Genomic DNA, 57199 nt, shown 5'->3' with positions numbered 1-57199 from the left:
GCAACGTCTTTGTGCGCAATCAGTGCAAGGTCACGACGCACTTCAGGAAAGCGCGATAACTCGTGGAATTTCGGCATTTTGCCCGACGCCACTTCCGCCAGAACCAACTCGAAGACGAAGACCGGACGGTCGAGACCGAGGGTTTTCGACAATTCGGGGTGGATCGCGCCAATGAAGCCGACCAGACGACCATCGCGTTCGATGCGTGCGGTTTGGCCCGGGTGCAATGCCGGGTGCTTGCCTGGCACGAAAGTGAACGAATCCAGGGCACCGGCGAAGCCCAGCACAGCTTCCACGTCAGCCTTGACGTCAAAGAAGTCGACGGTATCGCGACCCTGCGCCCAGCCTTCCGGCAAGCGACTGCCGCAAACCACACCAGCGAGCATCGGCTCTTGCTTCAAACCTTCAAGCTGACCAACAAAACGCAGGCCGCTTTCGAACAGACGCACGCGATCCTGCTGGCGGTTCAGGTTGTGCTGAAGCGCCTTGACCAGACCCGGCCACAAGGACGAACGCATGGCGGCCATGTCATTGGAGATCGGATTGGCGAGCAGCAACGGCTCAACACCCGGATTAAACAGTTCGAACTGTTTCGGATCGATGAAGCTGTAGGTAATTGCTTCCTGATATCCACGGGCAACCAGCAGGCGGCGCAGTTCAGGCAGGTCGCTACGAGCTTCGGCCTTGGCTTGCGGCGCCAGACGCGCTTGCGGATAACGAACCGGCAGACGGTTGTAGCCGTACAGGCGTGCCAGTTCTTCGATCAGGTCGACTTCCAGACTGATATCGAAGCGATGGCTTGGCACTTCTACACGCCACTGCCCTGCCCCGTCGGCAGTAATGGCCAGGCCCAAGGCATTGAGCAGGCGCTCCACTTCAGCCGAATCCATTTCCATACCCAGCATCTGGGTAATGCGCTGGGCACGCAGGGTGACCGGAGCAATTTTCGGCAGGTGCTGTTCGCTGACGGTCTCGATGATCGGACCCGCTTCACCGCCGGTGATTTCCAGCAGCAGGCCAGTCGCGCGCTCCATGGCCTCGCGGGCCAGTTGCCAGTCCACGCCACGCTCATAGCGATGGGATGCATCGGTGTGCAGGCCATAGGAACGGGCCTTGCCTGCTACGGCGATCTGGTCGAAGAAGGCGCTTTCCAGGAACACATCACGGGTGGTCGCGGACACACCGCTGTGCTCGCCACCCATGACGCCGGCGATTGCCAGTGCGCGGGAGTGGTCGGCAATCACCAGCGTATCGCTGCGCAGGCTGACTTCCTGACCGTCGAGCAGCACCAGCTTCTCGCCGTCTTCGGCCATGCGCACACGGATGCCGCCGTTGATTTCGGCGAGATCGAAGGCGTGCAGTGGCTGACCCAGCTCCAGCATCACGTAGTTGGTGATGTCGACGGCAGCATCGATGCTGCGTACGTCGGCACGACGCAGGCGCTCTACCATCCACAGCGGCGTAGGCCTGGACAGGTCGACGTTACGGATCACACGACCCAGATAACGCGGGCACGCGGCGGGCGCCAACACTTCTACCGAACGCACTTCGTCGTGCACGGCAGGCACCGAAGCCACTACCGGACGGCTGACCGGAGCGGCGTACAAAGCACCCACTTCACGGGCCAGGCCGGCCAGGGACAGGCAGTCGCCGCGGTTCGGGGTCAGGTCGACCTCGATGCTGGCGTCTTCCAGGTCCAGGTAAACACGGAAATCCTCACCCACCGGCGCATCGGCCGGCAGCTCCATCAGACCGTCGTTACCTTCACCGACCTGCAGCTCGGATTGCGAGCACAGCATGCCGTTGGATTCAACGCCACGCAGCTTGGCCTTCTTGATCTTGAAGTCACCTGGCAACTCGGCGCCGATCATGGCGAAAGGAATCTTCAGGCCCGGGCGCACGTTGGGCGCACCGCAAACCACCTGGAAGGTTTCCGAACCGTTGCTGACCTGGCATACGCGCAGCTTGTCGGCGTCCGGGTGCTGTTCGGTGCTCAGCACCTCGCCAACCACCACGCCACTGAAAACACCGGCGGCCGGCGTAACGCTATCGACCTCAAGACCGGCCATCGACAGACGAGCAACCAGCTCGTCGCGACTTACCTGCGGGCTAACCCAGCCACGCAGCCATTGTTCACTGAATTTCATCCTGCTCTCCTAAGAATTCGTTACGACTAGCGAAATTGCGCGAGGAACCGCAAGTCGTTGTCGAAGAACAGACGCAAGTCGTTCACGCCGTAACGCAGCATGGCCAGACGCTCAACGCCCATGCCGAAGGCAAAGCCCGAGAACTCTTCCGGGTCGATCCCGGACATGCGCAGCACGTTCGGGTGAACCATGCCGCAGCCCATCACTTCCAGCCAGCCGGTCTGCTTGCAGACGCGGCAGCCTTTACCGCTGCACATCACGCATTCCATGTCGACTTCAGCGGATGGCTCGGTGAACGGGAAGTACGAAGGACGGAAACGCACCGCCAGTTCCTTTTCGAAGAACACCCGCAGGAACTCTTCGATGGTGCCTTTGAGGTCGGCGAAATTGATGTCGCGATCGATCAACAGGCCTTCGACCTGGTGGAACATCGGCGAGTGGGTGATATCGGAGTCGCTGCGGTAGACGCGGCCCGGGCAGACGATGCGGATCGGCGGCTGCTTGGACTCCATGGTGCGGACCTGTACCGGCGAGGTATGGGTGCGCAACAGCATGTTCGCATTGAAATAGAAGGTGTCATGCATCGACCGGGCCGGGTGATGGCCTGGGATGTTGAGCGCTTCGAAGTTGTGATAGTCGTCTTCGACCTCAGGGCCTTCGGCGATGCCGTAGCCGATACGGGTGAAGAACTGTTCGACGCGTTCCAGAGTGCGGGTAACCGGATGCAGACCACCGGAGGTCTGACCGCGGCCGGGCAGGGTCACGTCAATGGACTCGGCGGAGAGTTTGGCAGCCAGATCGGCTTCTTCAAACAATGCCTTGCGCGCATTAAGGACCTCTGTGACACGCTCCTTGGCAACGTTGATCAGCGCACCGACCTGCGGACGCTCTTCTGCCGGCAAATTCCCCAGGGTCTTCATCACCTGAGTCAATTCACCCTTCTTGCCAAGGTAGTGAACCCGGATTTGCTCCAGGGCATTGATATCTTCAGCGCTTTGCACAGCCTCTAGTGCTTGAGAGACGAGCGCATCCAGGTTTTCCATGTACAGACTCCAGATACAAAATAGGGGAAGAGCTTGAAGGCTCTTCCCCTATTTATGACGTTTAACACCTGACCCCACAGATGCGAGGCCGGGTGACTGTCGGGGGTACTTAAGCCAAGGTGGCTTTAGCTTTCTCGACAATCGCAGCAAACGCCGCTTTTTCGTTCACTGCCAGATCAGCCAGAACCTTACGGTCGATCTCGATGGACGCTTTTTTCAGGCCGGCGATGAAACGGCTGTAGGACAGACCGTTGATACGAGCACCAGCGTTGATACGAGCGATCCACAGAGCGCGGAACTGACGTTTTTTCTGACGACGGTCACGGTAGGCGTATTGGCCTGCCTTGATTACCGCTTGCTTGGCAACACGGAATACGCGGGAGCGTGCGCCGTAGTAGCCTTTAGCAAGTTTCAGAATTTTTTTGTGACGCTTACGGGCAATGACGCCACGCTTTACACGAGCCATGAGTTACTTCCTCTATTCTTGACTAAAATTAACGAAGGCGCAGCATGCGCTCGACTTTTGCCACGTCAGACGGATGCAGCAAGCTGCTACCGCGCAGTTGACGCTTACGCTTGGTCGACATTTTGGTCAGGATGTGGCTCTTGAAAGCGTGCTTGTGCTTGATACCGTTAGCAGTTTTCAGAAACCGCTTAGCAGCACCACTTTTGGTCTTCATTTTTGGCATGTTCGGATACTCCGCATTCAGTTGATAAACATAATCAGAAGGCCTGCCGTGCCCTGTTGATTACTTCTTCTTTTTCGGGGCGATGACCATGATCAGCTGGCGTCCTTCCATCTTAGGATGCTGTTCGACCGAACCGTACTCGAGCAAGTCACCTTCAACTCGCTTGAGGAGTTCCATCCCCAGCTCCTGGTGGGCCATCTCACGGCCGCGGAATCGCAAGGATACCTTGGCCCTGTCCCCGTCACTCAGGAAACGTACCAGGTTGCGCAGTTTTACCTGGTAATCCCCTTCCTCCGTCCCTGGACGAAACTTGATTTCTTTAACCTGAATCTGCTTCTGGTTTTTCTTGGCCGCAGCAATCTGCTTCTTCTTTTCGAAGATCGATTTGCCGTAGTCCATCAGTTTGCAAACAGGTGGTACTGCATCGGCGGAAATCTCCACCAGATCCAGCTTGGCCTCTTCAGCCTTAAGAAGCGCGTCTTCGATTGACACAATCCCGAGCTGTTCACCTTCAGCCCCAATTAACCGAACCTCGCGTGCCGAGATATTCTCGTTGATCGGGGCTTTCGGTGCAGTTCGTTTATCTTGTCTCATTTCACGCTTAATAATAATTACTCCGAATCTTGGCGACCACGCCGGGAAACCGCTTGGGCGAGGAACTCAGCGAACTGGGCGACGGGCATCGAGCCCAGGTCAGCACCTTCACGAGTACGCACAGCGACAGTCTGCATCTCGACTTCCCGATCTCCGATAACCAAGAGATAAGGAACCTTGAGCAAAGTATGCTCGCGGATTTTAAAGCCGATCTTTTCATTTCTCAAGTCAGACTTGGCACGAAACCCGCTTTCGTTGAGAGTTTTTTCCACTTCGGCGGCAAAATCAGCCTGTTTATCAGTGATATTCATCACCACTGCCTGGGTCGGAGCCAGCCACGCAGGGAACGCGCCCTCGTAATGCTCGATCAGGATTCCGACGAACCGCTCGAAGGACCCCAGGATCGCCCGGTGCAACATCACCGGATGCTTGCGGCTGTTGTCTTCGGAGACGTATTCGGCTCCCAGACGCACAGGCAGGTTAAAATCGAGCTGCAGGGTACCACATTGCCAGACGCGACCGAGGCAATCTTTCAGCGAGAACTCGATCTTCGGACCGTAGAACGCACCCTCGCCCGGCTGCAGATCGTACGGCAGGCCCGCGCTGTCAAGGGCTGCGGCCAGTGCAGCTTCGGCGCGATCCCAAAGCTCGTCGGAACCGACGCGTTTTTCCGGACGAGTGGACAGCTTCATCTCGACATCTTTAAAGCCGAAATCGGCGTAGACGTCCATGGTCAGCTTGATGAACGCGGCGGACTCGGCCTGCATCTGCTCTTCGGTGCAGAAGATGTGGGCGTCGTCCTGGGTGAATGCGCGCACACGCATGATGCCGTGCAAGGCACCCGATGGCTCGTTACGGTGGCATGCACCGAACTCGGCCAGGCGCATCGGCAGCTCGCGGTAGCTCTTCAGGCCCTGGTTGAACACCTGCACGTGGCAAGGGCAGTTCATTGGCTTGATCGCGTAGTCGCGGTTTTCCGACTGGGTGGTGAACATGTTGTCGGCGTAGTTGGCCCAGTGCCCGGATTTCTCCCACAGGCTGCGGTCAACCACTTGCGGCGTCTTGATTTCGAGATAGCCGTTGTCGCGCTGAACCTTGCGCATGTACTGCTCGAGCACCTGGTACAGAGTCCAGCCGTTCGGGTGCCAGAACACCATGCCCGGCGACTCTTCCTGGGTGTGGAACAGGCCCAGGCGCTTGCCGATCTTGCGGTGGTCGCGTTTTTCGGCTTCTTCGATGCGCTGGATGTAAGCCGCCAGTTGCTTCTTGTCCGCCCATGCGGTGCCGTAGACGCGCTGCAATTGCTCGTTTTTGGCATCGCCACGCCAGTAGGCGCCGGACAGCTTGGTCAGCTTGAAGGATTTCAGGAAGCGGGTGTTCGGCACGTGCGGACCGCGGCACATGTCGACGTATTCTTCGTGGTAATACAGGCCCATGGCCTGTTCGTTCGGCATGTCCTCGACCAGGCGCAACTTGTAGTCTTCGCCACGAGCCTTGAACACTTCGATCACTTCGGCGCGCGGAGTGACTTTCTTGATCACGTCGTAATCTTTCTCGATCAGCTGCTGCATGCGCTGTTCGATGGCCGCCAGGTCGTCCGGAGTGAAAGGACGCTCGAAGGCGATGTCGTAATAGAAGCCTTCGTCGATGACCGGCCCGATGACCATTTTGGCGGTCGGGTACAACTGCTTGACCGCGTGGCCAACCAGGTGGGCGCAAGAGTGGCGAATGATCTCCAGCCCCTCTTCATCCTTTGGCGTGATGATTTGCAGCGACGCGTCGCTGTCGATGATGTCACTGGCGTCGACCAGCTTGCCATCGACCTTGCCGGCAACGGTGGCCTTGGCCAGGCCTGCACCGATGGAGGCGGCGACCTCGGCTACGGAAACCGGGTGATCGAATGAACGTTGACTGCCGTCGGGAAGAGTAATAGTTGGCATGGCGCCTCCTCTCCTAGTGGTGACCCCTACCAAAGGTCACGTGGGTTGGGATGAGCCAGTACAAGATCCGGTCCAGGCCATTCAATGACGAACGCCTGCCTTACAGCGGCAGGAGCCTTGCGGCCAACCGGAAAACCGAACCAGAGTGACTGGGATTCAAATCAGGGTTAATCGCGCATCTGCCGCCACCGGGACTGAAGGTCCATCGGAGCCTGCAAACGCCCGAGCGGGGCATGCTAGCACAGATGAACGGTTATCGGCCTGCACGCAATCAGACGGTGAAAATTTCCTCACTTTCTTGGCGCAAAGTGAACTTGAGATATACGAGATGCCTCAAACTGACTGAGAATCGCCACAGATATCGACCCCAAGGAGTTCCTGTCATGCGCCTTATCCGTCTTTTTGCCTTTGCCGCCCCGCTTGCCCTGTTGCTGCCACTGAGCGCACACGCTGCCTGGCCAAATGGTGTGAAAGCCCAGTACATGAGCGATTGCACAAAAGCTGCCAGCCAAACTGTCAACCCGGCCGAAGCGAAGAAGCACTGCTCGTGCGGCGCCGACGTTCTCGAGAAGAAATTCACCACCCAGGAGATCGCGCAGTTGATGGACAAGAACAATCCAGCCGGCCCTGAATTGAGCCAACGCGCACTGAAAGAAATCTCGGTGTGCCGAGTCCAGAAATAGCGTTGCACAGGACGTTTTTTGAGTGATCCGGGGGCCAAAAACAGCCAAATATCGGCTGATTCACATAATTTACGCAGCTTTTACGGGTTTTTTTACTCCCCTGTTTTGCCGCGCAAACCCCCTGAAACCGGGGCTCACAGCCATTCCTGGTGGTGAAAGACGTGCAATATGAAAGCAAACAGCGCGTCTGGGGGGGTCCCAAACCGAACATTTCGACTATGATACTCGGGTGTGCCCAGTTGGCCTGAGCAGCACAGTACTACTGAAAATATATGTTTCTTGGAGATACACCATGTCTAATCGCCAAACCGGCACCGTTAAATGGTTCAACGATGAAAAAGGCTTCGGCTTCATCACTCCTCAAGGTGGCGGTGACGACCTGTTCGTACACTTCAAAGCTATCGAAAGCGACGGTTTCAAAAGCCTGAAAGAAGGCCAGACTGTTTCCTTCGTGGCTGAGAAAGGCCAAAAGGGTATGCAAGCTGCTCAAGTTCGCCCAGAGTAATTTCCAGGCGCACTAAAAAAACCCCGTCCATGTGACGGGGTTTTTTATGGGTGAAACAAAAGCCTGGGGATCAGCCGCAGTTGACCCGGGTGACCACCCTGGCGGCATCGGTGTTCAGGTTCAGGCGATCGGAACGGTACTCCAGCGTCACCATATCGGTCGGCAGCAGGAACCGCGCGCTTTGCGCCCCTGCGCGGGTACGTGCCTGCTCAAGCAGCTGCGGCGATGCCTGTTTGCCAATGGTGAACTCGGCAGCCTTCGCTTCACAACGGCTGTGACCCGTGTCAGTCGTCGCCACATCCGTGTTTGCCGACTCCGTAGAGGCAGTGCTGCAACCGGCCAGCGTGGCAACGGCCAGCAAAGTACCCAATGACGCGAGCTTCCAAGGCATGAAGCCTCCTTATTCAATGATTAAGCTGAGATCGTGCGACAACCAGACTGGCGTTTGGTTTCACAGGCAGCGCCAGCACCCTGCCCGCAATCCGCACGAGCCGCGATTCTGCCTGAGCGCCGCTCTGCCCTTAATCACTGAATCGTGACTGAATATGAACAACGCTCAATAGACGTCGATGTAGTCGTAAGGCGGATTGGGCCAGTTCTCTTTCAAGGCATTGAAGATTTGCATGACCCAGACTTCATCGCTGGCCGCGACTCGTCCGACATAACCGGAGCCCTTGGCCCAGGTTTCGAGCCGGAACAACAACCCGTCGATATCGGTACCGCCCACGACACCCGAGGAGATGTACGCAATACCTCCCTTGGTGACCCGCAACTGGGTGTGCTCATCGTCACTGGCGCCGGCCAGCAACTGACGCACCGCCTCGAGGGTCAGGCCATCCGGGGAGTTCAAATCGATCTGCACAGCGCGCTCCTTGAAAATTCGACAGAGACCAAGTGTCGCACAGCCCTCTTTTCATGCCTAAGTCGACGTGTCAAAAGCCTCGCAAAATGGTTAACTCGGCACTCAGACTTCCCCCCCCGACTTCACGAGTGCCATCATGACCACCGTAAGCATCGACGCCGACATCAAGGCCAAGTGGCAGGACGGCCACAGCTCCTACAGTCCAAGCAGCACGGAAGAGCTTGCCATTATCGGTATCGACCTGCTGGTCAGGGACCTGGGAACCGAAGCCGCCCAATCGTTCATCGAGCAGATTTTCGAGAAGCATCTGTCGGACCAGCAGTCCGAAACGGTCAGCGGACGGGAGTGAACCCCGAAGGCAGGCACCTGCGGGAGATGATACTTACTTCAGACGGGCCAGACGCTCGGTCAGCAGATCGAAGAAACCCTGGGCATCGCCGCTCTCAACCCAGAACGCATTCTTCGGCGCTTTCAATCCATCATACCAGTCAACGATGGTTTGCCCGAAAGTCGGTCCCTCGCGGCTGTCGACCACCACGTTGACCGAGCGGCCGCTGAACAATTGCGGCTTGAGCAGGTAAGCGACCACCGTGGCGTCATGCACCGGGCCACCCGAAATGCCGTAGTGCTCCATTTCGCCTTTGATGTATTCATTGAGAATGTCGCCCACCAAACGGCCGGCATTGTTGTTCAGCGCAGCAATCTGTTGCAGACGCGCTTCGCTGGTCAGGATCTTGTGGGTCACATCCAGCGGCAGGTAAGTCAGCTTCACGCCACTCTTGAGCACCACTTCGGCGGCTTGCGGATCGGCGAACAGGTTGAATTCTGCCACCGGCGTGATGTTGCCGCCGTTGAAGTGCGCACCGCCCATGACCACCACTTCCTTGATGCCCTGGACGATACCCGGCGCCTGGATCAGCGCCAGGGCCAGGTTGGTCTGCGGGCCAAGCATGGCGATGGTAATGCTGTGGGGCTCGGCGGATTTCAGGGTGTCGATGAGATAAGCGATGGCACTGCCCTTGGCCAGGCCTTGCTTGGGTTCATGCACGGCAATGCCGGACAACCCTTCCTTGCCATGAATGTCCTCGGCATAGATGGGGGTGCGCATCAGGGGCTTCGGCGCGCCCGCATAGACCGGCACCTCTTCGCGCCCCGCCCACTCCCGGGCCAGTCGCGCATTGCGCGAGGTCTTGTCGAGGCGAACGTTGCCCGCAACGGTGGTCAGTGCCCGGACATTCAGCTCGTCCGGCGACGCCAGGGCGAACAACAGGGCAACGACATCGTCAGCCCCCGGATCGGTGTCGATGATCAAGTCGATTTTTTGTGCCGCCTGGGCGTTCGTTGCGGTAATCAGGGACAAAAGCAGCAGACTCCGGAGCAGTGGATGCAGTTTCCGAGCGTAGCGATACGTGGCGCGCTCCTTGCGCCAGGGAAATCAAAGCACAGACAGCCAGTCAGAATGTTACGCCAGCGACCAGCACAATATTGCAGTACGGTTGGCACTCGCCGGTACGAACAATCGCCCTCGCTTGCCGGCTCAGGACCTTGAATTGTTCATGACTGAGCACCTCACGCCGCCCCAGTGCGCCTTCGCCGTTCAGTTCATCCAGTGCGATCAGTGCCAACGGTTTCTTATCGAAAATCTCCTGAGCCAGCACATGGCTTTCGACCTGCATCTCACTGAGCACCACCTTCAGGGTGCTGACAAAATCCGGAATGCCCCGGGTCAAGGCCAGGTCGATCAATTCAACGCCAGGTGGAACCGGAAGACCGGCGTCACCGATGACGACCATGTCGCCATGCCCCAATGAGGCGATCAGCCGTGACAAAGCGATGTTAAGCAAGGGAGTCTTTTTCATGGGGTTTTAAACGCCTGTACATCGCTCAAGGCGGGAATCGACGGTTGCGCGCCGGCACGGGTGACCGACAGCGCCGCAGCCACCTGCCCGAAGCGGATTGCCTGCACCTCATCCTGACCCGCAGCCAACGCCGCAGCGAAACCACCGACGAACGTATCGCCCGCCGCCGTGGTGTCGACAGCCTTCACGACCGGCGCGGGGAAATGCTCGAAGCGCTGACCATCGGCAAACAGCGAACCTTGCGCGCCGAGGGTGATGATCACCTTGCCGGCGCCCAGGGCAATCAGCCGGGTCGCCGCGGCTTGCGCACTCTCCAGGGAGTCCACAGTCACTCCGCTCAAGGCCGACGCTTCGCTCTCGTTGGGAATCAGATAATCGATAGACCGGTACCAGTGCGATGGCAACGGACGGCTGGCCGGCGCCGGGTTGAGGATGACCGTCTTGCCCAGCTCACGACCCCGCTTGAGCGCATGGCCAACGGAGGCATCGGGCACTTCCAGCTGACAGATGAGCACGTCCGCCGCCTGTATCACCGAATCAAAACGGTCAATGGCTTCAGCGGTCAATGCACCGTTGGCACCGGGAACGATCACGATGGTGTTCTGACTGCTGTCGTCGACCACGATCAACGCCACGCCGCTGGAACCGTCAATGGTGCTCACCGCCTGGCAATCGATCTGCTCGGCCAACAGCGCCCCGCGCAGTGCGTCGCCATAGGCGTCATTGCCCACGCAGCCGATCATCGACACTTGGGCCCCGAGCCGCGCCGCCGCCACGGCCTGATTGGCGCCCTTGCCACCGGAGACGGTGGCAAACGACTGACCAATCAGCGTTTCACCGCCCTTGGGCAAACGCGGCGCGCGGGTCACCAGGTCCATATTCAAACTGCCTATTACCACTACTTTTGCTGGCATACATTGCTACTCATCGATTCTGTTTCGGCGGCGCTGTCGGTTCAGCGGCTTTCTGTTTTCAACGGCTCTCAACGGCTCTCTGTTTCAACGGCACTGGGCAAACACGCCGGCCAGCGGCGCCGTCGATTCACGGATGACAATACTCGGCGTCACGATCCGCTGATCGGTCGCCAGGCCCGGTGTGGCGATTCGCCGTAACAGCACTTCGGCAGCCATCTCACCGAGTTGCAGGATCGATTGCCCCACCGTGGTCAACGACGGGTAGACATACCGACTCATCTGGATATCGTCGAAACCGATCACCGACAACTCGCTCGGTACGCGAATATTGCGCTCGGCGGCGGCCCGCAGCACACCGATGCCAATCATGTCGTTGGCGGCAAAAATGGCGGTAGGCGGATGGCTTTCCAGCAACATCGCGGCAGCGCTGTAACCGCCGGTGCTGGTGAAATCGCTAGCCAGCATGCGCTCGGGAGAGACTTCGACACCCGCCTCTTCCAAGGCCCTGCGATACCCCGCCAGACGCATCTGCGCCACACTGGTGTTTTCCGGCCCGCTGATCGTGGCGATATCGAGGTGGCCCAACTCCAACAGGTGCCGGGTCGCGAGGTACGCGCCGTATTCATGGTCGATGCGCACCAGGTCGGCATCGACACCGTCCAGTCCGCGGTCGACGATCACCATGGGCGTGCGCACGCCCTTCAGACCCTGTACCAGGCCACTGTCGCCGCCGGCCGAGGCGACGATCAGGCCGTCGATGCGTTTTTCCAGCAGCACACGCAGGTAGCTGCGCTGCTTGTCCGGATTGTCGTCGGAGTTGCACAGGATCACGCAGTAACCGTTTCGCTCGCAGTAATCCTCGATCCCCCTGGCCAGCTCGGCGAAGTACGGGTTGAGGCTGTTGGGAACCAACAGGCCGATGGTCGCCGTGGTCTTGGCCTTGAGTGAACGGGCCACGGCGCTGGGGACGTAGTCGAGGGTCTTGATCGCGGCCTCGACCTTGATCCGGACTTCTTCACTGACCGGGCGTGTCTTGTTCACCACATGGGAAACCGTGGTGTAGGAAATGCCGGCAAGGGCTGCCACATCTTTGATAGTCGCCATGACTCAGGTCCGCCGGCTTGCGCGTTGACTGCGATAAGTGTCCAGCACCACCGCCACCACGATCACCGCGCCGGTAATGATGCGTTTGGTCGGCTCGGTTGCCCCGATCTGCGCCAGCCCCGCGGCCAGCACGGAAATGATCAGGACGCCAAAAAACGTGCTGATCACCGAGCCGCGCCCGCCCATCAGGCTGGTCCCGCCGATCACCACGGCGGCGATCACCTGCAACTCAAGACCGGAGCCGGCATTCGGGTCGGCGGCTTCCAGGCGAGAAATCTGGAACAGCGCAGCAATGCCGGCCAGCAATCCCATCAGACTGAACACCAGGATTTTGTAGGGCTTCGGATTGATCCCTGCCAGCCGCACGGCCTCTTCGTTGGTGCCGATACCGATCAGGTAGCGACCGAACACTGTGCGGGTCAACACGGCCTGGGCGATGAATATGATCAGCAACGCAATGATGAACGAGGGTGAAATGCCGAAGGCGATCGGATTGGACAACCAGGCGAACGCATCGCCGATGTAGGCCGTACGCGACCCGGTCATCTGGTACGCCACCCCGCGTGCCATTTCCAACACGCCCAGGGACACGATGAACGACGGTATCCGCCACGCCACCGTGATCGAACCGGTGAGGGTGCCGGCGAGCGCCGCGACGGCCATGCCGAGCAACGCTGCGGGCAGCACGCTCCAGCCCCAGCCCAGTATCGCCACGCTCACGGTCGAGGCCGCCAGTGCCAGCACCGAACCCACCGACAGGTCGATGCCCCCGATGATCAACACAAAGGTCATGCCGACCGCCAGCACCATCAGGTCCGGAATCTGATTGGCCAGGGTGCTGAACGTATCGTAGGACAGGAAGTGACTGCTCAGCACCGAGAACAGCACGATCATCGCCAACAAGGCACCCGCCAGGCCCAGATAGGTGCCCAGGCCATAGAAGTTGCCACTGCGTGTGCCGGCGATAGAAGCGGTTTTCATGGAAGATCCCTAGGCGCGGCGTCGAAGCGCTGCGCATCACGTTTTTGGTAGCCGGCAAAAGCAGCGGCGAGCAATTCATCCTGGGTCCAGCTGTCGCGATCGAACGTATCGATCAGGCGCCCTGCCGACAGCACACCGATCCGGTCGCAGATCAGCATCAGCTCGCGCAAGTCGCTGGAAACCACCACCAGCGCCTTGCCCTTGCGGGTCAATTCACCGAGCAGGTTGTAGATATCGAACTTGGCGCCGACGTCGATGCCCCGGGTCGGCTCGTCGAACAGCAGCACCGAGCAATCGCGCTCCAGCCAGCGACCGATGACGACTTTCTGCTGGTTACCGCCGGACAGCTCGGACACCAACTGTGCCGGACCGGAGCTGCGAATGCGCATGGCGTCGATCTGCCGCTGGGCCAGGGCGTTTTCGCCATCGTTGTCGACAAGGCCGGCGCTGGAGATGCCGGGCATGTTGCCCAAGGCGATATTGGCACCGATCGACTGCGTCAACAAAAGGCCTTCACCCTTGCGATCTTCAGTGATCAGCGCGATGCCATGCGCGACCGCATCCACCGGCGAACGCACAGTGATGAGCTGCGCCGGCGAGCCCAGGGCAATCGTGCCGCTGTCGGCGATATCGGCTCCGAAGATCAGGCGCAACAACTCGGTGCGCCCCGCGCCGATCAAACCGGAAATGCCGAAAATCTCGCCAGCACGCACTTCGAACGACACGTCGCGAACCTTGTCGGCACGGGTCAGGCCCTTGACCGTCAACACCGGGGCGCCGATCTTGCGCGCCCCAATATCGATGTGTTCGCCGAGCTCGCGGCCAACCATCAGGGTGACCAGTTGCTCGCTGTTGTAGTTGGCCATCGGCGCGACACAGACCAGACTGCCGTCGCGCAGCACGGCAATGCGCTGCGCGACCCGCGCCAGCTCTTCGAGGCGATGAGAGATATAGATGATCGATACGCCGCGAGCCTGCAGGCGGGTGATCTGCTCGAACAGCATTTCGACTTCGCGTGCCGTGAGCATCGCGGTGGGCTCATCAAGAATCAGCACATGGCAATCGCCGATCAGGTTGCGGGCGATCTCTACCATTTGCTGATGACCGATGCCCAGTTCGCCGACCAGGGTATCCGGGTCAATGGCGTCGAGCCCGACCTGAGCCATGGCCTCGAGGGCAGCCTTGCGCAATTGCTTGCGACTGATCCAGCCGCCGCTGTTGGGCAGATTGTGAAGAAACAGGTTTTCCGCCACCGACAGGGTCGGCAGCAGATTGAGTTCCTGCATGACCATGCGGATGCCGAGGTCTTCTGCCTGGCTCCGGCTGCCTGGGCGATAGTCCTGCCCCTGAAACTGCATCTGGCCGGTAGTCGGCGCCACCAGCCCGCCAATGATTTTCGACAGCGTGCTTTTGCCTGCGCCGTTCTCGCCGGTCAGCGCCAGCACTTCACCGCGCATGAGCGTCAGGTCGATGCCGGCCAGGACCGGTTGGGCGTAGGTCTTGCCGATACCGCTGACCGAGAGGACAGCGTTCGTAGCGCAAGCGGACATAAAAACTCTCCACGCGCCCGTCCAGCTGGACGAGCGCCGTTGCGTCGCCAGAAGGTTACTGTGTGACCTGCTCTTTGGTGACCAACTCTACCGGCGTTTCGATCACGCCATTGGCGCCGCCGTCGACCTTCTCGCCCTTGAGAATCTTCAACGCCGTCTCGATGCCGAACACCGCCTGCCTGGCTGCAAACTGGTCGGCAGTGGCGAGCACTCGGCCATCCTTGAGCATCGGCTGGATGGCGTTGATGTTGTCGTAGCCGACCACTTGCACCTTGCCGGCCTTGCCCGCGGCGCGCACGGCAGACACCGCGCCGACCGCCATGCTGTCGTTGCCGGCCAACAGGGCCTTGGTTTGCGGATATTCGCTGAGAATCGAGGCGGCCACCTTGTTGCCTTTGTCGATTTCCCAGTCACCGGATTGCAACGACACGACCTTGATCTGCGCCGCCTCCATCGCATCCTTGAAGCCCGCGGTGCGCTGCTGAGCATTGGTGGTGGTGGACACACCTTCGATGATGCCGACTTCGTCACCAGCCTTCAGCTGTTTGGCCAGGTAATCGCCGACCAGGCGTGCGCCCTTGCGGTTGTCCGGGCCTACGAACGGAATACTGATGTTTTTGCTTTTGACCACGGTGGGGTCCAGCTGGTTGTCGATGTTGATCACGGTGATACCGGCATCGATGGCTTTCTTGATCACCGGCACCATGGCCTTGGAGTCTGCCGGCGCAATCACCAGCGCATTGACCTTGGCCAGGATCATCTGCTCGACGATCCGCGTCTGGCCGGCGGTGTCGGTTTCATCCTTGATGCCGTTGGAGATCAACTCGAATTCGCCGGAGTGATCTTTCTGATAGGCCTTGGCGCCGTCTTCCATGGTCAGGAAAAACTCGTTGGCCAGGGATTTCATGACCAGTGCGACTTTCGGTTTTTCTGTGGTTTCAGCGAAGGCAGAAGAGACAGGCAGTGCAGCGGATGCGGCAGCCAGCACAGCGACAGCGAGAAGACGTCCAGCAAATGGCAGCTTCATGGGTTCACTCCGATCTTATGATTATTGTGAGCAACGCTTGCGCTGGCGTAAGCTTCACGACCCACTGTGATGGAAAGCCATTACAAGGGGCGCGCAAACGTTTGCGTGACCCAGACTATGCGAATCCTGCCGGTATTTGTCAACGACCTGAAAAGTGCCTTCAGAGCGGATTGGCGAAAAACGGCACTCAGTTCATGCCGTGGTGTTAACCACCGATCCCGTGCCGGAACCCTTGGTCAACTCTTTGACCAGACTCGCACTCACCTGCAGGATGGCGCCGTTGGTTGCGGCAACCTGCGCCTGAATGGCCGCTACCGCGCTGGTCCTGCCTTCCGGGGTCGGATAGGACGCCGCCTGGGCCTGGGCCAATTGCTGCTGTTGCTCACGCAATTGCTGCTGCAACTCCTTCAGGCGCTTGAGCAGGACCTTCACCGCAAAACTGGTGTTATCACTGGTTTCCGATTCGGCCTGTGCGCCGGCACTTTGTCCCAGACCTGCCGAACCGGTTTTAACCTGGATGCCGTCGCCTTCCTTTACCCCCAGCGCCTGGGCCCCTGCATCCTCTGTCGCATCGCCCGAGGCACGAATGGTCGCCGCAGGCTTCCCCCCGATGGTGATGTTTGCGGCATTCGGGAAGCCAGTGGATAACGACATGTGAACTCCTGCAGAAATAGATCCCTTGAAGGAGCATCGACCGACGCGCGTTTTTCTTTAGTCGTTAACGACGATTTGACGCCCTTAAGTTTTAAACAGGAATCGTGAACAGGACCGCCATGCGTTTCGGAGAGCCGAACGCAAAAGTTAAACATGTTCGGCAATCCGGACGCCCGGCCCCGGAACCGCCTCCGGACACAAACTGCAATACCATTACAAATCATTAAGTTACGCGTGTTTTTCGATTCAGGGTGTTTCTGGTACAGATCCTGCTCTTCTCCCCGCACCTCCGGCGTTCAGATTCGCCCGGGGCGTATCTAGATGAACCTGCATCTGCACCGTCTCACAACTAGAAGAGAAAAATAATGACATCTGCACTCAAGACCTTTGTTCCGGGCGCCTTGGCCCTGCTACTGCTTCTGCCGACCGCCCTTCAGGCCAAAGAAGCCGAAACCCAACAGAAACTGGCCAACGTGGTGATCCTGGCCACCGGTGGCACCATTGCCGGCGCCGGCGCCAGCGCCGCCAACAGCGCGACCTATCAAGCGGCGAAAGTCGGCATTGAACAACTGATCGCTGGCGTCCCAGAACTGAGCCAGGTGGCCAACGTTCGCGGCGAACAGGTCATGCAAATCGCCTCCGAAAGCATCACCAACGAAAACCTGCTGCAACTGGGCCGCCGCGTAGCCGAACTGGCCGACAGCAAAGACGTCGATGGCATCGTGATCACCCACGGCACCGACACCCTGGAAGAAACCGCGTACTTCCTGAACCTGGTGGAAAAAACCGACAAGCCGATCATTGTCGTCGGTTCCATGCGCCCGGGCACCGCGATGTCCGCCGATGGCATGCTCAACCTGTACAACGCGGTAGCCGTGGCCAGCAGCAAGGATGCACGAGGCAAAGGCGTGCTGGTGACCATGAATGATGAAATCCAGTCGGGTCGCGACGTCAGCAAAATGATCAACATCAAGACCGAAGCGTTCAAAAGCCCCTGGGGTCCGCTGGGCATGGTGGTAGAAGGCAAATCCTACTGGTTCCGTTTGCCAGCCAAGCGCCACACCATGGATTCCGAATTCGACATCAAGACCATCAAGAGCCTGCCTGACGTCGAGATCGCCTATTCCTACGGCAATGTCAGCGACACCGCCTACAAGGCCCTCGCCCAATCAGGCGCCAAGGCCATCATCCACGCCGGCACCGGCAATGGCTCGGTATCGTCTCGTGTGGTCCCTGCACTGCAAGCCCTGCGCAAGGACGGCGTGCAGATCATTCGTTCCTCCCATGTCAACGCCGGCGGCTTCGTATTGCGCAACGCCGAACAGCCTGACGACAAATACGACTGGGTCGTGGCCCACGACCTGAACCCGCAAAAGGCCCGGATCCTGGCGATGGTTGCGTTGACCAAGACCAATGACAGCAAAGAGCTGCAGCGGATGTTCTGGGAATACTGATTCGCCCTCGCCCGACCGATCCGGTCGGGCACCCTGTGCGCCATTCTCCAGCCCTGGCGATTGGCGCCGCTCGATCTGACAAAAAAACTCCCTGCGCCTTACACCAAATGGAACAAACGGCTGTCAGAGGATTTTCTTGATTTTTAAGCAGTTGCGAAATTTCCTACAGTTAAATACTGTATGCACGTACAGCTTAATAAGGATAATCCCGTGGACACTACCTCTGCCTCTCCTGACACCTATGTACGCATGGGCCTGCGCGTTCAGAAAATCATCAACTCCCCCACCGCACAAAAGGCCAGGGCAGCACTGATCTTCCGCCTGCCTGACGAGCCGGTGGATGAATGGGAACGCCTGCTGGAAGAAATCGACGAGAACGACAACGTCACCCTCGCCTATCGCGACGATGGCGGCGTGCAGATTTTCTGGGTTGTGCCGAAGGAAGATTGAGTCGATGAGTGCCCGCTGGTTTGCTTTGTTGTTTGTGTTTTTTGCCATGGCGGCGCAAGCCGACGCGCCGCGCACCTTCACCGAAGCGAAAAAGGTCGCGTGGAAGCTCTACGCGCCCCAATCCACCGAGTTTTACTGTGGCTGCAAGTACACCGGCAACCGGGTGAACCTTGCCGCCTGCGGTTATGTCCCGCGCAAAAATGCCAAGCGCGCATCCCGCATCGAATGGGAACATATCGTTCCGGCCTGGCAGATCGGCCATCAACGCCAGTGCTGGCAAGAAGGCGGTCGCAAGAACTGTACGCGCTACGATCCGGTTTACCAGAAGGCCGAAGCTGATTTGCACAACCTGGTGCCCAGCATCGGCGAGGTCAATGGCGATCGCAGCAACTTCAGTTTCGGTTGGCTGCCCGAACAGTCGGGACAGTATGGTTCGTGCCTGACCCAGATCGACTTCAAGGCCAAGAAAGTCATGCCCCGCCCGTCCATCCGCGGCATGATCGCCCGGACCTACTTCTACATGAGCAAGCAGTATGGCTTGCGCCTGTCGAAACAGGATCGGCAACTGTACGAAGCCTGGGACAAAACCTATCCAGTACAAGCCTGGGAGCGTCAACGCAACCAGAGCGTGGGGTGTGTCATGGGACGCGGCAACGAGTTCGTCGGCCCGGTGGACATGAAGGCCTGTGGCTGAATCCAGGCGACACCTGAAACAAAAAAGGCCTCGAGGCTAAACCCCGAGGCCTTTTTGTTTGTCCGGCATCTTCGCTGCCGAATGTTATTGAGCGGCCGGACGCTCAAGCACCAGCAATTCGATGTTCTGCTTCTTCGAACGAGTGAGCGCCGCTCGGACTTCATCCTGTTTGGCTTCGGCCTCGGCTTTCGAATTGAACGGCCCCATCAGGATTCGCGTATTGCCATTTTCCTTGACGATGCTGGACATGAAACTGTGCTCGATCAGCCAGCCACTCAAATCACTGACTGCCTGAGGGGTTTCACCTCGCACTTCAAGATCCCATTGCGGGCCGGACACTGCCGCGGGTATGGCAGCCAGGGCCGGTTTTGGCTTCGGCGCATCCACACTGCCGCCCTCACCACATCCCGCCAGTGCCAACATCGCGAATACCAAGACCATTTTGCGCACGGCGTTTCCCTCTAAATGCTTAAAGCAGGGATTTTAACATCCATGAATACTTCACGAGTGCCGTAAAATGGGCTCAAAACAACGAGAATCATGGTGGCAGCCTCTGTATAGTTACGCCTTGGGAATTAATGCCACATCTGCGCGTCAGAAAGAGGCACCCAAACTGTGAGACTTCGCACTAATCTATACATACCACCGACCTCTGCACTGTCCGAATCAGGTGCCCCACAAAGCAATCAAGGAGAAGACCATGCTGATACTCACCCGCAAAGTCGGTGAAAGCATTAATATCGGTGATGACATTACGATCACCATCCTGGGCGTTAGCGGCCAGCAAGTCAGGATCGGCATCAACGCTCCGAAGGACGTTGCAGTGCACCGTGAAGAAATCTATCAGCGCATTCAGGCCGGCCTGACCGCCCCGGAAAAGCCGCAATCCTGAATTCTGCTGCAGTCAGTAGCCAGCCCGTGCAGTGCGTAACCACGGCTGGCTAAAGATTCAGCATCGCATCGCTTCCCCATGCTTTCCCACGCAAACTTTCAGGGGTCGATACTAGCGACAAGCTCAAGGCCCTGGCTGTCAGACATTTCTTGTTTATGCTGGGGAAGGACGCGTTCGCTCCGTAGCTAACCGAACATCACCCCGCGCGCCATGCCAGTCGCCGCCACCACCATCAACAGCACCAGCAGCGCCTCGACATGACTGATCCGTGCAAACAGCTTCGCACGGCCGGTATCGAAGGCGACTTTACGGCCCAGCGCCATCCGCCATTTGATCAACGTGACCATGGGCGCAATCTCCAGCAGCAAGACCAGTACGAACAGGGTCATCTTCAGATGAAACAGCGGCTGATGCAGGTAATAATCCGTGCCTTTCTCGTACCCGCCAAAGGCTCGCACCCCCCCACTGATCAATAAAGTGACAGCAGCAACACCCCAGATATTGTCCGCCATCAGGACACTGCGCACCTCTCCTGCCCCGTCGGCCAAGCGCCGAAAAGCCGTGCCTCGCGTCAGCACCGCCCAGAATCCCATGGCAACCGCCAAAAGATGAATAGCCGCCAGAAACCAATGAGTCAGCATCGAGAAACTCCTGCCAGGTCGAAGTTAAATGAGCCTGTCAGTAGTAGCCCATGAAATGGCTGCTTGCACGGCATCCCTGGACAATGCCCGGAACACAATATGACAGACCAACTAGACTCCACTGCGCTGGCATTGAGCTACCGTGGCAGTCCCAGCCCCAACAGCAACTCACTCTCACCGCATTGAACTGAGTAAACAAAATCATGTGTGAATCATGTGATTCAAGCTCTGCTTCAAACACAACAGGCCGTCGTCGTTTTCTTCAATTTGCCGGATTGAGCGCAGGCGCCCTGCTGCTGACCGGCACACTGCCCGGCAAGATCATCCAGGCAGCCGAAAAAGCGTCAGCCCCACCCAAACCACAAAACGTGATCAGCCCCGACATGGCGCTGAAAAGATTGATGGAGGGCAATGAACGATATGTAAACGGTACATCCACGACTCATGATTTCAAGGCTGAGCGAGAGGCCCTGGTGTCGGGTCAAAATCCGTTCGTGGCCGTGCTGAGCTGCTCTGACTCGCGCATCGCCCCGGAGTATGCGTTTGACACTGCGCGCGGCGATCTTTTCTCCATCCGCGTCGCGGGCAACTTTGTCACCCCGGAAGGCCTGGCCAGTCTTGAATACGGGGTTGCCGTACTGGGAGCCCCGCTGATTCTGGTACTCGGCCATGAGAGCTGCGGCGCCATAGAGGCCGGTATCAAGGCCGTCAAGGACCAGACGGTTTTCCCCGGCCATATCCCGAAACTGACGGATGCACTCAAGTCGGCTATCGAGGCCGTGCTGAAGCAACCCGGGAGCCTGATGGAAAACGCCACCGCGCAGAACGTCAAAAATTCGGTCAACAGCCTGAAACAGGCCTCGCCCTTGCTGACCGATGCGCAGAGCAAAGGCAGGCTGAAGATCGTGGGAGGTGTCTATCGCCTGGCGAGCGGCAAGGTCGAGCTCATCGCCTGACCCACAACGCGCACATCGCCAGCATCGGCGCATAGCTCCGCAAGCAAAGAGCGCCGCATGCAAAGAGCCCAGCGCGATGGCTGGGCTCTGCTCACTTCCGGTTTTCCATCATTTTGTCGGCCAGGGTTTTAGCCCTCTCGATCAACAGGTTCTGCCTGTCTTCGTGCGTAGCCCCGCCCACAACCGGGGCTGTCAGATTGCTTTCGGCAATCAATGCAGCGCAGAAGTATTGATCCCAAACGGCTTTGTCTACGGGTGCCTGTTTGCTGATTTGATCGACGTTCATAGGCGGCTCCTTTCAATGAGGCAGCCCCACTAGTTTACGCCTGAATGGCAAAGAATCCGGATCATCATCCACCGTTGTCCACCATTCGTCGCCTGCGAAAACACGACGATGAGTTCAACCGCATCCGTGGCTTGAGGATTGCACAGGATCGCGCGTAGCAGCGCGGAAACGACATGATTCTGACGCAGCAGCCATTCAATCAATGCTTAAGGACTCCAGCGATACGCTTGGTCAGTCACCGGGAGATGTAACGTGTCAACGCTCAACGAAATCGCAATGAACCACGCGAGAATGGCTAAGGAAAAAGCAACAGAGTCGACCGAACTGAGCGAGCGACACCTCCAGATTGTAGGGAGCTTCGAGGTACCGTCCATTGATGCACATCAGAACGTCCCAATGCACCTGATCGCTGGAGTGCAGGATGGCCACCATGGCCTTGCGGCGACCTTTGCCCTCTGACGCCTATTGAGTCAGGCGACGATCTGAACGATTGACTCGGTAACCCCCGGTTGCCCGGCATTCGTTCAGCAATCGTCGCGCCTTGATGGCTCGATGCAAAAGCTGCACCTTTTGAGCGCCATATAACGTCTCAGGGCCTTCCACCCGAACACTCCCACCATGTGCATATAGGTCTTGCCCTCCGTCATTGGCATCTCCACCCCCAAAGCGCGAATCACACTACAGGCTCAACAAACAACACGCAGTTACTTGTGGATTGAAAATCCATAGACTAAACATAGCTCCACAGTCATCCCCCCTACAAATCGATAATCACTCCTGGTACCAGCAAGGGTTTTATGCTTCTTGCCGTACGAGTAAAAAAAGCGTCCTTTCAAGCACAAGCATTGTAATTGCCAAATCTGGCACTCCAGCAGGCGCTGTCTGTAGCAGTGAGCATCTTTAGATAAATCCAGTGCGTTATGCGGGCTCATGTTTTGAGCAAACGCTAACGCCTGATTAGTCGCTAGTTGACCAACTCATTCATCCGACTTGACGAATGGAGATGTAGGCTCATGAAAAACCCACTACCAAGAGCCGTTGGCTGTACGACCTGCCGAACGAGGTAAAGATCCATTTACGATGACATGAATATTCTGCAAGAAATCCAGGACTAGAAAAAAGGGCCCACCTTTCGGTGAACCCTTCCAGACCGCCCAGCAGAGCGAATTTTGTTTGCTCAGACACGATAGCCAATTGGGCTGATAGCTAAACGTTACTTCGCGACATACCTCGCGCCGTGTGGATCGTTAAGTTTTGCCTGCAATATCCCCCACTCGCGCTGAACGATCGAGTAAGGAATAAAAATGCTGATCCTCTCAGCCCCCTTTACGCCAGGGTAACCGCTCACATCGTTCAGGGCGGTTGAGTAGAAACCGATATTGATGCCGACAATACAGCCGTCACTGGTGAGGACCGGCCCACCCGACATGCCCTTGATCAGCGGCGCATCATGGATGGCATAGAGATCACCGCTGTGCTCATCGGTATTGAGGAACGGCGTTTGATACACCTTGCCTTTGCCGGTAGTGGTCAGCAGGTATGGACTCGCCCCAACGGCAGTTATGCTCTCGCCCACACGCGGTGCGCGCCATGATGGGTAGCGGCCGTTGGCCTTGTGCAGGATGAAGACGAGATCACAGCCTGTGCTGCAACTGTACTTCACGTTGGGGATGAACGGAGTGTGGCGCGTGGTTACCGCATAGTCATCGTTCCATTGCACGGCCGAGGCCATGTATAGATACGGTGCGGGAAACCCCGAATGGACTAAAAAGTATGAATCATTGGCAGGACCCGAAAAGTCGGGTTTTACGATGCCGTTGCATCCTGCAGTTACAGCTCCAATTAAAAAGTAGGCCATGATCTTGATCATGATATATCACCGACTTAATTGGGAGAGTGTGACTGTTTTTTGTTGTCAATATTTTGTCTTTTGTCGGGGTTGTAGTGCTCCTCGCCGCTTGTTCCAGTTGGACGTTTCCTTACTTATGGCTGAGATTGTAATGACGCGTATGAATAAATCGCGCTAAAGCCAATCGCTTTTCGATCAACTCAAGAAGTTCAAATATTTGGCGCCTGAAAAGTGTTAAAGACGAGAAAGAAAATCAAAAATTTCTATAGACTGCTTCGTTAGTGACGCCAGCTGAATCAATCGCCATGCCCGCCAGCCACAAGAGCGACAAGAGCGACAAGAAGCCTGATGGTAGTCCAGTCGTCCTGCACTGCAACTGCGCCGTAACTGGCTTGATATTCCGCCAAGCGGAACATGATTCATGCAGTTAAAGGAAGCTTTGTAGAGAAAGCCTTGTCAGGAGCTCAACATAACTTGAAGTCAATATAACTGACTGCGAATCAACTCAACTAACTCAAATTAATTCACATAAAAAAGGCCTGATTCATCCAAACCAGGGGACTTCTCTTATTCCTTATCTTTTGCGGAATTGTCGAGGCGGCACGGCAGTTCACGCAGGCATCAGAACCGGGGACTGCTCCAGGGCGAGTAATTTATCGCACTACTGCGCCCCAACCCCTTCCAGACTTTGAGCCTGGATATCACCCCCTCGAATTATCGACGAGTCGATCAACGAAGAACTCCATATGCCCTCTGGGGGTAGCCAGCAAAGGCCAAGCGTCGACCATTAAAGCGATTTCCTGAAATGCCTGGGCGCACTTGGAGCGCGGATAGTGTTCGTAGACGGCTCGCTGCTTCTGCACTGCCCTACGCGCACATTCATCGTACGGAACCGCTCCCACATACCGCAGGGTTACGTCGAGGAAGCGATCGGTGACTTTGGCCAATTTAGCGAACAGCGCGCGACCTTCCGTCGGGCTCTGCACCATATTGACCAGCACCCGGAAACGGTCCATTCCGTAATCACGATTAAGCAGCTTGATCAGTGCGTAGGCATCGGTGATCGAGGTCGGTTCGTCGCAGACCACCAGCAAGACTTCGTGGGCCGCCCGGACGAGACTGACCACCGACGAGCCGATACCCGCAGCTGTGTCAATCACCAGCACATCGAGACTGTCACCGATTTCACTGAAGGCCTGGATCAAGCCTGCGTGCTGAGCCGCAGACAAATGCACCATGCTCTGGATGCCTGAAGCTGCGGGAACGATTCGTATCCCGCCCGGACCGCGCAAAAGTACATCGGACAGCTCACAGCGACCTTCGATCAAATCGGCAAGCGTGTACTGCAGGGAAAGCCCCAACAGGACATCGATATTCGCCAGGCCAAGATCACCATCAAGCAAGACGACTCGCCTTCCAAGTTTCGCCAGCGCCAATGAAAGATTCACGGCCACAGTCGTCTTGCCGACACCACCCTTTCCGCCGGTCACGGCGATAACTTGTACAGAACGCACACTTTCCATGTGATTGATTCCCTTCCATGTGCAACGCGTGCGAGTAATCGCAAACTAATCCCAGGTACGCAATGGTAACCGAAAAGTGCAGACATATAGCCACTATGCTGAATCACAGGATCACCAGAACGCTGCAACCCATCACATGGCAATTTTCGCAAACCACATCGAGAAGTTTACGGTTGAGGTGCCAGGCGTGTTCAAGCCGGACCTCAAGAGGGTCATGAAGGAGCACGGCATCAACAACCAGCGGGACATTTACCGTGTCATGTGCGACCCAGCCGTTCGCCTCAATGGTCGTGGCCAGCAGAGTGAGACCAGTACCAGCCGCCGCGAACTCACCAGATGCCACTTTAAAGACATTGAAGGCAAAGACGTTGAGGCCCCATGAGCATCCCCGACGCAATCATCGAAAACATTCAAGCGAACAGCATCCAAAGCTGCGACGTTCACATTGCCGCGTATGAACGGACCCTTTGTGAACGTTTTGATGAAATCCAGGACAACAAAAAAGGGCCCACCTTTCGGTGAGCCCTTCCAGACCGCCCAGCAGAGCGGATTTTGTTTGGTAGGCGCGATTGGACTCGAACCAACGACCCCCACCATGTCAAGGTGGTGCTCTAACCAACTGAGCTACGTGCCTGCTGTGAGGCGGCATTCTACGGAATTCCGGAGGGGTGTCAACACCTTTTTTCGCGCTAACCCTATGAATATGCAAAATATTTAATTTTGCCGGTACAAAGAAGATTTTCCGGGTGGCTGGCGGGCGATTTTCAACTCGGGTAGGATCAACGCACTCGTAAAATATATTAAACAGAGGCTGCCGGATGGCTAACACCCCCTACCCAGAATCCTATTACGCCGCATCGGCCAATGCGGTTCCGCCGCGCCCGGCGTTGCAGGATGACGTCGAGACCGATGTCTGTGTGATTGGCGCCGGTTACACGGGGCTGTCCTCTGCCCTGTTTCTGCTGGAGAACGGTTTCAAGGTCACGGTACTTGAGGCCGCCAAGGTGGGTTTCGGGGCGTCCGGGCGTAATGGAGGGCAGATCGTCAACAGCTATAGCCGCGACATCGATGTCATCGAGCGCACGGTCGGTCCCAAGCAGGCTCAGTTGTTGGGGCAGATGGCGTTTGAAGGTGGCCGGATCATTCGTGAGCGGGTTGCCAGGTACAACATCCAGTGCGATCTGAAGGACGGTGGCGTGTTTGCCGCGATGACTGCCAAGCAGATGGGCCATCTGGAGTCGCAGAAGCGCCTGTGGGAGCGATTCGGCCACACCCAGCTCGAGTTGATGGATCAGCGCCGCATCCGCGAAGTGGTGGCGTGCGATCAATATGTAGGCGGCATGCTGGACATGAGTGGCGGCCACATCCATCCGCTCAACCTGGCGCTGGGTGAAGCGGCAGCCGTCGAGTCCCTGGGCGGGACGATCTACGAGCAGTCGCCGGCCATGCGCATCGAGCGCGGCGCGAATCCGGTGGTGCACACGCCACAGGGCAAGGTCCGGGCCAAATTCATCATCGTCGCCGGCAACGCTTATCTGGGTAATCTGGTGCCGGAACTGGCCGCCAAGTCGATGCCTTGCGGAACGCAGGTGATTACCACCGAGCCACTGGGCGATGAACTGGCCAGGACCCTGCTGCCTCAGGATTACTGTGTCGAAGACTGCAATTACCTGCTCGACTACTACCGCCTCAGCGGTGACAAGCGCCTGATTTTCGGCGGCGGCGTGGTGTACGGCGCGCGGGATCCGGCGAACATCGAAGCGATCATTCGACCGAAGATGCTCAAGGCCTTCCCGCAACTCAAGGACGTGAAGATCGATTACGCGTGGACTGGTAACTTCCTGCTGACCCTGTCGCGCCTGCCTCAGGTCGGACGCCTGGGCGACAACATCTACTACTCCCAGGGCTGCAGTGGCCATGGCGTGACCTACACGCACCTGGCGGGCAAGGTGCTGGCCGAAGCGTTGCGCGGCCAGGCCGAGCGTTTTGACGCGTTTGCCGACCTGCCCCACTACCCGTTCCCCGGCGGACAAATGCTGCGTACGCCGTTTGCGGCACTGGGTGCGTGGTATTACGGATTGCGGGACAAGTTCGGGTACTAAGCGGCACGCAATACATTGTGGGAGCGAGCTTGCTCGCGATGGCGGACTGGCAGGCGACATCCGTGTTGAATGTGTCGGCCTCATCGCGAGCAAGCTCTCTCCCACAATGTTTTTTGCATACCCGCAGATGTTGCGTACACCCGCTCCCACAGGGGTTATGGGTTAAAGACGATCCCGTGGGATACCGCTGCGGATTCGCAAGATGTCAGCCAACACCGCCAGAGCGATTTCTGCCGGGGTCTTGCTGCCCAGGTTCAGCCCGATTGGCGCATGAATCCGCCCCAACTCGACATCTCCCAGACCGCCGATGCGCCGCAAGCGCTCGAAGCGCTTCCGTGAGGTCTGCATGGAGCCCATCACACCGATATAAAACGCCTCGGTGCGCACCGCCTCCATCATCGCCAGGTCATCGATACGCGGGTCGTGGGTCAACGCCACCACCGCCGTGTCGCTGTGACAGCCGCCGTCGGCGATGAACACCGACGGCAGTTGCCGGCGAATCTCCACGTTTTCCAGCACGACGCCTTCCAGCACTTCGTCCCGCGGATCGCACAGAATCACCTCGAAACCCAGGCCCACGGCAAACTCCGCACAGGCCTGAGCCACACTGGAGTACCCGGCCAGCAACAAGCGCTGGGCTGCGCCGACACGAACACGCACCCGGTCGATTTCACGCTCGATGCGCACCCCCTGCTCACGATCATCGAACAGGCTGCGCGCACCGCTTTGCAGATCGACTTCACGGATCAGCCGACGTCGTCCCAACAACGCCGACTCCAGCTCGCGCAAATGCGCTTGCACCTCGCAATCGGCGTCAAGCTTCTCGACCAGCACATCCAGCACCCCGCCACAGGGCAGGCTGACGCGTGAGCGTGGGTCGTCGCCTTCGCCGTAGCGAACGACGCTGACCGGCTCCATAAACGCGCCCTCGGCGACTCGCTCGAGAAAATCCTCCTCGACACAGCCACCGGACAGCGAACCGATCCAGTGCCCGTCAGCGTTCACCGCCAGCAGCGAACCCGGTGCGCGGGGTGCCGAGCCGTACGTGGCCAGCACCGTACACAGCCAGATGCGCTGACCGGCCGTCGACCACTCCAGCGCCCGGCGCACCACTTGCAGATCGAGATGCTGCATATCAGTGCGCCTTGTGCTCGAGCGGCGGCGCATCGGCCCGCAACGTCTGCACGTCGTTCACCGCCAGGTCATTGGGCTGACCGCCCCAGCCCTGACGCAGGTAGTTCAGCAGATCCGTGAGTTGCCCGTCGCTCAACTTCTCGGCGAACCCCGGCATCGGCTGCATGTGCTCGAACCCGGAAAACTTCTGCTCACCGATACCGTCGTCGATCACCCGCACCAGGTTGCGCGGGTCTTCCAGGCGCAGCGTGGTGTTGCCGCGCATGGCGACGGCGATGTGCGGCTTGCCCTCGCCGCCCGGCGCATGGCAACCGGCGCAGACGTTCAAATATTCCTGACGGCCACGCTGGGCACTCGGGCTCAGCTTGTCCAACGGCACTTCGGTGAGCACTTTCGCCGCCGGTGGCTGATCGCCGAGCAGGAAGGTCGCCATCGCCGCCAGATCCGGATCGCTCAGGCCCTGGGTGCTGTTGTGGAACACCGGGAACATCTCGTTGAACATCGTGCCCTGGGCGCTCATGCCGTGCTTGAGGAACGAGCTCAGGTCCTGATGGTTCCAGCCACGGGCCGCCAGGTCAGTGGCCAGCAGGCTTGGCGCCAGATAACCATTGAGAATGCCGCCGGTCATGCGCTTGTCCTGCTGCATCGCGCCCGGCAGGCCGCGTGGGGTGTGGCACTCGCCGCAGTGACCGAGCACGTCGACCATGTACTGGCCGCGCTTCCAGGCTTCGCTCTTTCCTTCGGCAGGTTCCAGCTTCACGCCCTTGCCGTACATCATGTTCCAGCCCATCAGGCCCAGGCGCACGTTGAACGGAAAGCTCAGGCTCGTGACCGGCGCGGCGCGTTCGATCGGCTCGACGGTTTTCAGGTAGGCATGAATCGCGTCCGAATCGGCGCGCGGCATCAGGTGATACGAGGTGTACGGCATCGCCGGATACAGGTTCGCGCCATCGCGGCGCTTGCCTTCGGTCAGCGCGGCGAAGAACTCGTCATCGCTGTACAGGCCGATGCCGTGCTCTTTGCTCGGGGTGATGTTGGTGCCGTAGATCGTGCCGAACGGCGACACGATCGGCAGGCCGCCCGCATAGGGCGCGCCACCCGGCGCAGTGTGGCACGCCATGCAATCGGCGGCGCGGGCAAGGTATTGGCCTTGCTTGACCTGCGCCTCATCGGCGTGGGCCAGCAACACAGGCACAGCCAGGCCGACCGCCAGCGTCAGGCGGGACAATAGTGACTTCATGCTTAACCCTCCTTGACCAGGCCGAGATCGGTCAGCACGTTGCGGGTGGCGCTGTAGTAGCGTACGTACCCGGTGCAACGGCAGATGTGATGACCGAGGCTGTCCTCGATGACTTTTTCCAGCTGGCTTTTGACGATCGGCTGACGCTGCAGCTTTTCCACCAGCACCGTCGCGGCATTGACGAAGCCCGGAGCGCAGTAGCTGCACTGGAAGGCGAATTCATCGACGAAGCGCTGCTGGATCGGGCTCAGCTCAGTGACCTTGCCCTGCTCGTCGCGGGTCGCATGGCCTTCGATGGTCCGCACTTTCTTGCCTTCGAAATAGTGCGCGCCGGTGATGCAGGTGCGCACTTCTTCGCTGGTGCCGTCGGGGTTGTCGACGATCACCACGCAGGCGTGGCAGATGCCCTGGCCGCAACCCAGGCGCGAACCGGTGAGGTTCTTGTACTCGTGCAGGTAGTCGATCATCGGCAGGTCATCAGGGATGTCCACCGGGCCGACGGATTGACCGTTGAGGGTCAGTTGAAGCGGACGGTTAGCCATTGAGGGCCTCCTTGATGCGTGCAGAAGTGATAGGCAGGTCGCGGACACGTTTACCGATGGCATGGGCCACGGCATTGCCGATGGCACCGACCACCGGAATCATCACCACTTCGGCGATGCCCTTGGACGGGTCGCTTGGCGACAGTGGCGGCAGGATCTCCGCCGTCTGCGTCCACACCGCAACATGCCGCGCCATGGGCAGGCGGTAACGGTTGAAGTTCCAGTCACCCTCCCCCGGCCCGCCTTCGTACAGCGGCATTTCTTCCATCAGCGCATGGCCGATGCCCATGGCGATGCCGCCTTCGAGCTGGCCCTTGACCAGTTCCGGCACCAGCACACGACCGCACTCGACCCACGAGTGATGGTTGAGTACCGACACTTCGTTCGAACCCTTGTTGACCTTCACTTCCACCAGCGTCGCCACCGGGCTGTAGTACGTCACCGCCGCGTTGTTCAACTGGGTTGCCGGGTAGGCGATGTTCTGCCGGTCCAGCAAATGGAAACCGGCGCTGTTCATCTGCGCTTTCTTCGCTTTCGGTGCACCGTCGCCGTACTTCACGGCCAGGCCGTCGAGCGGCAAGCGCTCACGCACGCCGTCGATGCTGAACTCGGCCTCGGCCCAGCTCCAGCGGTTGAAACCGTGGACCGTGGCGCCGCTCACCAGGCCGCGCTCGTGAACACGCTTGGCCAGCATGGCGAACGGCAGGGGTTCCATGCCGTTGGCGGTGAGCTTGCCGTCGACCCAATGGGCGTCTTCGCGGCGCACCACGTAAGGGTTGGCCTGACCGCCGTAAGGGCCTTGGCGCCAGATCTCCATCGCCGCCGGCCACAGCCCGTGGTTGAACAGCACGCGCGCCGCTTCACGGGTGGCGTGGCTGAAGTAGTACGCCGAGTTGGTGGCCGACGATGCCGAAGCCACCTTGCCGACCCAACGCGGGTTGCGCAGGACATTATCCTGTTCGGCCTGGCTCATGATGTACGGGTTGCCGCTGCTGATCAGCTGCAACTCTTTCCATTCGGTTTCACCGGTCTTCACTTCGTGCGCCGGGACACCAAGGAAATCGGCCACGACCATGGCCTGCGAGGTCGACATGCCGGTGCCGATCTCGATACCGATGTGGCGCAGGCTGATGCGACCTTCGGCGGTGAATTCAATGCTGGCCATCGGCGCTTCGGAACCGGTGCCGAAGTCTTTCTGGCAGATGGCGAAACCCACCCCGTACCAGTTGTCCGGATCAGCGGCTTCGCGTTGTTTCTTGATCGCGTCGCGGTTTTTCCAGACCTCGTGGACCGCCGCCTTGTCGAGAATCTCGTGCAGGCGCAAGGCACCGGCCGGGATCGCGCCCTGGGTGTTTTTCATGCCCGAGCGCAACGCGTTCTTGCGGCGCAGTTCAATGGCATCGACACCCAGGCGATCGGCGATTTCGTCGACCATCATTTCGGTCGACGCCATGCTCTGCAGGGTGCCGTAGCCACGCATCGACCCGGCTTCTACCGCACGGGAATGGTAAGCCGTGACCTGCAGGTCGTTCTGCGGCATGTAATAGATCGATTGCGCGGCCGTGGCGCCCACCGCCGCCACCGACGGGCTGTAGTTGATTCGCCCGCCACCGTCGACGCTCATTTCAGCGCGGAAGATCTTGAAGCTGTGGTCGTTCTTGTCCACCGCCAACTGGTAGCGAATATCGAACGGGTGACGCTTGATGCCGCTCTGGAACTGCTCGTAGCGGTCGTTGGCCAGGCGTACCGGCACACCGGCGCCGTACAACGCGGCCAGCGCGGCGTAGTAGACGAAAATGTTGTGGTCTTTCGAGCCATAACCGACGGTATAACCCGGGTGCATGTTCAGGTTGGCCAGGCCGAAACGCGACGGCGCGATCATCTTCGCGGTCTCGGTCGCGGCTTCCAGCGGGCACTGGGTGGCGACGACGAAATGCAGGGTCTTGGTGGCCGGGTCGTACCAGCCGTTGCCGTTGTCCGGCTCCAGGGCGGCGGGTTCGATCGATGGGGTCTTGTAGCGCTCGTCGAACACCAGCCAGTTGTCCGGCGGTGTATCGATCTGCTGCTTCATGCGGTCGGCGTAGAACAACCCGCGCTCGGTCAGGTTGCCGTGCAGGTTCGGCTGGGAGTTCCATACCGGACGACGGTTTTTCAGCATCGGGAACAGGATCGAATCCTTTAGGCTGGCGAACTCGTCTTCATCGGCCGAGGTCGCACCGCCGACGCGCACATAGCGGAAGCTGCCGTATGGATCGCCTTCGTAGAACGGCACTTTATCGCCGTAGCGGATGGCCTTGTCATTGAATTTGAGTTGGTTCTTGGCCTGACGGAAACGCTCGAAGTCGTTCCAGATCAGGATCGCCACCGGGTGACCGATGAACATCGGCACCTTGCCGGCCGGCAACAATGGATCCGGGGCGTGCTCCTCAGGGAACACGATACCGTCCTTGACCAGGTCTTCGGCGGTGACGATGCGGTCCGGCTGCAACTCGGCACCCAGCCACGACAGGTCGATGCCGGCGAAGATGTGGTCGGCCTTGATGGTTTTCAGCAGCATGGCGTGGCCTTGTTGCTGCGGCCAGCCCGGCATGTCCTTGGCGCGGATGTCGCGGGCAAAGACTTTGCTGCCGCAGACCTTGGACAAGGCATCGTTACGGGCGCGCGCCTTGCCATTGTTGCCGAGCCACTGCTCGGACGGCACGGTCACGCTGTTTTCCATCAAGGCGGCCAGCGCCTGGCTGCTCAACGGCGTGAGCGTCACGCTCACACCCGCTACCAGCCCGCCCTGAAGGAACGAGCGCCGGGATATATCACGGTTGGACATGGATCATCCTCTGGGCGGTTATGGGGTCCGCCCTTCTGGTTATGTACTGGAAAATCTCGAGTCGTGCAGAAGCCCCTTTTGACGATACAAAGGGCTGTTGTTGACAGTGCAAAGCTGACCGAAAGGTTAAGTTTATAGGCTTATGGCCTGACGGAAAACTAAAAACTGACCAGAAAATCAAAAAAACGCGACTATTCGACGCAGCACATTAAGAGTAGCCGTGAATTTCGGTAGCGTGAGGCTGGAGGGGTGCAGCTGGACGACGGCGTCGTCAGCGTCCGAGAGGCCATTCCGGCAATGAGGCATGCAGAAAGGCCCACCAGGAATAAGCCGAGAGGAAAAAACCCAAATCGCAGAAACAAAAAACCCCGGTCTTTCGACCAGGGCTTTTGCTATCGACTCGAAGTAACCAGTGGTTTCTTCGTAGCTCCAAGGCGTTCAGTGGGCCTCGGGGCAGATATGGCGCAGCGGACGGGACTCGAACCCGCGACCCCCGGCGTGACAGGCCGGTATTCTAACCGACTGAACTACCGCTGCGTATCGCTTTGAGCAGATGCTCAAGTAACTCGTCTGATTGAAAACTCAGTAGCTTTTCAATCTCGAATCAAGGCATGCCTGACTCGGAAAATATGGCGCAGCGGACGGGACTCGAACCCGCGACCCCCGGCGTGACAGGCCGGTATTCTAACCGACTGAACTACCGCTGCGCGTCGGTGGAGGCATTTCAGCCTACCTCTTGCTTTCGCAAGTATCTCGGGAGTGGTGGGTGATGACGGGATCGAACCGCCGACATTCTGCTTGTAAGGCAGACGCTCTCCCAGCTGAGCTAATCACCCGTTTGCATCTCCGAGGCCGCGAAATTTACGCAGGTAGCGAACCTAAGTCAATAGCAGGATTGAAGTTTTTCTGAAAAAGACAAAATCATTTCATTCCGGCCAATGTCGGCAACCATCAGTCCGCCATCGCGAGCAGGCTCGCTCCCACAATGGACCGCACTTCTTCAGAAGACATGCTTTCAAATGTGGGAGCGAGCCTGCTCGCGATGAGGGCGATACATTCAACGCCAATATCACTCGCTGTAAATCATCTTCTTGGTCATGCCGCCATCGACCACGAATTCCTGGCCGGTGACAAAACCGGCATTCCTCGACAGCAGCCAGGCCACCATCGCCGCCACATCCTCGACCGTTCCTACCCTGCCCGCCGGATGCTGGGCATGATCGGCCTCGGTCAAGGGTTCGGCGCGCCGCACCGAGGGGTCGCGCGCATCGATCCAGCCAGGGCTGACGGCATTGACCCGGATCTCCGGACCAAGGCTGATGGCCAATGCGTGAGTCAGGGCCAACAAGCCGCCCTTGCTCGCCGCATAAGCCTCGGTGTCGGGTTCCGACTGGGCGGCGCGGGTCGAGGCCAGATTGACGATGGCGCCGCTGTGAGCACGCAGGTACGGCGCACAGTGCTTGGCCAGCAACATCGGCCCACTGAGATTCACCGCCAACACCCGGTTCCAGTGAGCCAGGTCGAGGCTTTCCAGGGTGATGTTGTGCGGATCGGCCACCGCCGCATTGCAGACCAGCGCATCCAGGCGCCCGAACTGGCCAAGCACCTCGGCCACGCCCAGCGCGACTTGCCCCTCGTTGGCGACATCCATGGCGATGAACCAGGCGTTGTCGCCCAGCACTTTCGCCACTTTCGAACCGCGCTCCCGGTCCAGATCCGTCAGCACGACTTGCCAGCCCTCGCTGATCAGCCAGGCCGAAATCCCCAGGCCTATGCCCCGCGCAGCACCGGTCACCAGCGCTACGCGGCCATTGGAGCCGGTGGTCGGCGTAGACAACTCGATCACAACGCAGCCAGACCGCGCGCCAGGTCGGCTTGCAGGTCCGCCACGTCTTCCAGGCCGACCGCAATGCGGATCAGGCTGTCACGAATGCCCGCCGCTTCACGCTCCTGCGGCGCCAGGCGACCATGGGACGTGGTGCTCGGATGCGTGATGGTGGTTTTGCTGTCGCCCAGGTTGGCGGTGATCGAAATCAGGCGCGTGGCGTCGATAAAGCGCCAGGCGCCCTCTTTGCCACCCTTCACCTCAAAACTGACGACCGCACCGAAACCCTTCTGCTGGCGCAGCGCCAGCTCGTGCTGCGGATGGCTCTTGAGGCCGGCGTAATGGACTTTCTCGATGCCTTCCTGCTGCTCCAGCCACTCGGCCAGTTGCTGGGCGTTGGCGCAATGGGCCTTCATCCGCAGGTTCAGGGTTTCCAGGCCCTTGAGGAAGATCCAGGCGTTGAACGGGCTCAGGGTCGGCCCGGCGGTACGCAGGAAGCCAACCACTTCTTTCATCTGCTCGCTGCGACCGGCGACCACGCCGCCCATGCAACGGCCCTGGCCATCGATGAACTTGGTGGCCGAGTGCACGACGATGTCCGCGCCCATTTTCAGCGGCTGCTGCAAGGCCGGGGTGCAGAAGCAGTTGTCGACTACCAGCATCGCGCCTTTGGCGTGAGCGATTTTCGCCAGTTCGGCAATGTCGACCAACTCGGCCAGCGGGTTGGAAGGCGACTCGACGAACAGCAGTTTGGTGTTGGGCTTGATCGCCGCATCCCAGCCGGACAGATCCGCCAGGGCCACGTAATCGACTTCGATGCCGAAACGCTTGAAGTACTTTTCGAACAGGCTGATGGTCGAGCCGAACACGCTGCGCGACACCAATACGTGATCGCCAGCACTGCACAGGCTCATCACCACAGCCATGATCGCAGCCATGCCGGTGGCGGTGGCCACGGCTTGCTCGGCACTTTCCAGAGCGGCGATGCGCTCTTCGAAGGCGCGTACGGTCGGGTTGGTGTAGCGCGAGTAAACGTTGCCCGGCACTTCCCCGGCAAAACGCGCGGCTGCGTCGGCAGCGGTGCGGAATACATAGCTGGAAGTGAAGAACATCGGATCACCGTGTTCGCCTTCCGGCGTACGGTGCTGACCGGCACGTACGGCCAGGGTATCGAACGCTACGCCTTCGAGGTCGCTGTCCAGCCGACCGGCATCCCAATCCTGACTCATGCTGTCACTCCTTTCCCTATTCTCGTAATTTAAAAGCCGGATACAAAACCGGCCCCTCAGGGCCGGTAGAAACTCAGTTGTTGTACAGATCAATGATCGCGCTGACTGCCTGCGTCTTGACCTTGGAGGCATCGTTGCGTGCCTGCTCGATCTTGTTCAGGTAAGCCTCGTCGACGTCGCCAGTGACGTACTGGCCATCGAACACCGCGCAATCGAACTTGTCGATCTTGATCTTGCCGCCACCGACCGCTTCGATCAAGTCAGGCAGATCCTGATAGATCAGCCAGTCGGCGCCGATCAGGTCAGCCACGTCCTGGGTCGAACGGTTGTGCGCGATCAGCTCGTGAGCGCTCGGCATGTCGATGCCGTAGACGTTCGGGTAGCGAACCGCTGGCGCCGCGGAGCAGAAATAGACGTTCTTGGCGCCGGCTTCGCGGGCCATCTGGATGATCTGCTTGCAAGTGGTACCGCGCACGATGGAGTCATCCACCAGCATCACGTTCTTGCCGCGAAATTCCAGCTCGATGGCGTTGAGCTTCTGGCGTACGGATTTTTTCCGCGCGGCCTGTCCCGGCATGATGAAGGTCCGGCCGATGTAGCGGTTCTTCACGAAGCCTTCGCGGAACTTCACGCCCAGGTGGTTCGCCAGCTCCAGCGCAGCGGTGCGGCTGGTGTCCGGAATCGGGATGACCACGTCGATGTCGTGATCCGGACGCTCGCGCAGGATTTTCTCGGCCAGTTTCTCACCCATGCGCAGACGGGCCTTGTAGACCGACACGCCGTCGATGATCGAATCCGGACGCGCCAGGTAGACGTGTTCGAAGATGCACGGGGTCAGGGACGGGTTGGTCGCGCACTGACGGGTGTAGAGCTTGCCCTCTTCAGTGATGTAGACCGCTTCGCCTGGCGCCAGGTCGCGAATCAGGGTGAAGCCCAGCACGTCCAGGGAAACGCTTTCCGAGGCGATCATGTACTCGACGCCTTCGTCGGTGTGACGCTGGCCGAAAACGATCGGGCGGATGCCGTGCGGGTCGCGAAAGCCCACGATGCCGTAGCCGGTGATCATGGCTACGACGGCATAACCACCGACGCAACGGTTGTGCACGTCGGTGACGGCGGCAAACACGTCTTCTTCGGTCGGCTGCAACTTGCCGCGCTGGGCCAGTTCGTGCGCGAACACGTTGAGCAGCACTTCCGAATCGGAGCTGGTGTTGACGTGGCGCAGGTCAGATTCGTAAATCTCCTTGGCCAGTTGTTCAACGTTGGTCAGGTTACCGTTGTGCGCCAGGGTGATGCCGTAAGGCGAGTTGACGTAAAACGGTTGAGCTTCAGCCGACGTCGAGCTGCCCGCGGTCGGATAACGCACATGGCCAATGCCCATGTGACCGACCAGGCGCTGCATGTGACGCTGCTGGAACACGTCACGCACCAGGCCGTTATCCTTGCGCAGGAACAACCGGCCATCATGGCTGGTCACGATACCGGCAGCGTCCTGGCCGCGGTGCTGGAGCACGGTTAGCGCGTCATACAGCGCCTGATTGACGTTCGACTTACCGACGATACCGACGATGCCACACATGCGACGCAACCCCTACTTAATGGATCTGAACTGAGCACTACTCACTGAGGCGTTTTGGCCATCGGCAAGAGTTGCTCCTTGAACGGAATATCAGCGGGTACGCTGATTCCGCTGGCAAGCCACTGACTGCTCCACCCGAGGATCAGGTTTTTGGACCAGTCGGCGACCAATAGAAATTTTGGCACGAGCTGTGACTCTTTCCACCACCCGTCCTGCTGTACCGGCCCCAGGCTCAACAGCCCGACGGCGATGACCACCAGCAACCCGCCACGCGCGGCGCCGAAGGCCATGCCGAGGAATCGGTCGGTCCCGGAGAGCCCGGTGACGCGAACCAGTTCGCCGATAAGATAATTGATCATTGCGCCTACGATTAAAGTGGCGACAAACATGATGGCACAGCCCGTGATTATACGAGCCGATGGCGTTTGAATGTACCCGCCGAGGTACTCGGACAGTGAGCCACCGAACATCCAGGCAACGACTCCTGCGATGATCCAGGTCAGCAGCGACAATGCTTCTTTGACGAAGCCGCGGCTCAGACTGATCAATGCGGAGATGGCGACGATTGCTACGATCGCCCAGTCAACCCAGGTAAATGGCACAGTGCAGCCTACAGACGGATAAGGCGGCGCATTTTAGCAGAGCCCATGCTTATCGGTAAGCTGCGATTGTCAGTGCATTGCATATCGGGGCGATAGTTTTAGCCACGTTCCGGCTGAAAGCGCACGACAAACCCCTTCAGGTTCTGCTGGCGGTTCAGCAAATCCCGCAGCCGGTCGGCTTCTGCACGCTCGATCAGCGGCCCGACAAACACCCGGTTTTTGCCGTCGGCGGTCCGGATGTAGGCGTTGTAACCCTGGCTGCGCAGGGTTTTCTGCAGCTTTTCCGCGCTTTCACGGTTCGCCAGACTGGCCAGTTGCACCGACCAGCTGACCGACAAGCCATTGGCATCGACACGGCTTTGCGTGGTGTCCGGCTTGCCGGGTGCCGCCGTGATGGGCTGGGCAGGCGCGGTCGCTGGCTTGGCGGCCAGCGCCGGAACCGGTGCTGGTGGCGGCGTAACCGGTTTGGCAGCAGGTGCCGGAGCCACCGGCGCAGCCGGTACCGCCGATTCCTGCTGGGCGATTTCGTCATCGCTCGGCACGGGCTCCTGGGGCAAGGCTTGCGGCTCAGGCACCACCACCGGCTCGACCTGCACCTGGGGCAACGCAGGCGCCTGCGGGGCCGCCGGCGCTTCGACCGTCACCTGGCGCTGTTCGTCCTGGCGGGAAAACAGCATCGGCAGAAAAATCACCGCCAGCGCGACCAACACCAGGGCGCCAACCATGCGCTGTTTGTATGCCTTATCCAGCAATGCCATTTGCCGCTTCCTCCGTGGAGCGCCGGGCCAGCCATTCAAGGGCCTCGGCGACACAATAAAATGATCCGAACAACAGGATTTCGTCGTCGCTCGTGGCCTGCGCGCACTGCCCTTCCAGGGCGGCCGCTACACTGTCGTATGACGTGACCGAGGCACCAAGACCCTGCAATGCATCGTGCAGATCCGCAACCGGACGCGCCCGAGGCGAATCCAGCGGTGCAACAGCCCAGTGCTGGACACTAGCATTCAACTCGCCGACAACACCACCCAGATCCTTGTCCGCCAGCAGCCCGAACACCGCCAGACGCTTGCCGACCGGTGGACGACTGGCCAGACGACGGGCCAGGTACTCCGCCGCATGCGGGTTATGCCCCACATCCAGCAATAAATTCAAACGCTTGCCCTGCCACTCGAACGCGCGGCGATCCAGACGACCGACCACCTTCGTAGCCTGCAGCGCTTCGATAATCTGCGCATCCACCCAAGGCAAGCCAAGCAGCAGGTAAGCCTGCAACGCCAGCGCGGCGTTTTCCATCGGCAGATCGAGCAGCGGCAGGTCGCGCAGCTCGACTGCACGCCCTTGCGCATCGACACCGCGCCATTGCCAGTTGTGATCGGTCATGCCCAGATCAAAATCGCGCCCACGCAGGAAAAACGGGCAGTTGAGCTCGCGCGCCTTGTCCAGCAGGGGTTGTGGAGGATTCAGATCGCCGCAGAGCGCAGGCGCGCCCTGGCGGAAAATCCCGGCCTTCTCAAAGGCCACGGACTCTCGGGTATCACCCAGGTAATCGGCATGATCGACGCCAATACTGGTGACCAGCGCCATGTCGGCATCCACCACGTTGACCGTGTCCAGACGACCGCCCAGACCGACTTCCAGCACCACCGCATCGAGCCCGGAGTGCTGGAACAGCCAGAACGCCGCCAGGGTGCCCATTTCGAAGTAGGTGAGCGAAGTGTCGCCACGCCCGGCCTCTACCGCAGCAAAGGCCTTGCACAGCTCGGCGTCAGTGGCTTCGACGCCGTTGACCGTTACCCGCTCGTTGTAGCGCAGCAGGTGCGGGGAGTTGTAAACCCCCACCTTCAAGCCCTGGGCCCGCAGCAAGGACGCCACGAATGCACAGGTGGAGCCCTTGCCGTTGGTCCCGGTGACCGTAATCACCCGTGGCGCCGGCTTGCCCAGTCCCATGCGGGACGCTACCTGCTGCGACCGCTCCAGCCCCATGTCGATGGCCGAAGGGTGCAACTGTTCGAGGTAGGCGAGCCATTCGCCAAGGGTACGTTGGGTCATAGGCTGGCAGGTACCGGTGGAACCACGATTGGCTCGATGGGGGCGGCCACGAACTTCGGCGTCGGCAGCCCCATCATTTGCGCCAGCAGGTTGCCCAGGCGCGGACGCAGCTCCTGACGGTCGATGATCATGTCGATGGCACCGTGCTCCAGCAGGAACTCGCTGCGCTGGAAGCCTTCCGGCAGTTTTTCACGCACGGTCTGCTCGATCACACGCGGACCGGCAAAACCGATCAGCGCCTTCGGCTCGCCGACAATCACGTCGCCCAGCATCGCCAGGCTGGCGGAAACGCCGCCGTAGACCGGATCGGTCAGCACGGAGATGAACGGGATGCCTTCTTCACGCAGGCGCGCCAGCACCGCAGAGGTCTTGGCCATCTGCATCAGGGAAATCAGCGCTTCCTGCATCCGCGCACCACCGGAAGCCGAGAAACAGACCATCGGGCAACGTTTTTCCAGGGCGTAGTTGGCGGCGCGAACGAAACGCTCGCCGACGATGGCGCCCATCGAACCGCCCATGAAGGAAAACTCGAACGCAGAAACCACGATCGGCATGCCCAGCAACGTGCCGCTCATCGAAACCAGCGCGTCTTTTTCCCCGGTCTGCTTTTGTGCAGCAGTCAGGCGGTCCTTGTACTTCTTGCCGTCGCGGAATTTCAGACGGTCAACCGGCTCCAGGTCTGCACCCAGTTCGGTACGGCCTTCAACGTCGAGGAAGATGTCGATACGGGCGCGGGCGCCGATACGCATGTGATGGTTGCACTTGGGGCAAACGTCCAGGGTCTTTTCCAACTCCGGACGATACAGCACAGCCTCGCAAGACGGGCATTTGTGCCAAAGACCTTCAGGCACCGAGCTCTTCTTGACCTCGGAACGCATGATCGAAGGGATCAGTTTGTCTACTAACCAGTTGCTCATGCTTTCTTTCTCCAGTACCGGCGGCCCGAACGCTCTGGTTCGCAGCCCCGTGTATGCCCTAGCGCTAAATTCATGTGTGCGGCGATGATCAGTGAATGGCCGGATCAGCGAAACGTGACCTGCGTACCACCCCATGACCCTCAGCCGTTTTGTACAGTGCAGTGGACGGCGGCAGACTGCCAGCCGTCACATCAACAGGTGCTACCGCGTACCGCCTTGATAAATGCCTGGACCTTTGCGTGATCCTTGATGCCCTTGCTCGCCTCTACCCCGCCACTGACATCCACGGCATAGGGCCGGACGCGGGTTATCGCTTCGGCGACGTTATCCGGTGTCAGGCCGCCGGCCAGAATGATCGGCTTGCTCAAGCCTTGCGGTATCAGTGACCAGTCAAACGCCTCACCGGTTCCTCCGGGAACGCCTTCGACATAGGTGTCGAGCAGGATTCCGCTGGCACTGGCATACGCATCACAGGCCGCGGCGATGTCATCACCGGCCTTGACCCGCAGCGCCTTGATGTACGGACGGTGCCAGCCTTCACAATCCGCCGCGCTTTCATCGCCGTGAAATTGCAGCAGGTCCAGGGGCACCGCGTCGAGGAGTTCGCCCAGTTCGCAACGGCTCGCATTGACGAACAGGCCCACGGTGGTCACGAACGGCGGCAGCGCCTGGATGATCGAGCGCGCCTGCTGGAACGTCACCGCACGGGGGCTTTTGGCATAGAACACGAAGCCGATGGCATCCGCCCCGGCCTCGACGGCTGCCAACGCATCCTCTATGCGGGTAATCCCACAGATCTTGCTGCGAACGGCTGACATGTCGACACAACTCCAAGACAAATCCGGGAAAGTCCCGGATGGTAACAAAAGCGTTCGAGGGCGTCAGCCGCCAAGTTCGGAGAAGCCGGTCAGGAAGTGTGGACCGATGTAACGTTCTGGCAATTCGAACTCGTCACGGTACTCGACCTGCACCAGATACAAACCAAATGGATGCGCGGTCACGCCACCGGTCCGGCGGATCCGGCTCTCCAGCACTTCTTTCATCCACTCCACCGGACGTTCACCGGCGCCAATGGTCATCAGCACACCGGCGATGTTGCGCACCATGTGGTGCAGGAAGGCGCTGGCGCGAATGTCCAGCACGATCATCTTGCCGTGACGGGTGACACGCAGGTGATGCAGCTCCTTGATCGGCGATTTGGCCTGGCACTGGCCGGCACGGAAAGCGCTGAAATCATGGGTGCCGAGCAGGTATTGAGCGGCCTCGGCCATGCGTTCGACGTCCAGCGGGCGGTGGTTCCAGGTCACTTCTTCGTTCAGGTGCGCGGGGCGGATCTGATCGTTGTAGATCACGTAGCGATACCGACGGGCAATGGCCTTGAACCGCGCATGGAAGTGCGCCGGCATGACCTTGGCCCAACTGACACTGACGTCGTGGGGCAAGTTGATGTTGGCGCCCATGGTCCAGGCCTTCATCGAACGCTCGACCTGGGTATCGAAATGCACCACCTGCCCGCAGGCATGCACCCCGGCGTCGGTACGCCCGGCGCACATCAGCGAGACGGGTGAATCGGCGACTTTGGACAAGGCGTTTTCGAGGGTTTCCTGCACGGTGAGCACCCCGGATGCCTGGCGCTGCCAGCCACGGTAGCGCGAGCCTTTGTATTCGACGCCCAGCGCGATCCGGAAAAAGCCGTCGGCTGCCATTTCGGCGGCCGGGTTATCTATATTTGCCAAGGAGGGACAGCCTGCTGATGTACCAAAGGCGGGCATTATAAGGCCGCCGGGCGGGGATACCAGAGAGATCTCCTTTGACTGTTGCGGCCTCTTCGCGGGCAAGCCCGCTCCCACAGTGATTTATGTCGCCCACAAAACCTGTGGGAGCGGCGGTGCGGCGGTCCGACTTGCCCGCGAAGAGGCCGCAGCAGACGACATCAATGCATCGCCCAAACAAAAACGGCAGCCTCACCGGGCTGCCGTTCCGTTTACAACTGAACGATCACTCAAGCCAGACGCGAAAGCATCTCCCTGGCCTCGCTCTTCTGCTCGTCACTGCCTTCGCTCACGACCTCATTGAGGATGTCGCGGGCACCGTCGCTGTCTCCCATGTCGATATAGGCCTGGGCCAGATCGAGCTTGGTAGCGGCTTCATCGGTACCCGAGAGGAAGTCGAACTCGTCATCGCCATCCAGTGCGGCATCGGCTTCGGTAAAGGTCGGCTCACCGATGCTGTTGGACAGGCTTTCCAGCTCGGCGTTGACATCATCCAGCTCGGCGGCGAACGTATCCGGTGTGCTCATTTCGTCGGCCAGCGACAGGTCGAAGTCGGCAGGCAAATCCAGATCATCCAGCGCAACGTCAGGAACAGCCGGGGTTTCGGCGACTGGAAAATCCTTCACGCCCTCATCCAGATCCAGTAGAAAATCATCTTCCGCCAACATCGCCGGCGACGGTTGCGCACCGAGATCCAGGTCAAGGTCGAAGTCCGACAGGTCGTCGAGGTTTTCCTTGATTTCGGTCTGTTGCTGCAACACCGACTCAAAACTCAGATCGTCATCCAGCGGAAATTCGTCCAGATCCGCCAAAGCCTCCACTTCAGGCTCCGGTGCAAGTGCAGGTGCAGGTGCAGGCGCCACTGGCTGGATCGTGTCCAGATCATCCAGGCTCAGGTCGAAGGCGCTGTCGAGGTCATCCTCGAATGGTGCCGGCTCTGCTGCTGGCGCTGGCGGCTCATCGAGCAACAGGTCCTTGACGTACTGCGCGTCCAGTTCGGCAGCAACGGCGGCTGCGGCGATGCCACCGGCAGCCACCAGCGCCATGGCCGGGAAGCGGCTTTTGAGCTTTTCGACCTGGGCGAAGTTGTCGCCATTGGCCACCAGCTTGCGCTCCTGGCCGACGAACGCATCGCGGTCGCCTTGCTGGCCGTAGACTTCCATCAGTTTCAAGCGCAAATCGCTGCGCTGGGGTTCTTGCTTGACGCCGTCCTCCAGCAACGCGGCAGCCTGGTTCAGGCGACCGGCATTGATGTGCGACTGAGCCTGGCCCAGCACGTCATCGGAACGCTCGGCAGCCGGCGACACTAATGGCGCGGCGATCGGCGTAGTCATCACGACCGGGGCAATGACTGGCGCCGGCGCGGGAGCCGGCGTCGGTGCAGTCGCCAGCTTCACGCTTGGCGACGGAACATCCAGGCCTTCGAAGCTGCTTTCCGGCAAGTCGAGATCGGCCGAGAACGGCTGCTCTTCGGCCAAGGCACGCGCCATGCGCTGATGCTTCTCGGCTGCTTGCTGGGCTTTGCGGCGTCGCGCCAGCAACAGCAGCAAGAGCAGCAGAACGACAGCACCGCCACCCACGAGGCCCAGCAGCACCGGATTGCTCAGCAACTCATTGAATTTCTGATCGTCGGACGCAGCCGGCGTCGCCTCGACAGGTTGTCCGACCGGCGTCGGAGCTGCCTCGGGCGCCGCGGCCACTGGCGCAGAGTCTGCCGGCGCAGGTGCAGCCGGATTGGGCGCCAGCTCGGCCGACATTGCCGGAGCCGTTGCGGTGCCTGGTGCGCCAGTCGCACCCTCGGCCTGCAACTTGGCCAGTTGATTGTTCTTCAGCTCGATCAGGCGCTGCAGCTTGTCCACCTGGCTTTGCAGGTCAGCCATGCGGCTTTTCAGCTCGGCGTTATCACGACGACTGGAGTCGAGGCTTTCCTGAGTCACCGCCAGCTTGTTGCTGAGGGCCACGGCATCACCAGCAGGCCCTTTGCCACGATTCTTGCCGGACTCGGCAGACACCAGGCTCAGTTTGTCGCCGGCCGCTTGAGCAGGAGCAACATCGCTGCGAGCACGATGGGTGGCGTCCAGTTGCTGCTGCCCTGCCCCGGGCTTGGCGACATAACGTCGCCCCTGACGCCAGGCCTTGTTCTGCGCAGCCACTTCGGCGATGGCCTTGGGTTGCGGCAGGTTCGTGCTCTGCGCCTGATCGGGCATACGCAGCACCTGGCCGGTTTTCAGGCGGTTGATGTTACCGTCAATGAAGGCGTCCGGGTTCAGCGCCTGAATGGCCAGCATGGTTTGCTGGATCGAACCGCCATTACGCGCCTTCGCGGCGATTTCCCACAGGGTATCGCGCGGCGTGGTGGTGTATTGCGATGGCTTGGTCGCACCGGTGACCGGTGCAGCGACGGTTGAAGTCGGTGCAGGCTGCGCAGCCGCCTCGGCGGTTTGCGACGAGAATTTCGATGGATCGAGCAGCACACTGTAGTCGCGCAACAAACGGCCGTTCGGCCACATCACCTGGACCAGGAATTTCACCATCGGCTCGGAGAGCGGCTTGCTGGAGGTCACGCGCAGGATGCTTTTGCCGTTGGCGTTAAGCACCGGGGTGAAGGTCAAGTCATTCAGAAACGCCTGGCGGTCGACACCGGCCTTGGCGAAATCTTCCGGCGAAGCCAGGCTCGGCACCAATTCGGCAGCGGTGAGGTCCTTGACATCGAGCAGCTCGATTTCCGCCACCAGCGGCTGGTTGAGCGTCGATTTCAGGGTCAGTTCCCCGAGCCCGAGGGCATGCGCCATACCGGAGGACAGCGCCGAGGCGGCCGCTATTGCTAACACCAGTTTGCGAACTTGAACCATTAGCTCATCCTTAGTTTGAACATTCCTCGGCCAGCGAGAAGATATTGATAGCCGCAGCCGTAAGGCATTGCGTACAACGACGAAGGTCGTCGCGCGCGATCATTTGATTGATGCCCCGCAAAGCCCCGCAGAGTGGCTCGCCTTCAGCGCTCCGGCAAGCATAGGCTCGCGCGGAATCATTCGACAAATTGTTGCAAAGTATCTTTTACAGCAGGTCTTTAATCAACAACTCAGCCAGCTGCACAGCGTTGAGCGCGGCGCCTTTGCGTACGTTATCTGACGTCAGCCACAAATTAAGTTCCGACAGGTCGTCGATACCGTGGCGAACCCGTCCCACGTAGACCACATCCTGCCCTACCGCGTCACCTACCGGCGTCGGGTAATCGCCCGCCTCGACCAGCTCGATACCGGGCGCGTCTTCCAACGCAGCATTGACTTTGGCCAAATCAATGTCGTTTGCGCACTGCAGGGTCACGCTATAGCTATCGCCAAAAAACACCGGGGCTTGAATGCAAGTGACGGAAATCTTCAATGCAGGCAGCGCCATGACCTGACGCAGCTCACGCACCAGGCGTTTTTCCAGCAGCGTATGACCTTGTTCGTCCGGCTTGCCGACCTGGGCCAACAGGTTGAAGGCCATCTGCCGGTCAAAGAATTTCGGTTCCAGCGGCCGCACATTCAGCAGTTCAGCGGTTTGCCGGGCGAGCTCACTCACGGCTTCACGACCCTGGGCCGATACTGCCAGGCTGGCGGTCAGGCTGACACGCTGCAAATCGAGCACATCCATCAGCGGCGCGAGCACCACCGCCAGCGTGGTAGCCGACGGACTTGGGGCGCTGACCAGAAACGGCTTTTTCAAGCCCGCCAACACCTGAGCGTTGGCCTCAGGCACGACCTGCGGCGCCTTGTCCGCCGGCAAGGCACCGGACAGATCGATCACCGAGCAACCGGCATCGGTCGCGCGGGAAGTAAAACTCAAGGAAACAGCCGGGCCGGCGGCAAAAAATGCCAACTGCACCTTGCTGAAGTCGAACTCATCGACTTCCCGCACCCGCACATTCTTGCCGCGAAAGGGTACGGAACTGCCGGCCGACTCGCTGCTGGCCAACAGATGAAGGGTGCCGATCGGGAAATCGCGCTCTTCGAGAATCTGCACGAGTGTTTCGCCGACAGTACCGGTGGCGCCGATCACGGCAATATCAATGGACTGGTTCATGGCTTGGCCTCTGGCGAAACGGGGGGAGCGGCACTTTACCGGGTGACTGGCATGCAGGCAATTCTGCCGGGCCTTGTGGTGCCTGTGATGGCCCCTTCGCGAGCAAGCCCGCTCCCACAAGGATCGCGCTGAACCCTGTGGGAGCGGGCTTGCCCGCGAAGAGGCCGGTACGGGCAACACATAAACGCCAGACAGTCAGGGATAAAAAAACCCGCGCCTCTTTCAAGGCGCGGGTTCTTTCATTGCATCAGTCGATCAACGCTCGAGCAGGATCCGCAGCATGCGACGCAGCGGTTCGGCCGCGCCCCACAGCAGCTGGTCGCCAACAGTGAACGCGCCGACGAACTGCGAGCCCATGTTCAGTTTGCGCAGACGGCCAACCGGGATGTTCAGGGTGCCGGTGACCTTGTTCGGGCTCAGCTCCTGAATGCTGGTCTCACGGCTGTTCGGCACCAGCTTGACCCAAGGGTTGTGCTGGCTGATCAGCCCTTCGATGTCGGCGATCGGCACGTCTTTGTTCAGCTTGATGGTCAGCGCCTGGCTGTGGCAGCGCATGGCGCCGATGCGCACGCAGATGCCATCGACCGGGATCGGGCTCTTGAAGCGACCGAGGATCTTGTTGGTCTCGGCCTGGGCCTTCCACTCTTCACGGCTTTGACCGTTCGGCAGTTCCTTGTCGATCCACGGGATCAGGCTGCCGGCCAGCGGTACGCCGAAGTTTTCGGTCGGGTACGCGTCGCTGCGCATGGCTTCGGCCACACGACGGTCGATGTCGAGGATCGCGCTGGCCGGGTCGGCCAGTTGATCGGCGACCGCGGCGTGGGTCGCGCCCATCTGCTTGATCAGTTCACGCATGTTCTGCGCGCCGGCACCGGAGGCCGCCTGATAGGTCATGGCGCTCATCCACTCGACCAGACCGGCTTCGAACAGGCCACCAAGGCCCATCAGCATCAGGCTGACGGTGCAGTTACCGCCGATGTAGTTCTTGGTGCCAGCATCGAGCTGCTGGTCGATGACCTTGCGGTTCACCGGGTCCAGTACGATCACCGCGTCATCCTGCATGCGCAGGCTGGAAGCGGCGTCGATCCAGTAACCCTGCCAGCCGGCTTCGCGCAGCTTGGGGAAGACTTCGCTGGTGTAGTCGCCACCCTGGCAGGTCAGAATCACGTCGAGGGTTTTCAGCTCTTCAATGCTGTAAGCGTCCTTGAGCGGAGCAATGTCCTTGCCCACGGACGGGCCTTGGCCACCGACATTGGAAGTGGTGAAAAACACCGGCTCGATAAGATCGAAATCCTGCTCTTCCAGCATCCGCTGCATGAGCACGGAACCGACCATACCGCGCCAACCGATCAGACCTACACGTTTCATCGCAACTACACCTTCTTGAAATGTGGGCCGCTGCCTTGTCTTGAATTTGGCAGCGGGCCCGAGAGATTACAGATTCCGCAGCGCGGCGACTACTGCGTCACCCATTTCCTGCGTACCGACTTTAGTGCAACCGGCCGACCAGATGTCGCCCGTGCGCAAGCCCTGATCGAGCACCAGGCTTACGGCTTTCTCGATGGCGTCTGCGGCAGCCTGCTGATTGAAGCTGTAACGCAGCATCATCGACACCGACAAAATGGTCGCCAGCGGGTTGGCAATGCCCTTGCCCGCGATGTCCGGCGCCGAACCGTGGCACGGCTCGTACATGCCCTTGTTGTTGGTGTCCAGGGACGCCGATGGCAGCATGCCGATGGAACCGGTGAGCATCGAAGCCTGGTCGGACAGGATGTCGCCGAACATGTTGTCGGTGACGATCACGTCGAACTGCTTCGGTGCACGCACCAGTTGCATGGCGGCGTTGTCGACGTACATGTGGCTCAGTTCGACTTCAGGATAATCCTTGGCCACTTGCTCGACCACTTCACGCCACAACTGGCTGGACGCCAGTACGTTGGCCTTGTCCACCGAGCACAGTTTCTTGCCGCGGACCATGGCCATGTCGAAGCCGACACGAGCGATGCGGCGGATTTCGCTTTCGCTGTACGGCAGGGTGTCGTAGGACTGACGCTCACCGTTTTCCAGGGTACGGGTACCGCGTGGCGCACCGAAGTAGATGCCGCCGGTCAGTTCGCGAACGATCAGGATGTCCAGCCCGGAAACGATTTCCGGCTTCAGGCTGGAAGCCTCGGCCAGTTGCGGGTACAGGATCGCCGGACGCAGGTTGCCGAACAGGCCCAGTTGCGCGCGGATTTTCAACAGGCCGCGCTCAGGGCGGATGTCACGCTCGATGGTGTCCCATTTCGGGCCGCCGACCGCACCCAGCAACACGGCATCGGCCGCGCGGGCACGTTCCAGGGTTTCATCGGCCAAAGGCACGCCGTGCTTGTCGATGGCCGCGCCACCGATCACGTCGTGGCTCAGCTCGAAGCCCAGAGAGAACTTGTCACTGGCCAGCTCCAGGACCTTGACCGCTTCGGCCATGATTTCCGGGCCAATACCGTCACCTGGGAGAATCAGAATCTGCTTGCTCATGCTTTCCTCATGTCATCAGTCGGTGCGCCCTGGGGCGCTCCCGGAAAAATTCTATCGCTCGGCCATCAATACCAGCACATCGGTACTGAACGAACCATCGGCCTCAATCTCAAAATATTCGCGTACTTCATGACCCATCGACTGCTGCAACTGGCGGATCGCCGCGCGCATCACTTCAGGAGTGCGCATGCGTTCGACCCAGCTGTTGTACTCCAGACGCAAGCGCTGACGGGTGGTACTGCGGGTGTGCAGCCCCGCCTCGCTGACCTGGCGCAACCACTCACCGGCGGAATAATCGCGCACATGGCTGGTGTCGCGCAGCACTTCGACGCTTTGCAGGTAAGTGTCGAACAACGGACTGCCCGGTGACAACACGTCGACAAATGCCGCCACGCCACCCGGCTTCAACACCCGGCGCACTTCCCGCAGGGCCACGCCCAGATCGCTCCAATGGTGCGCCGAATAGCGGCTGAAGACGAAATCGAATTCGCCATCGGCGAACGGCAGGCGCTCGGCGGCACCGAGGACCGTCGATACGTTGCTCAAGCCACGATCAACGGCAGCACCGGCGACCACATCCAGCATTTGCTGCGACAGGTCGTAGGCCACCACTTCCTTGACCAGCGAAGCCACGTGGAAACTCACGTGACCGGCGCCGCAACCCAGGTCCAGGACCCGGGCATCGCCCTGCCCCGCCAGTTCAGCCTGTAGCAGAGCGAATTCGGTGCCTTGAGCGTGTACGGCGCTGCTGAGGTAGGCGGCTGCCTGTTCACCGAATTGCTTTTGGACTACCTGGCTGTGCTGGGCGGTGCTGGTCATGGGGACTTCCTTTGAGGTGTGAGCCTTGCGTTGTCTGGTCTGCCGTCTTCGCGAGCAAGCCCGCTCCCACATTGGAACGCATTTCAAAATGTGGGAGCGGGCTTGCTCGCGAAGAGGCCGGCCCTGCCTACATCAATTTCTGATCAATCACGCATCGCGAAACAGCCACGGCTGGCTCGCACGGTGCTTGGCTTCAAACGCTGCAATCGCATCGCCGTCCTGCAAGGTCAGGCCAATGTCGTCCAGACCATTGAGCAGGCAATGCTTGCGGAACGCATCGACTTCAAAGCTCAACACCTTGCCGTCAGGACGGGTCACGGTCTGGGCTTGCAGATCGACCTGCAACTGGTAGCCAGGATTGGCCTCGACCTGCTGGAACAGTTCGTCGACTTCGGCATCGCTCAGGATGATCGGCAGCAAGCCGTTCTTGAAGCTGTTGTTGAAGAAGATGTCGGCATAGCTCGGCGCGATGATGCTGCGGAAACCGTACTCTTCCAGCGCCCACGGCGCGTGTTCACGGCTGGAGCCGCAACCGAAGTTCTCACGGGCCAGCAACACGCTGGCGCCCTGGTAACGCTCGGCATTGAGGACGAAGTCCTTGTTCAGCGGACGCTTGGAGTTGTCCTGATAAGGCTGCCCCACATCCAGGTAACGCCATTCATCGAACAGGTTCGGGCCAAATCCAGTGCGCTTGATCGACTTCAAGAACTGCTTCGGAATGATCTGGTCGGTGTCGACGTTGGCACGATCCAAAGGCGCGACAAGTCCAGTGTGCTGGGTAAAAGCTTTCATGCTGCGCTCCTTAAATCAATTCACGGACGTCGACGAAACGACCGTTTACGGCAGCGGCCGCGGCCATGGCCGGGCTGACGAGGTGGGTACGGCCACCGGCGCCCTGACGGCCTTCGAAGTTACGGTTGGAGGTCGAGGCGCAATGCTCGCCACTTTCCAAACGGTCCGGGTTCATCGCCAGGCACATCGAGCAACCCGGCTCACGCCATTCGAAACCGGCTTCGAGGAAAATCTTGTCCAGGCCTTCCGATTCGGCCTGAGCCTTCACCAGGCCCGAGCCTGGCACCACGATGGCCTGCTTGATGGTCGAGGCCACTTTGCGGCCCTTGGCGATCACCGCGGCGGCGCGCAGGTCTTCGATCCGCGAGTTGGTGCAGGAACCGATGAATACGCGGTCGAGCTGGATGTCGGTGATCGCCTGATTGGCGGTCAAACCCATGTACTTCAAGGCACGGACGATGGAGTCACGCTTGACCAGGTCCATTTCCTTCGCAGGATCCGGCACGTTCTGGTCGACCGCCAAGACCATTTCCGGCGAGGTGCCCCAGCTGACTTGCGGCTTGATTTGCGTTGCGTCGAGCTCGACCACGGTGTCGAATCTGGCGTCGGCGTCAGACACCAGGTCTTTCCAGGCTTCGACGGCCAGGTCCCACTCCGCGCCTTTCGGCGCGAACGGACGACCCTTGACGTATTCCACAGTCTTTTCGTCTGCAGCCACCAGGCCTACGCGAGCGCCGGCTTCGATGGCCATGTTGCAGATGGTCATGCGGCCTTCCACGGACAGGTCGCGAATCGCGCTGCCGGCGAATTCGATGGCATGGCCGTTACCGCCGGCGGTGCCGATCTTGCCGATCACGGCGAGCACGATGTCCTTGGCGGTCACGCCGAACGGCAATTGGCCTTCGACGCGCACCAGCATGTTCTTCATTTTCTTGGCGACCAGGCACTGGGTGGCGAGCACGTGCTCGACCTCGGAAGTGCCGATACCGTGGGCCAATGCGCCGAATGCACCGTGGGTCGAGGTGTGGGAGTCGCCGCAGACCACGGTCATGCCCGGCAAGGTGGCGCCCTGCTCCGGGCCGATGACGTGGACGATGCCCTGGCGAACGTCGTTCATCTTGAATTCGACAATGCCGTATTCATCACAGTTGTCATCCAGAGTCTGGACTTGCAGGCGCGAGACCTGGTCAACGATGGCGTCGATGCCGCCCTTGCGCTCCGGGGTGGTCGGTACGTTGTGGTCCGGGGTCGCGATGTTGGCATCGATGCGCCATGGCTTGCGCCCGGCCAGACGCAGGCCTTCAAAGGCTTGCGGCGAAGTCACTTCGTGGATGATGTGACGGTCGATGTAGATCAGCGCAGAGCCATCGTCGCGCTGCTTGACCAAATGCGAATCCCAGAGCTTGTCGTAGAGCGTTTTGCCGGCCATCAGACGGTTTCCTCATCAGCTTGTTTCTATGCCCCGGATTTTGAATGACTCAATAACCCCTTGGCTTGTGAGGTCGATCCTATGGGGTTACATTAAATAACTCAAATTCATATTTTTTATGCTTTGGATAACCAACTGGAATACGAACATGGACCTGGCCAACCTCAATGCTTTTATTGCCATTGCCGAGACAGGAAGTTTCTCCGGTGCAGGTGAACGGCTGCACCTGACCCAGCCGGCCATCAGCAAGCGCATCGCCGGACTGGAGCAGCAATTGAAGGTGCGGCTGTTCGATCGCCTGGGCCGTGAAGTGGGCCTGACCGAGGCCGGGCGCGCCCTGCTGCCGCGGGCCTATCAGATTCTCAATGTGCTGGATGATACGCGCCGCGCCTTGACCAACCTCACCGGCGAAGTGACCGGCCGCCTGACCCTGGCCACCAGTCACCACATCGGCCTGCACCGTCTGCCTCCCTTATTAAGGGAGTTCACCCGACGCTACCCGCAAGTTGCGCTGGATATTCAGTTCCTCGATTCGGAAGTGGCCTACGAGGAAATTCTCCATGGCCGCGCCGAACTGGCAGTCATCACCCTCGCACCGGAGCCCCACACGCTGGTCAAGGCCACGCCTGTGTGGGACGACCCGCTGGATTTCGTGGTCGCCCCGGAGCACTCACTGCTCAACAACGGCAAGGTCAGCCTGGCGGACATCGCCCGACACCCGGCGGTGTTCCCCGGCGGCAACACCTTTACCCACCACATCGTGCAACGACTGTTTGAAGCCCAGGGCCTGACGCCCAACATCGCCATGAGCACCAACTACCTGGAAACCATCAAGATGATGGTCTCGATCGGCCTGGCCTGGAGTGTCTTGCCACGCACCATGCTCGATGACCAGGTGGCGCGCATACCTTTGCCGGGCATACAGCTCACTCGCCAGCTAGGCTATATCCTGCACACGGAAAGGACGCTGTCGAATGCTGCGCGGGCCTTCATGGCCTTGCTGGACGCTCAACTCGATCTGCCAGGGACTCAAGGCTAACTTGTGCTACTCCTATAGAGCCGCGAATACCTGCAACAAACGCCCAACACCAGCCCAAGGCTTGCCAATGCCGAAATCTGTAGACCGTATTCCGCCGATGCCGCGTATCCAGGCAATTGATCCAAAAAGCTCCGAACAGAGCTGGGAAAGCGCCTCGCAATTGCTCGCCGCGCTCAACGGTGCGCGCCTGGGCGCCTGGTATTGGGACATCGAGCGCGGCCAGATCAGCTGGTCCCGGGGTACGCAGGCGCTGTTCGGCTTCGATCCACGGCAACCGCTGCCCCATGACCTGGAATACCTCGACCTGCTGCCGCCCGAGGATCGCGCCAAAACCGTACGCGCCTTTCACGCGGTCATTGGCGGCGCGCCACTGGAGCAGGCCATGCACCACCGCATCCGCTGGCCCGACGGAAGCCTGCACTGGCTGGAAATCAGCGGCAGCCTGTTGCCGGACAAGCATGGCCGGCCACGGATGATTGGCGTGATCCGCGAGATTACTCACCAGCGCCAGCGTGAACAGGCGTTGAGCAGTTCGGAAAAACGCTTCGCCACCCTGTTTCACCTGTGCCCGAACATGGTTCTGCTGACCCGCCAGGAAGACGGCCTGATTACCGAAGCCAACCAATATTTCGAAAGCCTGTTCGGTTGGCCGGTGCAAGACGCGATCGGCCGCACCACCCTGGAACTGGGGCTGTGGGTACACCCCGAGCAACGGGCCGATCTGGTCAAGGCCACTAAAGCCAAAGGCGACCTGGTCAGCATGGAAGTGCAGTTCCGCGCCAGCAACGGCCAGATCCATGACGGCATCCTCAGTGCGCAAAAAGTCGAGCTCGAAGGCCAGCCCTATCTACTGAGCACCTTCCTCGACACCACCGAACGCAAAGCCGCCGAACACGCCCTCAAGGACAGCCAGGAACGCCTCGACCTGGCCCTGGATTCGGCGCAACTCGGTACCTGGGACTGGCACATTCCCAGCGGCATGCTCTACGGATCGGCACGGGCCGCCCAACTGCACGGTCTGGAAGCCAAACCCTTTCACGAATCCTTCGACGCATTTTTCGAGGGCGTGCCCGGCGAAGAGCGCGACACCATGCGCGACGCCTATCGCAGCCTGCGCGAAGGCCCGGCCGGCAACTATCAATTGACCTACCGCGTGCAATTGCCCGACGGCAGCTCACGCTACCTGGAAAGCCGCGCCCGCCTCTACCGCGATGACAACGGCGTGCCGGTGCGCATGGCCGGCACCTTGCTCGACATCACCGACCAGGTTGAGCGTGAACAACGGCTGGTGGCCTCCGAAGAAAAATTCGCCACGCTGTTCCAGGTCAGCCCCGATCCGATCTGCGTCACCCACCAGGACAGCGGCCAGTTCATCGAAATCAACTCCAGCTTCACCCAGACCTTCGGCTGGAGCACCGCCGATGTGATCGGCCGCAGCGCCGACGAAATCGGCCTGTGGGACGCCTCGGCGAAAAGCCTGCGACGGATCGAACAAGTAATCCGCGAACAAGGCCTGAACAACGTCGCCATTCTGGTCCAGCACAAGGACGGACAGGCCCTGACCTGCGTGATTTCCAGCCGCCAGATCAGCGTCGGCGACCAGGCCTGCATCGTCACCACGCTGCGCGACATCACCCAGCAACAACGCTCGGAAGCGGCGCTCAAGGCCAGTGAAGAGAAGTTTGCCAAGGCCTTCCACTCCAGCCCCGACGCCATCACCATCACCGAGCGCGACACCGGACGCTATCTGGAGGTCAACGACGGTTTCTGCCGCCTGACCGGCTACCGCGCCGAGGAAGTGGTGGGCCGCACGGTGTACCAGGTCGGGATCTGGGCGGAAGAAAAACAACGCTCGGCGCTGCTGGCCGAATTGCAGATCAAGGGCCGGGTTCATCACCAGGAAATGCTCGGGCGCAACAAGCGCGGCGAACTGCTCACCGTCGAAGTCTCGGTGGAGCCGATCACCCTCAACGAAACCGCCTGCCTGCTGTTGACCGCGCGGGACGTGAGCCTGCTGAAAAACGCCGAAGCGCAGATTCGCCACCTGGCCTACCACGACCCACTGACCAACCTGCCCAACCGTGCCTTGCTGATGGACCGCCTGAGCCAGCAGATCGCCCTGCTCAAACGGCATAACCTGCGCGGCGCGCTGATGTTCCTCGACCTCGACCACTTCAAGCACATCAACGACTCCCTCGGGCATCCAGTGGGCGATACCGTGCTGAAAATCATCACCGCGCGCCTGGAGGCCAGCGTGCGCATGGAGGACACGGTTGCGCGCCTGGGTGGCGATGAATTCGTGGTGCTGCTCAGCGGCCTCGAAGGCTCGCGCAGCGAGGTCAGCGATCAGGTTCGCGAACTGGCCGACACCCTCCGCGAGCTGCTGTCCGAACCGATGTTCCTCGACGGCCAGCGCCTGCAAGTGACGCCAAGTATCGGCATTGCGCTGATCCCCGATCACGGCTCGACCCCGACCGACCTGCTCAAGCGCGCCGACATCGCGCTCTATCGCGCCAAGGACTCGGGACGCAATACCGCGCAGATGTACCACAACACCATGCAGAAGGCCGCGAGCGAACGCCTGCGCATGGAAACCGACTTGCGCCTGGCCCTGTCCCGGGGCGAATTTCACGTGCATTACCAACCCCAGGTCGACGCCCGGGGCGACCGCATCGTCGGCGCCGAGGCCCTGGTACGCTGGAATCACCCGGAACTCGGGGCACAATCACCGACAGAGTTCATCAAGGTGCTGGAAGACAGCGGACTGATCCTGGAGGTCGGCACCTGGATCCTCGACGAAGCCTGCCAGGCCTTCAAGCAACTGATCGACCGAGGCCTGGTGAACCCTTACAAATTCAGCCTGTGCGTGAACATCAGCCCGCGCCAGTTCCGCCAGAACGATTTCGTTGAACGCGTTGAAAACAGCCTCGCCACTTATGGGCTGCCCTGCTCGTTGCTGAAACTGGAAATCACCGAAGGCATCGTGATCCAGAACCTGGAAGACACCATCGGCAAAATGCGCCGCCTGAAAAAACTCGGTGTGAGCTTCGCCATGGACGACTTCGGCACCGGCTATTCCTCACTGACCTACCTCAAGCGCCTGCCGGTCGACACCCTGAAAATCGACCAGTCGTTCATCCGCGACGCCACCAGCGACCCGAACGACGCCGAGATCATCCGCGCCATCGTCGCCATGGCCCGCAGCCTGGATTTGAAAGTGATTGCCGAAGGGGTGGAAACAGCGGAGCAGCTTGAGTTCCTGCTGGGGCTGGAGTGCCACTTCTACCAAGGGTATTTGCACAGCCCGCCGTTGCCGGTGGAAGAGTTCCAAAAACTCCTGAAATAACGCAAACCCTGGAGCTGCCGCAAGCTGCGATCTTTTGATCTTGATTTTTAAAATCAAAAGATCGCAGCCTGCGGCAG

At 59.8% G+C, this 57199-nt stretch carries 55 protein-coding genes and 4 tRNA genes (1 of these 59 cut by a window edge); 13 read left to right on the top strand and 46 right to left on the bottom strand.

Features of this window, described 5'->3' with window-relative positions:
- The 6 genes from pheT to thrS form a co-directional block, all read right to left on the bottom strand.
- Positions 1-2147 carry the 5' portion of a phenylalanine--tRNA ligase subunit beta gene (pheT, locus tag PMI26_RS11680; protein WP_007975712.1) on the bottom strand. The gene continues 232 nt to the left of window position 1, outside the view, so 2147 of the gene's 2379 nt are visible here — the first part of the coding sequence; it begins with the start codon at positions 2145-2147; the stop codon falls past the left edge of the window.
- A gap of 26 nt (positions 2148-2173) precedes the next feature.
- Positions 2174-3190: a phenylalanine--tRNA ligase subunit alpha gene (gene pheS, locus PMI26_RS11685; RefSeq protein ID WP_007975711.1), complete on the bottom strand. Its 1017-nt coding sequence runs from the start codon at positions 3188-3190 to the stop codon at positions 2174-2176.
- Between the two features lie 109 nt (positions 3191-3299).
- Entirely contained in the window at positions 3300-3656 is a 357-nt protein-coding gene (gene rplT, locus PMI26_RS11690) for a 50S ribosomal protein L20 (RefSeq protein ID WP_007905879.1), read from the bottom strand.
- 28 nt (positions 3657-3684) lie between these two features.
- A complete protein-coding gene (gene rpmI, locus PMI26_RS0129690) occupies positions 3685-3879 on the bottom strand; it encodes a 50S ribosomal protein L35 (protein ID WP_002553160.1) in 195 nt (64 codons plus the stop codon).
- A gap of 60 nt (positions 3880-3939) precedes the next feature.
- Positions 3940-4491, bottom strand: a complete 552-nt coding sequence (gene infC / locus PMI26_RS0129685) for a translation initiation factor IF-3 (RefSeq protein ID WP_172435703.1) — start codon at positions 4489-4491, stop codon at positions 3940-3942.
- Positions 4491-6413 carry a threonine--tRNA ligase gene (gene thrS, locus PMI26_RS11695; RefSeq protein WP_007975710.1) on the bottom strand — a complete coding sequence of 641 codons (1923 nt, stop codon included), beginning with the start codon at positions 6411-6413 and terminating at the stop codon, positions 4491-4493. Before thrS ends, infC begins: the two co-directional genes overlap by 1 nt.
- Positions 6414-6796: 383 nt before the next feature.
- On the opposite strand from thrS, the gene PMI26_RS11700 reads away from it, so the two are divergent.
- Positions 6797-7096: a hypothetical protein gene (locus tag PMI26_RS11700; RefSeq protein ID WP_007975709.1), complete on the top strand. Its 300-nt coding sequence runs from the start codon at positions 6797-6799 to the stop codon at positions 7094-7096.
- Positions 7097-7388: 292 nt separating this feature from the next.
- Complete coding sequence (locus tag PMI26_RS11705; RefSeq protein ID WP_003179963.1) at positions 7389-7601, top strand: cold-shock protein; 213 nt, start codon at positions 7389-7391, stop codon at positions 7599-7601.
- Positions 7602-7671: 70 nt separating this feature from the next.
- On the opposite strand, the gene PMI26_RS11710 is transcribed toward PMI26_RS11705, so the two are convergent.
- Both PMI26_RS11710 and PMI26_RS11715 read right to left on the bottom strand, forming a co-directional pair.
- Complete coding sequence (locus tag PMI26_RS11710; protein ID WP_007975707.1) at positions 7672-7992, bottom strand: I78 family peptidase inhibitor; 321 nt, start codon at positions 7990-7992, stop codon at positions 7672-7674.
- 165 nt (positions 7993-8157) lie between these two features.
- A complete protein-coding gene (locus PMI26_RS11715; protein ID WP_007975706.1) occupies positions 8158-8463 on the bottom strand; it encodes a hypothetical protein in 306 nt (101 codons plus the stop codon).
- Between the two features lie 136 nt (positions 8464-8599).
- On the opposite strand from PMI26_RS11715, the gene PMI26_RS11720 reads away from it, so the two are divergent.
- Positions 8600-8812, top strand: a complete 213-nt coding sequence (locus tag PMI26_RS11720; RefSeq protein ID WP_007975705.1) for a hypothetical protein — start codon at positions 8600-8602, stop codon at positions 8810-8812.
- Positions 8813-8845: 33 nt separating this feature from the next.
- Here the strand turns inward: PMI26_RS11720 and PMI26_RS11725 are convergent, their stop codons facing one another.
- The 8 genes from PMI26_RS11725 to PMI26_RS11760 all read right to left on the bottom strand — a co-directional run bounded on the left by PMI26_RS11725 (position 8846) and on the right by PMI26_RS11760 (position 16552).
- Positions 8846-9823 (bottom strand): nucleoside hydrolase, encoded by a 978-nt coding sequence (locus tag PMI26_RS11725; protein WP_007975704.1) that lies wholly within the window; start codon positions 9821-9823, stop codon positions 8846-8848.
- Between the two features lie 94 nt (positions 9824-9917).
- A complete protein-coding gene (gene rbsD / locus PMI26_RS11730) occupies positions 9918-10322 on the bottom strand; it encodes a D-ribose pyranase (protein ID WP_007975703.1) in 405 nt (134 codons plus the stop codon).
- Entirely contained in the window at positions 10319-11236 is a 918-nt protein-coding gene (rbsK, locus tag PMI26_RS11735) for a ribokinase (RefSeq protein ID WP_033047988.1), read from the bottom strand. The genes rbsD and rbsK overlap by 4 nt, the downstream gene beginning before the upstream one ends.
- Positions 11237-11320: 84 nt before the next feature.
- The gene (locus tag PMI26_RS11740) at positions 11321-12340 is read right to left on the bottom strand and encodes a LacI family DNA-binding transcriptional regulator (RefSeq protein WP_007975701.1); all 1020 of its coding nucleotides are present in this window, start codon (positions 12338-12340) and stop codon (positions 11321-11323) included.
- 3 nt (positions 12341-12343) lie between these two features.
- On the bottom strand, positions 12344-13321 hold the full coding sequence (locus PMI26_RS11745) for an ABC transporter permease (protein WP_007975700.1): 978 nt from the start codon (positions 13319-13321) through the stop codon (positions 12344-12346).
- Positions 13318-14871 (bottom strand): sugar ABC transporter ATP-binding protein, encoded by a 1554-nt coding sequence (locus tag PMI26_RS11750; protein ID WP_007975699.1) that lies wholly within the window; start codon positions 14869-14871, stop codon positions 13318-13320. The genes PMI26_RS11745 and PMI26_RS11750 overlap by 4 nt, the downstream gene beginning before the upstream one ends.
- A gap of 55 nt (positions 14872-14926) precedes the next feature.
- Positions 14927-15898: a sugar ABC transporter substrate-binding protein gene (locus PMI26_RS11755; protein WP_007975698.1), complete on the bottom strand. Its 972-nt coding sequence runs from the start codon at positions 15896-15898 to the stop codon at positions 14927-14929.
- A 192-nt stretch (positions 15899-16090) separates the two neighbouring features.
- The gene (locus tag PMI26_RS11760) at positions 16091-16552 is read right to left on the bottom strand and encodes a hypothetical protein (RefSeq protein ID WP_007975696.1); all 462 of its coding nucleotides are present in this window, start codon (positions 16550-16552) and stop codon (positions 16091-16093) included.
- Between the two features lie 365 nt (positions 16553-16917).
- Between PMI26_RS11760 and PMI26_RS11765 the strand changes: the two genes are divergently transcribed.
- From PMI26_RS11765 to PMI26_RS11775, 3 genes are all read left to right on the top strand, one after another.
- Positions 16918-18006, top strand: a complete 1089-nt coding sequence (locus PMI26_RS11765) for an asparaginase (protein WP_007975695.1) — start codon at positions 16918-16920, stop codon at positions 18004-18006.
- Positions 18007-18186: 180 nt separating this feature from the next.
- Entirely contained in the window at positions 18187-18456 is a 270-nt protein-coding gene (locus tag PMI26_RS11770; protein ID WP_033047987.1) for a DUF1654 domain-containing protein, read from the top strand.
- Between the two features lie 4 nt (positions 18457-18460).
- Positions 18461-19150 (top strand): endonuclease, encoded by a 690-nt coding sequence (locus tag PMI26_RS11775; protein WP_007975693.1) that lies wholly within the window; start codon positions 18461-18463, stop codon positions 19148-19150.
- Between the two features lie 84 nt (positions 19151-19234).
- Here PMI26_RS11775 and PMI26_RS11780 read toward each other — a convergent pair whose 3' ends face one another.
- A complete protein-coding gene (locus tag PMI26_RS11780) occupies positions 19235-19600 on the bottom strand; it encodes a hypothetical protein (protein ID WP_007975692.1) in 366 nt (121 codons plus the stop codon).
- A 250-nt stretch (positions 19601-19850) separates the two neighbouring features.
- Here PMI26_RS11780 and csrA point away from each other — a divergent pair, with 250 nt between their 5' ends.
- Positions 19851-20042, top strand: a complete 192-nt coding sequence (gene csrA, locus PMI26_RS11785; protein ID WP_007975691.1) for a carbon storage regulator CsrA — start codon at positions 19851-19853, stop codon at positions 20040-20042.
- Positions 20043-20227: 185 nt separating this feature from the next.
- Here the strand turns inward: csrA and PMI26_RS11790 are convergent, their stop codons facing one another.
- The gene (locus PMI26_RS11790) at positions 20228-20683 is read right to left on the bottom strand and encodes a DUF2214 family protein (protein WP_007975690.1); all 456 of its coding nucleotides are present in this window, start codon (positions 20681-20683) and stop codon (positions 20228-20230) included.
- A 203-nt stretch (positions 20684-20886) separates the two neighbouring features.
- Between PMI26_RS11790 and PMI26_RS11795 the strand changes: the two genes are divergently transcribed.
- The gene (locus PMI26_RS11795) at positions 20887-21639 is read left to right on the top strand and encodes a carbonic anhydrase (protein WP_007975689.1); all 753 of its coding nucleotides are present in this window, start codon (positions 20887-20889) and stop codon (positions 21637-21639) included.
- Positions 21640-21730: 91 nt separating this feature from the next.
- Here the strand turns inward: PMI26_RS11795 and PMI26_RS11800 are convergent, their stop codons facing one another.
- Both PMI26_RS11800 and PMI26_RS31440 read right to left on the bottom strand, forming a co-directional pair.
- Positions 21731-21925 (bottom strand): hypothetical protein, encoded by a 195-nt coding sequence (locus PMI26_RS11800; RefSeq protein ID WP_007975687.1) that lies wholly within the window; start codon positions 21923-21925, stop codon positions 21731-21733.
- Positions 21926-21954: 29 nt separating this feature from the next.
- Positions 21955-22128: a hypothetical protein gene (locus tag PMI26_RS31440; RefSeq protein WP_157222274.1), complete on the bottom strand. Its 174-nt coding sequence runs from the start codon at positions 22126-22128 to the stop codon at positions 21955-21957.
- A 49-nt stretch (positions 22129-22177) separates the two neighbouring features.
- Between PMI26_RS31440 and PMI26_RS0129680 the strand changes: the two genes are divergently transcribed.
- Complete coding sequence (locus tag PMI26_RS0129680; protein ID WP_033047986.1) at positions 22178-22384, top strand: hypothetical protein; 207 nt, start codon at positions 22178-22180, stop codon at positions 22382-22384.
- A 754-nt stretch (positions 22385-23138) separates the two neighbouring features.
- Here the strand turns inward: PMI26_RS0129680 and PMI26_RS11805 are convergent.
- Together PMI26_RS11805 and PMI26_RS11810 are read right to left on the bottom strand one after the other, a co-directional pair.
- The gene (locus PMI26_RS11805) at positions 23139-23795 is read right to left on the bottom strand and encodes a trypsin-like peptidase domain-containing protein (protein WP_007975685.1); all 657 of its coding nucleotides are present in this window, start codon (positions 23793-23795) and stop codon (positions 23139-23141) included.
- Between the two features lie 680 nt (positions 23796-24475).
- Positions 24476-25297 (bottom strand): MinD/ParA family protein, encoded by an 822-nt coding sequence (locus PMI26_RS11810; protein WP_007975684.1) that lies wholly within the window; start codon positions 25295-25297, stop codon positions 24476-24478.
- A 136-nt stretch (positions 25298-25433) separates the two neighbouring features.
- Here PMI26_RS11810 and PMI26_RS11815 point away from each other — a divergent pair, with 136 nt between their 5' ends.
- Positions 25434-25679 (top strand): hypothetical protein, encoded by a 246-nt coding sequence (locus PMI26_RS11815; RefSeq protein WP_007975683.1) that lies wholly within the window; start codon positions 25434-25436, stop codon positions 25677-25679.
- Between the two features lie 175 nt (positions 25680-25854).
- Here PMI26_RS11815 and PMI26_RS11820 read toward each other — a convergent pair.
- A tRNA-Val gene (locus PMI26_RS11820) sits at positions 25855-25931 on the bottom strand.
- 184 nt (positions 25932-26115) lie between these two features.
- On the opposite strand from PMI26_RS11820, the gene PMI26_RS11825 reads away from it, so the two are divergent.
- Complete coding sequence (locus tag PMI26_RS11825; protein WP_007975680.1) at positions 26116-27399, top strand: NAD(P)/FAD-dependent oxidoreductase; 1284 nt, start codon at positions 26116-26118, stop codon at positions 27397-27399.
- A gap of 162 nt (positions 27400-27561) precedes the next feature.
- Here PMI26_RS11825 and PMI26_RS11830 read toward each other — a convergent pair whose 3' ends face one another.
- From PMI26_RS11830 to leuC, 23 genes are all read right to left on the bottom strand, one after another.
- On the bottom strand, positions 27562-28533 hold the full coding sequence (locus PMI26_RS11830) for an XdhC family protein (protein ID WP_007975679.1): 972 nt from the start codon (positions 28531-28533) through the stop codon (positions 27562-27564).
- A gap of 1 nt (position 28534) precedes the next feature.
- Complete coding sequence (locus tag PMI26_RS11835; RefSeq protein WP_007975678.1) at positions 28535-29773, bottom strand: c-type cytochrome; 1239 nt, start codon at positions 29771-29773, stop codon at positions 28535-28537.
- 2 nt (positions 29774-29775) lie between these two features.
- On the bottom strand, positions 29776-30315 hold the full coding sequence (locus PMI26_RS11840) for a (2Fe-2S)-binding protein (RefSeq protein ID WP_007975676.1): 540 nt from the start codon (positions 30313-30315) through the stop codon (positions 29776-29778).
- Positions 30308-33139 (bottom strand): xanthine dehydrogenase family protein molybdopterin-binding subunit, encoded by a 2832-nt coding sequence (locus PMI26_RS11845; protein ID WP_007975674.1) that lies wholly within the window; start codon positions 33137-33139, stop codon positions 30308-30310. The genes PMI26_RS11840 and PMI26_RS11845 overlap by 8 nt, the downstream gene beginning before the upstream one ends.
- Before the next feature lie 460 nt (positions 33140-33599).
- Positions 33600-33676 (bottom strand) — tRNA-Asp (locus PMI26_RS11850).
- A gap of 93 nt (positions 33677-33769) precedes the next feature.
- A tRNA-Asp gene (locus PMI26_RS11855) sits at positions 33770-33846 on the bottom strand.
- A 53-nt stretch (positions 33847-33899) separates the two neighbouring features.
- A tRNA-Val gene (locus PMI26_RS11860) sits at positions 33900-33975 on the bottom strand.
- A 233-nt stretch (positions 33976-34208) separates the two neighbouring features.
- Positions 34209-34985 (bottom strand): SDR family oxidoreductase, encoded by a 777-nt coding sequence (locus PMI26_RS11865; RefSeq protein ID WP_007975672.1) that lies wholly within the window; start codon positions 34983-34985, stop codon positions 34209-34211.
- The gene (locus tag PMI26_RS11870; protein ID WP_007975671.1) at positions 34982-36193 is read right to left on the bottom strand and encodes an O-succinylhomoserine sulfhydrylase; all 1212 of its coding nucleotides are present in this window, start codon (positions 36191-36193) and stop codon (positions 34982-34984) included. The genes PMI26_RS11865 and PMI26_RS11870 overlap by 4 nt, the downstream gene beginning before the upstream one ends.
- 73 nt (positions 36194-36266) lie before the next feature.
- Positions 36267-37772 (bottom strand): amidophosphoribosyltransferase, encoded by a 1506-nt coding sequence (gene purF, locus PMI26_RS11875; protein ID WP_007975670.1) that lies wholly within the window; start codon positions 37770-37772, stop codon positions 36267-36269.
- Between the two features lie 41 nt (positions 37773-37813).
- Entirely contained in the window at positions 37814-38374 is a 561-nt protein-coding gene (locus PMI26_RS11880; RefSeq protein WP_007975669.1) for a CvpA family protein, read from the bottom strand.
- Positions 38375-38472: 98 nt separating this feature from the next.
- Positions 38473-39132 carry an SPOR domain-containing protein gene (locus tag PMI26_RS11885; protein WP_007975668.1) on the bottom strand — a complete coding sequence of 220 codons (660 nt, stop codon included), beginning with the start codon at positions 39130-39132 and terminating at the stop codon, positions 38473-38475.
- Positions 39116-40423: a bifunctional tetrahydrofolate synthase/dihydrofolate synthase gene (gene folC / locus PMI26_RS11890; RefSeq protein WP_007975666.1), complete on the bottom strand. Its 1308-nt coding sequence runs from the start codon at positions 40421-40423 to the stop codon at positions 39116-39118. Before folC ends, PMI26_RS11885 begins: the two co-directional genes overlap by 17 nt.
- Complete coding sequence (accD, locus tag PMI26_RS11895; RefSeq protein WP_007975665.1) at positions 40420-41340, bottom strand: acetyl-CoA carboxylase, carboxyltransferase subunit beta; 921 nt, start codon at positions 41338-41340, stop codon at positions 40420-40422. Before accD ends, folC begins: the two co-directional genes overlap by 4 nt.
- 191 nt (positions 41341-41531) lie before the next feature.
- Positions 41532-42158: a phosphoribosylanthranilate isomerase gene (locus PMI26_RS11900; protein ID WP_007975664.1), complete on the bottom strand. Its 627-nt coding sequence runs from the start codon at positions 42156-42158 to the stop codon at positions 41532-41534.
- Positions 42159-42221: 63 nt separating this feature from the next.
- Positions 42222-43046, bottom strand: coding sequence for a tRNA pseudouridine(38-40) synthase TruA (truA, locus tag PMI26_RS11905; protein ID WP_032829430.1), 825 nt, complete (start codon positions 43044-43046; stop codon positions 42222-42224).
- A 296-nt stretch (positions 43047-43342) separates the two neighbouring features.
- Positions 43343-45964, bottom strand: coding sequence for a FimV/HubP family polar landmark protein (locus PMI26_RS11910; protein ID WP_007975662.1), 2622 nt, complete (start codon positions 45962-45964; stop codon positions 43343-43345).
- Between the two features lie 205 nt (positions 45965-46169).
- Positions 46170-47180 (bottom strand): aspartate-semialdehyde dehydrogenase, encoded by a 1011-nt coding sequence (locus tag PMI26_RS11915; protein ID WP_007975661.1) that lies wholly within the window; start codon positions 47178-47180, stop codon positions 46170-46172.
- A 255-nt stretch (positions 47181-47435) separates the two neighbouring features.
- Positions 47436-48548 carry an aspartate-semialdehyde dehydrogenase gene (gene asd, locus PMI26_RS11920; RefSeq protein WP_007975660.1) on the bottom strand — a complete coding sequence of 371 codons (1113 nt, stop codon included), beginning with the start codon at positions 48546-48548 and terminating at the stop codon, positions 47436-47438.
- Between the two features lie 66 nt (positions 48549-48614).
- The gene (leuB, locus tag PMI26_RS11925) at positions 48615-49697 is read right to left on the bottom strand and encodes a 3-isopropylmalate dehydrogenase (protein ID WP_007975659.1); all 1083 of its coding nucleotides are present in this window, start codon (positions 49695-49697) and stop codon (positions 48615-48617) included.
- A gap of 51 nt (positions 49698-49748) precedes the next feature.
- Positions 49749-50516 carry a class I SAM-dependent methyltransferase gene (locus PMI26_RS11930; RefSeq protein WP_007975657.1) on the bottom strand — a complete coding sequence of 256 codons (768 nt, stop codon included), beginning with the start codon at positions 50514-50516 and terminating at the stop codon, positions 49749-49751.
- A gap of 147 nt (positions 50517-50663) precedes the next feature.
- Positions 50664-51308: a 3-isopropylmalate dehydratase small subunit gene (gene leuD / locus PMI26_RS11935; RefSeq protein WP_007975656.1), complete on the bottom strand. Its 645-nt coding sequence runs from the start codon at positions 51306-51308 to the stop codon at positions 50664-50666.
- 10 nt (positions 51309-51318) lie between these two features.
- Entirely contained in the window at positions 51319-52737 is a 1419-nt protein-coding gene (gene leuC / locus PMI26_RS11940; RefSeq protein ID WP_007975655.1) for a 3-isopropylmalate dehydratase large subunit, read from the bottom strand.
- A gap of 148 nt (positions 52738-52885) precedes the next feature.
- Here leuC and PMI26_RS11945 point away from each other — a divergent pair, with 148 nt between their 5' ends.
- The gene (locus PMI26_RS11945) at positions 52886-53776 is read left to right on the top strand and encodes a LysR family transcriptional regulator (protein ID WP_007975654.1); all 891 of its coding nucleotides are present in this window, start codon (positions 52886-52888) and stop codon (positions 53774-53776) included.
- 67 nt (positions 53777-53843) lie between these two features.
- A complete protein-coding gene (locus PMI26_RS11950) occupies positions 53844-57122 on the top strand; it encodes a PAS domain S-box protein (protein ID WP_007975653.1) in 3279 nt (1092 codons plus the stop codon).
- The last annotated feature ends 77 nt before the right edge of the window (positions 57123-57199 follow it).

Origin of the sequence: Pseudomonas sp. GM33, from assembly GCF_000282295.1 — a bacterium.
GTDB classification, from domain to species: domain Bacteria; phylum Pseudomonadota; class Gammaproteobacteria; order Pseudomonadales; family Pseudomonadaceae; genus Aquipseudomonas; species Aquipseudomonas laurylsulfatiphila.
The sequence above is the reverse complement of the archived record's forward strand: the minus strand, read 5'-3'. Positions and strand labels throughout refer to the sequence as shown.

Bases quoted from the DNA above. Each gene is read 5' to 3' on its own strand.
- PMI26_RS11750 (WP_007975699.1), bottom strand. From the start codon at position 14,871: ATGTCCGCTTGCGCTACGAACGCTGTCCTCTCGGTCAGCGGTATCGGC.
- PMI26_RS11845 (WP_007975674.1), bottom strand. From the start codon at position 33,139: ATGTCCAACCGTGATATATCCCGGCGCTCGTTCCTTCAGGGCGGGCTG.
- PMI26_RS11815 (WP_007975683.1), top strand. From the start codon at position 25,434: ATGGCAATTTTCGCAAACCACATCGAGAAGTTTACGGTTGAGGTGCCA.
- PMI26_RS11700 (WP_007975709.1), top strand. From the start codon at position 6,797: ATGCGCCTTATCCGTCTTTTTGCCTTTGCCGCCCCGCTTGCCCTGTTG.
- PMI26_RS11775 (WP_007975693.1), top strand. From the start codon at position 18,461: ATGAGTGCCCGCTGGTTTGCTTTGTTGTTTGTGTTTTTTGCCATGGCG.
- asd (WP_007975660.1), bottom strand. From the start codon at position 48,548: ATGAAACGTGTAGGTCTGATCGGTTGGCGCGGTATGGTCGGTTCCGTG.
- PMI26_RS11760 (WP_007975696.1), bottom strand. From the start codon at position 16,552: ATGTCGTTATCCACTGGCTTCCCGAATGCCGCAAACATCACCATCGGG.
- PMI26_RS11825 (WP_007975680.1), top strand. From the start codon at position 26,116: ATGGCTAACACCCCCTACCCAGAATCCTATTACGCCGCATCGGCCAAT.
- leuC (WP_007975655.1), bottom strand. From the start codon at position 52,737: ATGGCCGGCAAAACGCTCTACGACAAGCTCTGGGATTCGCATTTGGTC.
- truA (WP_032829430.1), bottom strand. From the start codon at position 43,046: ATGGCAGCCGACGGCTTTTTCCGGATCGCGCTGGGCGTCGAATACAAA.
- PMI26_RS11810 (WP_007975684.1), bottom strand. From the start codon at position 25,297: ATGGAAAGTGTGCGTTCTGTACAAGTTATCGCCGTGACCGGCGGAAAG.
- PMI26_RS11710 (WP_007975707.1), bottom strand. From the start codon at position 7,992: ATGCCTTGGAAGCTCGCGTCATTGGGTACTTTGCTGGCCGTTGCCACG.
- thrS (WP_007975710.1), bottom strand. From the start codon at position 6,413: ATGCCAACTATTACTCTTCCCGACGGCAGTCAACGTTCATTCGATCAC.
- PMI26_RS11795 (WP_007975689.1), top strand. From the start codon at position 20,887: ATGTGTGAATCATGTGATTCAAGCTCTGCTTCAAACACAACAGGCCGT.
- PMI26_RS11740 (WP_007975701.1), bottom strand. From the start codon at position 12,340: ATGGCGACTATCAAAGATGTGGCAGCCCTTGCCGGCATTTCCTACACC.
- PMI26_RS11840 (WP_007975676.1), bottom strand. From the start codon at position 30,315: ATGGCTAACCGTCCGCTTCAACTGACCCTCAACGGTCAATCCGTCGGC.
- PMI26_RS11885 (WP_007975668.1), bottom strand. From the start codon at position 39,132: ATGGCATTGCTGGATAAGGCATACAAACAGCGCATGGTTGGCGCCCTG.
- purF (WP_007975670.1), bottom strand. From the start codon at position 37,772: ATGTGTGGCATCGTCGGTATCGTCGGTAAGTCGAACGTCAATCAGGCG.
- PMI26_RS11790 (WP_007975690.1), bottom strand. From the start codon at position 20,683: ATGCTGACTCATTGGTTTCTGGCGGCTATTCATCTTTTGGCGGTTGCC.
- PMI26_RS11910 (WP_007975662.1), bottom strand. From the start codon at position 45,964: ATGGTTCAAGTTCGCAAACTGGTGTTAGCAATAGCGGCCGCCTCGGCG.
- rpmI (WP_002553160.1), bottom strand. From the start codon at position 3,879: ATGCCAAAAATGAAGACCAAAAGTGGTGCTGCTAAGCGGTTTCTGAAA.
- PMI26_RS11915 (WP_007975661.1), bottom strand. From the start codon at position 47,180: ATGAACCAGTCCATTGATATTGCCGTGATCGGCGCCACCGGTACTGTC.
- PMI26_RS11950 (WP_007975653.1), top strand. From the start codon at position 53,844: ATGCCGAAATCTGTAGACCGTATTCCGCCGATGCCGCGTATCCAGGCA.
- PMI26_RS11745 (WP_007975700.1), bottom strand. From the start codon at position 13,321: ATGAAAACCGCTTCTATCGCCGGCACACGCAGTGGCAACTTCTATGGC.
- leuB (WP_007975659.1), bottom strand. From the start codon at position 49,697: ATGAGCAAGCAGATTCTGATTCTCCCAGGTGACGGTATTGGCCCGGAA.
- pheS (WP_007975711.1), bottom strand. From the start codon at position 3,190: ATGGAAAACCTGGATGCGCTCGTCTCTCAAGCACTAGAGGCTGTGCAA.
- PMI26_RS11720 (WP_007975705.1), top strand. From the start codon at position 8,600: ATGACCACCGTAAGCATCGACGCCGACATCAAGGCCAAGTGGCAGGAC.
- PMI26_RS11765 (WP_007975695.1), top strand. From the start codon at position 16,918: ATGACATCTGCACTCAAGACCTTTGTTCCGGGCGCCTTGGCCCTGCTA.
- rbsD (WP_007975703.1), bottom strand. From the start codon at position 10,322: ATGAAAAAGACTCCCTTGCTTAACATCGCTTTGTCACGGCTGATCGCC.
- PMI26_RS11770 (WP_033047987.1), top strand. From the start codon at position 18,187: ATGCACGTACAGCTTAATAAGGATAATCCCGTGGACACTACCTCTGCC.
- PMI26_RS11900 (WP_007975664.1), bottom strand. From the start codon at position 42,158: ATGTCAGCCGTTCGCAGCAAGATCTGTGGGATTACCCGCATAGAGGAT.
- rbsK (WP_033047988.1), bottom strand. From the start codon at position 11,236: ATGCCAGCAAAAGTAGTGGTAATAGGCAGTTTGAATATGGACCTGGTG.
- csrA (WP_007975691.1), top strand. From the start codon at position 19,851: ATGCTGATACTCACCCGCAAAGTCGGTGAAAGCATTAATATCGGTGAT.
- PMI26_RS11930 (WP_007975657.1), bottom strand. From the start codon at position 50,516: ATGACCAGCACCGCCCAGCACAGCCAGGTAGTCCAAAAGCAATTCGGT.
- PMI26_RS11830 (WP_007975679.1), bottom strand. From the start codon at position 28,533: ATGCAGCATCTCGATCTGCAAGTGGTGCGCCGGGCGCTGGAGTGGTCG.
- leuD (WP_007975656.1), bottom strand. From the start codon at position 51,308: ATGAAAGCTTTTACCCAGCACACTGGACTTGTCGCGCCTTTGGATCGT.
- PMI26_RS11800 (WP_007975687.1), bottom strand. From the start codon at position 21,925: ATGAACGTCGATCAAATCAGCAAACAGGCACCCGTAGACAAAGCCGTT.
- PMI26_RS11835 (WP_007975678.1), bottom strand. From the start codon at position 29,773: ATGAAGTCACTATTGTCCCGCCTGACGCTGGCGGTCGGCCTGGCTGTG.
- PMI26_RS11755 (WP_007975698.1), bottom strand. From the start codon at position 15,898: ATGAAGCTGCCATTTGCTGGACGTCTTCTCGCTGTCGCTGTGCTGGCT.
- PMI26_RS11870 (WP_007975671.1), bottom strand. From the start codon at position 36,193: ATGAGTCAGGATTGGGATGCCGGTCGGCTGGACAGCGACCTCGAAGGC.
- accD (WP_007975665.1), bottom strand. From the start codon at position 41,340: ATGAGCAACTGGTTAGTAGACAAACTGATCCCTTCGATCATGCGTTCC.
- PMI26_RS11705 (WP_003179963.1), top strand. From the start codon at position 7,389: ATGTCTAATCGCCAAACCGGCACCGTTAAATGGTTCAACGATGAAAAA.
- PMI26_RS11945 (WP_007975654.1), top strand. From the start codon at position 52,886: ATGGACCTGGCCAACCTCAATGCTTTTATTGCCATTGCCGAGACAGGA.
- rplT (WP_007905879.1), bottom strand. From the start codon at position 3,656: ATGGCTCGTGTAAAGCGTGGCGTCATTGCCCGTAAGCGTCACAAAAAA.
- PMI26_RS11805 (WP_007975685.1), bottom strand. From the start codon at position 23,795: ATGATCAAGATCATGGCCTACTTTTTAATTGGAGCTGTAACTGCAGGA.
- folC (WP_007975666.1), bottom strand. From the start codon at position 40,423: ATGACCCAACGTACCCTTGGCGAATGGCTCGCCTACCTCGAACAGTTG.